Below are 56606 nucleotides of genomic sequence, written 5' to 3'. Positions count from 1 at the left end.
TCGGAACGCCGCTCATAGCCGGCGGACCAGCCATGAGCGGCGTCGCGATCGGCGACCTACGAGCCGCCCTCACGCCCGGGCTGGACCGGCCGCCAGGACGCGTCGTCCCCCGCCAGACCGACGGTTTCGAACCGCTCGCTGAGCGCCTTCAGTTGGTCACTCGTCGCGGTGTGGCCGAGTTCGCCCATCTCGAGGAACATCTCCTCGTTGCCGGAGGGTGAGCGCACGAACAGCAGTTTGCCGCCCGTCGCGGTGGTGAAGGGCACACCGCCGAAGTCGGCTACCCAGGCCGCGACCGAGAATGTCGCCTCGGCAACCGAACTTTCGGGCCACGACTGCAGTCCTGAGGGTATGCAAACGAACGTGATCCACGACCTGCAGCCGCAACTGACCGCCAACCGGCGGTACTGGAGCGGCTGGGCCAGCAGCTCGCCCGACACCGACCTGCCCATCTATCGGACCGGAATCCAGCAGGGCCTCCTCAACGGGGTGCTGCGGATCCGCAACAGGGGGCTGGACGAGGCGATCGAGGAGGCCAGGCAGCAGTTGGCCGGCACGCGATGGAGCTGGTGGGTCGGCGCGGACAGCGACGAGGGCACCGCCGAGGGCCTGCTCGCACGCGGGGCGGAGCTGACCGGCGACATGCCGGTCATGGCGGTTGACGTGGCCACCGTCGCCGGCCCGGTGCCGCCGCCGACCGACCTGAAGATCCGCCTGGTCACCGACCGGGCCGAGATGTACGACTACGTGCGGGCATACGCCGAGCCGCTTGGATTCCCCGCCGACGACCTGGACACGGTTGTGGACCGCGAGATGCGCCACGCCGACTCCAGCGTGGTCCGGCTCGCCGGCATCGTCGACGGCAAGACCGTCGGCACCTGCACGCTTGCGCTCGCCACGGACGAGGGCGCTCTGTACTGCATCGCGACCGACCGGAACTACCGGCGACGGGGCATCGCGACCGCACTCACCATGGAGGCCCTGCGAATCACCCGGGAGTCGGGCCGGCGCATCGCCACACTCCAGGCGAGCAGCGAGGGCGAGCCGGTGTACCGGCGCATCGGCTTCGAGACCGTGGGCCGTTACCGGCTCTTCCGCCTGCCCGAATGAACGGCGGCAAAGGCGGCCGGACTGGCCGCTGTCGTGCCGCGGTACGGCCGGACCGTGTTTGAGAAGTTTCCGGGTTCCGATGGGTGGGCCTGGAACGCATGAACCCGGGCGGTCGGCCGACGCCGACCGCCCGGCCAGTCCTGTCGACACGAACCATCCCGCTGGATGACGCGTACAGCCATCGCCATGGGTACCGAGCTGTTCATCGAGTCGCCCGAGACCGAGGACGAGATGCGGCGCATCTGTGCAGCGTTCCGTGGCGTCGTCCGCCAAGGGCGACACCCGTGCGGCCCTCCACGGCTTGGTGCTCTTCGACGATTTCAACAAGCTGATCGGTCTGGACGAACACGGCGAGCTCGAGAAGCGCTACCAAGGCGTGGACTGACGGCCGGCCGTCCCTATCCCAATCGCGCGGCACCGGAACAACCCACCCTTGGTAGGCAAGAGGCCCGGATCGAGTAGGTGAGGTCGGCCGGAGCCGGAGCGAGCTAGCGTCTGAGCTGCTTGCGTTTGAAGGGATTTCGCCATGTCATCGACTGAAGCCCTGCTCGCCATCGTCCTGCTACTGCTGATCCTCGCCGGTGTCGCGGCTGCGGCATTCGGCCGATTCCGCCGTTCGTCGCGGCGGCGTGGATGGCGGCCCCGCGGCGCCAGCAGGACCGGCGGAATCGCGATGCATGACGGCAGCTCGATCGATCCGGCGGCGGCCGGCACGGCACCACCGCCCTCCCAAGAGCCGCCGTCGCCACCCACGGATGTCGATGCCGCAGGCGGCCCGGTCTATGCGACACCGGCCGGCGGCGACGTCTACGGGACGGATAACACGGACGCGCAACAGCCGGCCCACCAGCCGCGGGCGGCCTCTGACCCGCAGTCGCAGTACCCCGCCGCGAAGCAGCCGGGGATCTGGGACACCACGCAGACCGAGGACTTCCGGCGGCGCTGGCACAAGGTGGAGAGCCGGTTCGTCCAGGACCCGCCGGGCAGCGTCACCGAGGCTCGGCAGCTGGTGGACGAGGCGGTGAAGGCGCTCGCCGAAAGCGTACACAGCCGCGAAGAGCAGCTCCAGCGCGGCAGCGCGCCGGCGTCCGACAGCATCGCGGACATGCGCAACTCCGTGCTGCAGTACCACCGCCTGCTCGATCGGTTGTTGTCCGTCTGAGCTGTCAGGCCTTATGCGGATCACTCATCGGCGTGCGTCCTCCACACGATCACCGCGACGGAGCTGGCGGCCATGGTCTTGCCATCGGGGCTGAACGCCACTGCGAAGACCGCGCCCGTGTGGTCAGTAAGGGTGGCCAGGCGGTGGGGTGTGGCCGGGGCGCTTGCATCCCACACAATCACCGTCTTGTCCGCACCGCCAGCCGCCATGGTTTTGCCGTCCGGGCTGAACGCCACCGCGTACACCGAGCCCGTGGGGTCGGTAAGGGTGGCCAGGCGGCGGGGTGTGGCCGGGGCGCTCACGTCCCACACGATCACCGTTTTGTCCTCACTACCAGTGACCATGGTTTTGCCGTCCGGGCTGAACGCCACCCCGTCCACCGAGCCCGTGTGGTCAGTAAGGGTGGCCAGGCGGCGAGGTGCGGCCGGGGCGCTCACGTCCCACACGATCACCGTCTTGTCGGAGCTGCCAGTGGCAATGGTCTTGCCGTCCGGGCTGAACGCCACCGCCTCCAACGAGCCCGTGTGGTCAGTAAGGGTGGCCAGGCGGCGAGGTGCGGCCGCGACGCTCACGTCCCACACAATCACCGTCTTGTCGGAGCTGCCGGCGGCAATGGTCTTACCATCCGGGCTAAGCGCCATCACGTTCAGCCCGCCCAGGCTGCCGGCGATGGTGGCCAGGCTGCGGGGCGCGGCCGGGACGCTCACATCCCACACGATCACCGTGTCGTAGCTGCCGGTGGCCATGGTCTTGCCGTCCTCACTGAACGCCACCGCTTTCACTGTGCTCGTGTGGTCCCTGAGGGTGGTCAAACGGCGGGGTGTGGCCGGGGTGGTCACGTCCCACATGATCGCCGTATTGTCACGGCTGCCGGTGGCCATGGTTTTGCCGTCCGGACTGAACGCCACCGCATTCACCGTGCTCGTGTGGTCAGTGAGGGTGGCCACCCGGACAGGCGCGACAATCGATGTCACGGATCGGGTAGGGCTGAGCTTCACCGACTGGGTAGGACCGGGTACTGGTCCTGAGCCCGTGCCAAATGGATCACCCTGTAAGGCCATCACTGCGACCACGGCAACAATGGCCACACCAACCGCGCCGGCGAGCCAGCCCCGGTAGCGGCGCACCCGCCGCCCGAACATACCGACGGTCGGAGTCACGGCCTCGGCCGTCGTGTCCGGCAGGCCGTTGCCCGCGTGTGGGGGCTCGATCGATTCGGCCGGAGACTCAGGCAGCTCCGAAGCCTCGAGTATCTGGGCCTGCACAGCGGCCTGGACCGGCCGGCCAGCACCTAGCTCAGCCTCACCACCCTGCCCATGCTCGTCATGCCCAGTCAGGTCACGAAGCTGGGAAACCTGCGAAACGGGGTCCGGCAGACCGGGCGCCGGTGTGTGCGGCGCCGGCTGTTGTGCCTCCGTACGTGGCGAAGCAGCCAGCGGTACCGGCGCCGGCACTTCGTCCTTCGACGATGGTTCCGCGGTGAGCGTCTCGGCGCGGTCGATGCGCAAGGTGCCGCTGGCCACGATGAGCTCGGGTTGTTCGATCACCGTGGGTGCGACACCCAGCGATTGGTGGAGCAACGTGGCGGCCAGTGACATGCGGCTGGAGCCGCCGACGAGGAACACCGCGGCGATGTCCTCGACGCGGATCCCGGCGCTGCGAATGGCGAGCCGGGTCGCCGCGACCGTGCGATCCAGCAGCGGCCGGGCGAGGTGATCCAGCTGTTCCCGCCCGAGGACCGCCTCCAGTTCGAGGATCGGCACGAAGATCGTCGTCATCGAGGTGCGGGAGAGTTCCTCCTTGCCGGTTCGCACATCGTCCCAGAAGGCGCGCGACATCCGCTGGTCGACCGGCGCAGCCGGTGCGGTGAGCCGGCGCCAGCCCTCGGGGTTGTCGGCGCCGTGGATGGCGCCGAGGTACGCGACGATCGCCGCGTCGAGGTCCAGGCCGCCGGCGTCGAGGATGCCCTCCTCGGACAGCACCTCGAACCCGTCGGCGGTGCGCCGTACCACGGACGCGTCGAACGTCCCCGCGCCGAAGTCGTACACCATCAGGCAACGACCCGGCGATACCGCGTGACCGAGAAAGTTTACGTAGTAGGCCGCGGCGGCGACGGGCTCGGCGACGAGCCCTACCTGCGGCAGGCCTGCGATGGCGGCTGCCTCCAGCAGCGTTTGGCGGCGGCGGGCGCCCCAGCCCGCCGGGTGGGTCAGCACCAGCCGGTCGACCGCAACGCCCGCCACCCGGACCGCCTCGTCGTGCACCCGCCGCAGCACCGCGCCGATGAGCTCGGCGACCGGCACCGCCCGGTCACCGAGCAGCACCTCGCCATCGTCGATGCGGGACTTCGGGTACTGCTCGAACGCCTCCGGGCGGCTCCGGGACGCCCGCACCGCGTCGCGACCGACGAGCAGCTCACCACCCTGCGTGACGCAGACCGCCGAGGGCAGCAGCGGTGTCTCACCGAACAGCAGCGGCACCGCCCGCCCGTCGTCCAGCCCGACGACCGCGACGGTGTTCGAGGTCCCGAAGTCGATGCCGAGCGTCACCATGGCCAGATCAATACCACAGCCGGACCGCCAAGATCGATACGTTGCACCGCCTGACATCAACACCGCATCCATTCGGCCGAGGCGGCCTCCGCCGAGCGGGGGGCACATTCCATGTCCATGCCGAGGCTTCGCCCGAGCAGCCGCCCGGTGCCGCGCTGCCGGGTTCGCCCGGCAAGGACACCATCAACAAGATCGTTGTTGGGGGCGGGTTGGCGGCGGAGCAGGACGTGGTCAGCGTCTGCGTCGCGCCGGCCCGCGCGGCCGACCGACCTGACCTTGCGTCCGTCGTTGATCGTGTTCGGCAGCGGCGGACAGCGGCGTGGACGGCGCCATCGCCGCCGGAGCCTGCCCGGCTGGGCCGGCCGATCGGTGAGTGGCGCCCGATCGACCTGGAGGTGCACCGGGCCATCACTGAGCCCGGCTAGGGGCGCCCCGTCCGGATCATCTACAAACACTAATGGCTTGAGCCTGTTTTCCCAGCTCAAGCCATTTCCGTCGGGACAGCGGGATTCGAACCCACGACCCCTTGTTATGGGTCACCTCCCTTTCAGTCCTTTCATCGTTTGTTGCATCTTGGCGTTGAGCTGGTCAAACGCTGATGGCAAGGGCTGCTTCGTTGTCACCGGTTGGCGTCCGTTCGCAGGGTTTTCGGGGGGTAAACGAGGGGTGCGATCTTGCCGCGAACAGCGACGAACGTCGCTGTCTTCGCGAGCCGCAGCAGTGGTCGAAGGCCATTGCGCCCATCTGCCAGCTATGCCCGTCGTCGCCGACGTACTGAGTAAAGGCTTCAATGTTGCATCAGATGCAACAGGTAAACGCTAATCGTCAGTCTTTTGACCTGGCCTAACCGTAAGTCCGCCCACGGCGGACATGCACTCCCACCTGCGGATGCATCAGACGCAACAATGCCCAGCCGGCGATGCCAGATCAGGTGCAGCGCGTGCGCGCGGGCCACCATCGGCAGCCGTGTCGCCGCGACCAGCCCACCGAACGGCAGCGGACCGCCCGACGCCGCGGCGAGCAGTTGCGGCTCGAGGCCAGTCGGGTCCTGCAGCGGGCGCCGCGCGGACGACAGCGTGTCCAAGGTCGCGGTCACGTGCGCCCGCCAGCCCGTGACGACCAGGTAGCGCCAGCCGGCCACCAGCGCCGCCTCCGCCGCCTCCGCCGTCGCCGCGAACGCCACCCGGTCCTCGCCACCGATCCGCCCGGCCGGGCGCACGTCAACAAGCAGCGGCCCGGTTGTGGTGGCCGCGAGGAAGTCGGGGATGTGCTCCCGCCATCCCGCTTGGGTCGTGGTGTACCGCAGCCGGAACGGCTGCGAGAACAGCTCCACCACCGCGGCGGCGAAGTCCAGCGCGAGGAGCAGCCGCTGCTCCGCGATCCTCTCGAACCCGTGGTGCCGACCGGTGCTCACCAGGTACTGCAGCCCCGGCCGGTGCCGCTGCCCGGCCCGCCACGCAAACCGGCGCACCGGCTCCCACCCCTGCAAAGGCACCGACCCGAGGTCCCGCACCGGCGACACCACATCCACCCCGGCCCGCCGCCACGTCGCGGTCCACCGCGCCGACCAGCTCGCGCCGAACGCGACGTCGTCGCGGGCCGCGGCCAGATCCGGGCCGGTCGTGCACAGATCCCACAGGTCGGCCGAGCCGGAGGGCAGCTGCGCAACCGGCGGCCCAGCAATCCGCATCCGTCAATCAGACACGCTGCGACGCCCAAGTGCGGCCGCGTGCGGTCCTCCCGCAGCACAACCGGCGTGTCGAGCCCGACGGCTACCGCGGCACCGCCGCGCCGCGGTGGGTCGGGCCGTGCGCGTCCTCGCAAGGCGTGCTGCCGGGCGCCGGTGCAGCATGGTTGGCCGTGACGGACCAACACTGGCCCAACGGGACGGGGCGTATTTGGCCCCAAGCATGATCGAACCCACCCGTGCCGCAGTCACGCTGCGTAGAGGGCGCTCGGCCACCTGGCCGGCGCGCACTCATGCCGAGAAGAGCGCGTCACTGCGAGACGCAGCTGTTGGAGCTTCCGGCCATGCGGGCGTCGTGACGGCCAGGGCGCCGGATGACGGCGGGTCTGCCGGTCAGCGCAGTGCGTCGATGATCGCCTCGGCGGGGGTTGTGGTCGGCCGTCCGATCAGACGCCGCAGGTCGCCGGAGTCGGTGAACATCTCGTCACGGCTCATGGCCAGGTCGGCGCTGACGAGAACGTTCGCCAGTTCCGGGGGTACGCCCGCGTCGAGCAGCGCCCGGGTGAACGTGTCGGCCGGGAGGTCGGTGTACTGGATGCGCCGGCCGGTGACGACCGAGATGGCCGTGGCCAGCTCGGCCAGTGTGAAGGCGTGGTCCCCGCCCAGTTCGTAAACCTCGCCGGTGTGGCCGTCGGTGGACAGCACGACCGCGGCGGCGGCGGCGTAGTCGGCGCGCGTCGCGGCGCTGATCCTTCCCCGGCCGGCGGCCCCGATCAGGGCTCCGCCCTGCATCACCCGGGGCAGCTGGGAAGTGTAGTTCTCCAGGTACCAGCCGTTGCGCAGCAATACGCTGGGCAGGCGCTCGCGTAGGTACTTCTCTGTGGCACTGTGGGTCGGGGCGAGGCTTGCCGTGGACGTGTCCGCGTGAAGCATGCTCGTGTACGCGACCAGGGAGATGCTCGCCGCGACGGCCGCGTCGATGGCGCGTCGGTGGTTGGCGACACGCTCGCTCGGAGTCGTGGTGGAGATCAGCAGAAGTTTCTCCGCGCCCTCGAAGGCCGCCGCAAGGCTGGCAGGCTCGGCGAAGTCGGCCCGGCGGACCGTGACACCGCGGTCAACAAGGTCCTTGATCTTCGTGACGTCACGGCTGGTCGCGACGATCCGGGAAGCTGGGACACCGCGGTTCAGAAGCGCTTCAATGGTGTGCCGGCCCAGCTGTCCAGAGGCGGCGGTAACAACGATCGACATGGTGATGGCCCCTTCCGCCGCGGAACATCCGCAGCGCTGCCCCCACGATGACCTGCTCGCTCTCTTTTGGTAAGGACGCACTTGCGGGTAAGGTGACCACCTCGACGTAAGGATCGGGGTGGGGTTGGTGACGACATACCGGGATGTGAACGAGCACACATCCTCGTGGGACCCCTACGTCCGTGGCTGTCCGTCGCGTGACGTGCTCGACCAGATCGGCAGCAAGTGGGCGGTTCTCGTGCTGGGGGAGCTCGGCCGGCATGGGGCGTGCCGTTTTACGCAGCTGCGGCAGCGGCTTTCAGGGATCAGCGAGAAGATGCTCGCCCAGACGCTGCGTACGCTAGAACGCGACGGCCTGCTGCTCCGGACGGTGTACCCGGAGACGCCGATCCGCGTGGAGTACGAGCTGACACCGCTCGGCGAGACCCTGCGAGGCCCCCTGAAGGCGCTCACGGACTGGTCGGTGCAGCACATCAGGGAAGTTCTTGAAGCTCGTGAGGAGTATGACGAGCGCGCCGGGAAGCGATAGAGGGTGCGCTTCTGTCTGAGTGACTTTTCTCGGGATCTGCAACGACAGGGGCGAAGACGCCGAGATCGGTCGGTGCTGGAAAGGGGCGCGGAGCCCTCTGTAGGTAAAGCTCCCCCGATCGGCGCCGCGGGCAGGGGACCGGAGGATTTGCCAATCAGGAGCCGCGGTCTGTTCAGCAGCGCCCCGGTGCCGTTCGTCGGCGCCGCGCGATGCGTTGCCCTTCAGCGCCGCCGGCCATGGCGACCCAGCCCTGCCAGAGCCCGTCGAACCACTGCGGCCCAAGCCCGAAAGCCAATGCGTAGTGGCATACAAGCAGACGAGCGAGACGCTCGCTGCCAACCCGCCCCAGGCGAACGGCGCCCAGCCCGACTTGGTGGAAGGCCAGTCCGGGTAAGTCGTCGGCACGGCAAGATCTTGTCAGAGCCACGCGGTTGCCGCCATCGGCCGCAGGGACACGGCCGGTATCCGGATTTGCCGCACCCGGTGCGGTCGCCGGGTCGCCGTGTCCGTTACGCAGGGTCGCACGCCAGGCGGTGCGGCGTCGGCGTTTCGCTGCCTTCCCGAGGGCGGGCTTCGACCGCAGCGGCTTCATTGTCGACTGGCCGTGGCACCCGCGGTAGCCGCTAGTCCTTTGTGGATGGCAGATCGGCGACCTCGATCTCGTACGCGGCCCAGAGCTCACGGCTGACCTCCTCTGGATAGGCGCGCACGCCACCGTCCGGGTCGCGGTCGAAGACGCGGGTCAACCGTTGCCGCTCGTCGTAGGTTGGCCAGCCGGGGTCCCCGTCGCGGGCGAACGCGACCCAGGCCCCGCGCATCTGGGCCGAGATCTCGATCGCGCCGGGGTCGGGCGGGCTGCCGACGAGGAACTCGGCCAGGCCATCGGTGAGCGCGCCGAAGACGAGCGGTACGTCGAGTCCGTGGCAGGCGCGCAGGACGCCACCGGCGGCCGGGCTCGGCCAGGTCAGCTCGTAGAGGTAGGCCCGCCCGCCACCGGCGGTCTGCGCGGCGGCGAGGCGCTGGCTCGGCACACGGAACAGGCGGTCGGACAGCACGATGACGGACAGTTCCTCCGGGCTCGCCCCTGCATAGGCGGCGCGGAGGCGCGCCGGGGCGTCGGGGCCGGGGCCGAATGCCTCCATCGTCGCCGTCGCCATCTCGTCGGTGACCTTGCCCAGCTGGCCGTCCATGACGTGGAAGAGCTGCCACTCGTCTCGGTTATGCCCGACCATCAGGGGCACGTCGCGTCCGGCGCCGGACGCGAGACCCCGCCACGGATCGACGGGCAGGACCGTACCGTCGATGAGCGGGGAGAACGGCGTGGACGAGTGCGCGATCCTTCCCCAGCGCCCGATCGTGGGCATCCGGGCGTCGAGCTGCCTCAGCGCGGCCAGCAGGCGGTCTGGCTCGACGTCGGCGAGCGCGGCCGCCGACGGTTCGAGCCCCAGCGGCGCGACCAGTTCGGCGCTGATATCACGGGCGAGTGCCGTGGTGAAGAAGGTGCCGGGAACGCTCTGCGCGACGGCGCCGGCGAAGAGTCCAACAGCGGAGGGCATCACCGACAGCGCCGCGACCGCGCCGGCCCCGGACGACTCGCCGAAGATGGTGACTTGCGACGGGTCCCCACCGAAGGCCGCGATCTCGGCCTGGACCCAGCGCAGGATCGCCATTTGGTCGAGCAGGCCACGGTTCGCGGGCGCGCCGTCGAGTTGGGCATAACCTTCGACGCCGACGCGGTGGTTGCCGGTCACGATCACCACGCCAGAGCCCGCGAGCGGGCGGCCGTTGTAGTCACCACCTGACCCGAACCGGTAGGCGCCGCCGTAGATCCAGACCAGGACGGGGAGGTTCGTGGCGCCCAGATCGGGCGTCCAGACGTTGAGGGTCAGCCAGTCGGTCGGGTCGTGCCGGATAGGCCCCGCCGGCACGGCGTTGGGCGGCAGACCCATCCGCGACTGGGGCGGCGGCGGTCCGAAGACGTCGGCCTCGCGTACCCCGTCCCAGGGCTGCGCCGACTCGGGCGCCTGAAATCGGCGCGGTCCCACCGGTGGGGCGGCGAACGGGATGCCGCGGAAGACCGAGATCCCGTCCTCCGTCACGCCTCGTACCCCACCCGCTCGGGTCTGCACTATCACGGACATGGCTCTCCTTAGCCGTACGGATCGATCAGACGGTAAGGTCGCCGGCTCTCACCGACGCCTTCCAACCGGCTAAACGGTGTCTGGCCGGGCTCGGGAAAACGCCGAGATTGCCGATGCCGCCGGCGTACCGGTGAAGATGAGGCCGCCAGCCAGGAGCGGGCCACACCCTCGGACAGGCGAGATAAGAATTCGTCGATGGCGAAAATCATATCTAGCCTAAGAACCGCATGAACGACCTCGGAATCGTCGTGGTCCGAGGTCACCAGAGCCCTGGATCCCCAAGGTCCGGCAGACCGACATCCTGCCGATGAACGGGGACGACGCCCCGTATCTGTGCCCGTGGATGCCACAGTCCGGGCTGACCGACCTCCTGCCGTCACTGCACGACACGGTCTGGGTCGGGTTCAGCGCCGACAGCATGGTGATGACCCCTGTCGTAGCGCAGCCTGTCGGCGTAGTTCGCTGGCAGGCGCACCGAACCCCGCCCGTCGGACGTCCCGCCTGGGCGAATCTGGCGCCGGTTCGCTGCTGTCTCGGCGCGCCCGACCGACGACGTCGCGGAGTTGGATTGCGGTCGCCGATTGACGGCGTCATCGGGTCCACGCCACCATGATCACGTTTACGGATTTGCCGCCGACAACGCGCGGCCAGCACCAACTGCGACGCTTCTGGCGACGCGGAGACTACGTTCGGTCACGGGTGGCGATGGCAGGCCGGTCAGAAACGCCGCCGAACCGGCCAGTTTGGCCAACTAACTGCGGCATCCGTGGCCAACTAAGCCTTTCAAGGCCGTATCGCCCTGCAGGTTCCAGCCGTCAGCGTGTGGGGAGCCATAATTCCAGCACGGTCGTTAAGCAGGGAGAAACGGTGACCTTCACTGCCCTCCTGGAGCGTGATCGACGGTGTCGGCGCGGCTGGCATACCTTGTGTTCTGCCGGATCGTGGCCTGCCTGGCCCTCCTCGCTCGCAGCCGCGCGAGCCTGCACGCGGAACTGCTCGTACTGCGCCACGAGAACCAGGTGCTACGCCGGGCTAACCCGAAACCGAGGCTGGACTGGACCGATCGGTTCCTGCTCGCCGGCATGATCCGCCGGCTTCCCGCCCTGCTGCGCCGACACCGGCTGGTCACCCCGGCGACCGTGCTGGCCTGGCACCGCCGCCTACTCGCCAAACACTGGACCTACCCGAACCGGCCCGGCCGTCCGCCGATCGACCCTGACGTCGTGAGGTTGATCGAACGGATGGCCCGGGACAACCCCGGCTGGGGCTGCGTGCGCATCCGCGGCGAGCTGCTGCAACTCGGGCACCGGGTCGGCGTCTCGACGATCCGCCGGGTCCTCCGACGCGCGGGGATCCCGCCAGCGCCGACCCGACGCGACCACACCACCTGGCGGCGATTCCTGCACACCCAGGCGTCGACCCTGCTGGCCTGCGACTTCTTCCACGTCGACGCCGCAGTCACACTGCGACGCTACTACGTGTTCTTCGTCATGGAGGTCGCCACCCGCACCGTACACATCCTCGGCGTCACCACCAACCCCGACGGACCGTGGACCACGCAGCAGATCCGCAACCTGCTCATGGACCTCGGCGAGCGCGCCGATCAGTTCAAGGTGCTCATCCGCGATCGGGCCGGACAGTTCACCGACACGTTCGACGCCGTGCTCGCCGACGCCGGGATCATGGTCGCGAAGATCCCGCCGCGCAGTCCCCGGGCGAACGCCTACGCGGAGCGGTTCGTGCTCACCGCCAGGTCCGAACTCACCGACCGGATGCTCATCGCCGGCGAACGCCACCTTCGCCACGTGCTGGACGTGTACGCCCGCCACTACAACGGCTGGCGACCGCATCGTTCCCTCGAACTGGCCCCGCCCCGCACCAACGTCCTGCCGTCGATCTCAACCAGGAGCGGATCACCCGTCGGCCGATTCTCGGAGGCCTGCTCAGCGAGTATGAGCGCGCCGCATAAAGCCGCAGCTCAGCGACCTTAGCGGTGTTTCGGACTCCCACAGGGCCGGCCGAGGCGGCTAGTACGGCGGCCAGCATCTGGTACTGGTCGTCGACGCGGTCGCCACCGGCACCGGCGAGAAGGCGCTCGGCGGTGATGCGGCGGGTTCGGCGGTTGCTCATGTCATCTGTTCCGGCGCCGGGGCCGGGCCGGGTGTTACACCCCGCCGGCCAGAGTGATCGGGACGTTGGTCGAGGAGTGCGGCGAGGCGGCGCAGGCCCCGGTGGGCCGCAACCCGGACCGCGCCGGCGCGTTTGCCCAACACCCGGGCCGCGCTTTCGACGTCGAGGCCCACCACGGCCCGAAGCAGGACCGCCTCGGCCTGGTCGCGGGGCAGACTGGCGATCAACGCCACCGCCTGGTCGGTGGAGATGGCCTCGACGGCCTGGTCGGCGGGGTCGGGCTGGCCGCCGGGCAGCTCGGCCAGCTCCTCGATCGGGGTGGCCACGGCCGGTCGGCGGCGGTGATGGCGCAGATGGTCAAGGGCACGATGCCGGGCGATCGCCGCCGCCCAGCCGCGAAACCCGGCGGCGTCGCGCAGGCCGGGCAGGTCGCGGGCGATGTGCAGCCACGCCTCCGAGGCGACGTCTTCGGCATCGTCACCGACCAACGCCCGCAGATAGCGCAACAGACCTGGCTGTACCGCCACGTACAGCGTCGCAAACGCCGCGTCGTCGCCATGCTGCGCCGCGATCACCGATGCGGCCAGCTCGTCCGGTGCGCCCGATGGCGGTCGCGGTCGTGTCACCGGCGCTCCCGACGCCCGGGCCTCGGAGCCGGATCCGCCTGCGGTGTCAGCGCGCGCATGCGCCCGGACGGATACCCCAGATGACAGCAATGACACATCCACCCCATCCGCACGCAAACGGTTCCAGGCTCCGGTGGTTACGGCGTCGCCGCCGCTGCGCGCGTTACACGTCCCTGCCGGCAAGGCGGCCCAGGTGGTGGCGACCGATGGAGGATGGCAGATCGCTGTCACGATCTATTCGGAGAGTGAGCGGTGAGTAGGCAGGCGGCACCTGGCGAAGGCGGCGCCGGTGCCGGCACGCCGACAGGGCCGAACGGCCGCAAGCCAAGCGCCAGGGTGCAATGGTGCCGCTCCTGCCGGGCACCGTCGAGTCGCAGCTACGGTCCCCGGGCAGGAGCGGCACGTTGGTCGTTCGCTCAAGTCGAAATTGAAATCACGATGCGTTGCCGCCCGTGATGGGGGTCAGCCGGTGAAGCCGGCCGTGATCTGGGTGAAGGCCCAGTCGGACTGGGAGATGCCGGAGCAGGACTCTTGCACGCCGCCGCCGGCGCACCCGCGGTCGCGGTTGATCGACCAGAACGCGAGCCGGGCGATGTGGTTCGTGTTCGCCCAGTTGCGGATGCTGGTCCAGATCGCCGTGGTGGTGACTTCGGACTGGTCGGAGTAGCCGTTCATGCCGGAGATGCCGACGTGGGCGTACGCCTGGGCGTCGCTCCAGCCGAACGCCGTCTTCAGCTGGTTCTTCAGGCCGTTGGCGGCGTTGACGGTGTTGCCGTACATGTCGGCACCGCCGCCGAAGTCGAACGGCATGATGGTGAAGACGTCGACGTTCGCGCCGAGCGCGGCGGCCTGGTTGATGAGCCGGGTGCCCCAGTAGGTCGGGCCGGTCGTGGATGTGCCGAACGTGAGGATCGTCTTGATGCCGGGGTTGTTCTGCTTGACGATCTTCAGCGCGCCGAGGATCCGGTCCTGCACGGTCGCATTCTCGAACTCGTCGGTGTTCTCCACGTCGATGTCGATGTACTTCAGCCCGTACGCGTTGATCACCTGCTGGTAGGCGCCGGCCAGCGCGCTCGCCGACGAGCAGTTCGGGCCGAGCTTGTTGCCGCTGTACCCGCCGAAGGAGATCTCGACGTCACCACCGTTGGACCGCACCGTGTTGATGGTGGCCTGGTCCGCGCCGCCGGTCAGCGGACGGGAGCCGTCCCACATCGGCACGCAGCCACCGCCGGAGAGCATGAACGCCATCGTGACCTGCTTGATTCCGGTCGCGCTCATCACCGTGCCGATGCTGGGCGGGTTGCCCCAGCCGGTGTAGTAGTACGGCGCGGCCATCACGCCCGAACCGCCACCGCCGCTGGTGCCGCCGGGGACGTTCCACTTCTGGTTGGCGCCGCCGCTGCAGGTCCAGATCTGCAGCGGCGTGCCGTCGGCAGAGCTCACGCCGGTAGCGTCGAGGCATTTGTTGGCCTGCGGGTTGACGATGTCGTGGGCCGCGGTGGCGACCCACTGCTGGGCGCCGGTGCCGTTGCAGTCCCAGATCTGCACCTTGGCGCCGTCGGACGTCGAGCCGCCGGAGACGTCGAGACACTTGCCGAGGGCGCGGATGGTGCCGTCGGTGCCCACGGTCCAGTTCTGGGCGTTGGTGCCGTTGCAGGTCCACAACTGGACCTTGGTGCCGTTGGCGGTGTTGGCGCCGGACACGTCGACGCACTTGCCGCCGTAGCCGGTGATCGCGCCCGTGCCCGCGGCGGCCGCGGTACCCGGGACGAGGAGGACGATGCCGAGCACCGCGGTGGCGGCCGCGGCCAGCATCCGGCGCAGATACGCCGATGGTCGACTGTCCATGATCGTGCTCCTGAGGGGTGAACGAGCAGAGGGCAAACATGGATATAGACGAACTGCGACTTATTTGATATCGCGAATTTTCGAAACTGTAAAGACTCCTACCATTAAGGTGCGTGCAACCCGTCCGGCCGGCGGCGCCAAGCGCCGCCGGCCGGTTTCGGTGCGGCCCGATCAGTACGGCGTCAGCCCGTACCCGAGGGGGAACAGCGGCGTCTTGCCGTCACCGCTGTTGATCGGCTCGTCGGTGACGGCGTTGGGCCAGCTGACCGGCAGCTTGCCGGTGAACCCGGCGCCGAAGAGCACGTCGGTGATGCCCTGTGCCTCGGTACCGGGCAGCCAGCCGGCCACGAACGCGCCGACCTTCGGCAGTTGGTCCTTGATGACCAGCGGTCGGCCCGAGTACAGGATCGCGATGCAGACCGTGACCCGAGAGCAGATATCGCTCAACTGGCTGCTGTTGTCGTTGCCGAACGCGAGCGTCGACGAGTCGCCCTGGCCCTCCGCGTACGGCGTCTCACCGCCGACCCAGATGCCGACGTCCGCGGTGTAGCGACCCTTGGTGCGCGTACCGACGTTCTGCACCGTGATACCGGTGCCCGCGGTCGCCTGCTGCAGTGCCTGCCAGAACGTGGTCCCGGTCGTCGTGGCACCGCTGCCGCCCTGCCAGCTGATCGACCACCCGCCGAGCTGGTAGCCCAGGTTGTCGACCGACTTGCCGCCCACCACGATCTTGTACGCGCCGGTCTTCGACAGCGGCAGCACGCCGTTGTTCTTGAGCAGCACCAATGACTCGCGCACGGCCTGGCGGGCCACCGTCCGGTGCGCGGCCGACCCGACCTGCGCCGTGTACGTGCGGTCGGTGTACGGGTGGTTGAACAGGTCGAGCGCGAACTTGGCGTTGAGGATCCGGGTGACGGCGTCGTCGACCCGAGCCAGCGGGATCTTGCCGCTGTTCACGCCGTTGACAATCGCGTTGATCGTGCCGACGTAGTCGTCCGGCACCATGATCATGTCGATGCCGGCGTTGACCGCGTGAGCGACCTGGTCGGCGTACGTGGCGTCCGGCAACTGCTTGACGCCGGCCCAGTCGCTGACCACGAAGCCCTTGAAGCCCAGCTCGCCCTTGAGGATGTCGGTGATGAGGTGGGCGTTGCCGTGGTCCTTCACGCCGTTCCAGCTGCTGTACGAGATCATCACGGAGCCGACGCCGCCGTTGACCGCGGTGGTGTACGGCGGCAGGTGCACCGTGCGCAGTTCGCTCTCGCTGATGCGAGCGTCGCCCTGGTCGATGAGGTAGCCGCTGTCGCCGGTGCCGTACGTTGTGCCGCCGTCGGCGATGAAGTGCTTGGCGGTAGCCAGCACCGAGTTCGTACCGAGCACCGGGCCCTGGAAGCCGGCCACCGCGGCCTGTGCCAGTGGGCCGACGACCGACGGATCCTCGCCGTACCCCTCGTAGGTGCGGCCCCAACGGTCGTCGCGCGCCACGCAGACGCACGGCGCGAACGTCCAGTGGATCCCCGTGCCGAGAACCTCCTGGCGGGTGACGTCCTCGACCTGCTGCACCAGCGCGGCGTCACGCGTGGCGCCCATGCCGATATGATGCGGCAACAGCACCGCACCCTGCACGTTGTTGTGCCCGTGCACGGCGTCGACGCCGTAGATCAGTGGGATGCCGAGCCGACTCTTGAGCGCGTAGCTCTGGTAGTCGTCGACCATGTCGGCCCACTGCGCCGCGGTCCCGCCCGCGCCGTTGGGACCGCCGCCACCACCGCTGAGCACCGAGCCCAGGCCATAGGTGGCGATGTCATTCTTGTTGCTGACATTGGAGTTGGCGACCTGGGTCATCTGGCCGGCCTTCTCGGCGAGCGTCATCCTCGCCAGGCAGTCGGCGGTGGAGATGCACCCGGCCGCGGCCGCCGCCTGCGGTGTCGGCGGCAGCAGCGACGCGGTGAGCACGCTCGCCGCGGTCACGGCGAGGGTGAGCAGGCTGCGGCGCACCCGGCCCAAGGCGGGCGACGCGGCGGAAGTTGGGAGATCGACGGGGGTGAAGGGGACGTGGCGCATGGCTGCCTCCCGGGCCATCGAACCTGCCGTGCTGGTGGCGGCGTCACGGCGGCGAGCCCAGATCGATTATTCGACCGCCTTTGATGCCCGGTCAAGCGCTTGGGCGAGGGGTGCCGCGGCGTGGCGCGTGGTCGGCCCGAAACCGCAACAGTGCGTGCACGTCCTTGGTCCGCTCTTGGGCACCGTCGCGTACCCCTGCGCGCGTGTGAGTGGAAGGTGCCCCTGTCGCTGGCACTGGAGCGCCGCACCTTCCAGCCGTCAGCGCTTCGGCGAGTCCGGCGCCCAGATCAAACGGCATTCTCCTACACCACAAGCCACCCGGCGGTGTGGTTATGGTGCACGCCGCCCCGGTCGACCGGCGTGGCGCGAGGCGCGACCGGCCTGCCAGAGTCTCGCCGGGCGGCCGCCACCCGGCGCTGCCGGCGCTCTGCTGGCCGCCGATGACGCCCAGGACATCCCCGCGTTCGTCCGGCATGGCACTCTGGGCCGTTGCGGTGGGTCCAGCGGTTCACGCCGCTGATGGCCGACGCCGCCCGGTCCTGCCGGCTTCTTTCGGCGAGCTGCGTGGCGGTCGCACCCCCGGCGGCCTGCTGCGCGTCGATCAGGCCGCGATCGCCCGCGAGACCAATCTCGACGGCAAGTACCTGCTGCGCACGTCCGACCTCACACTGTCCACTGAGGACATCGCGCTGGGCTACAAGCAGTTGCTGGAGGTCGTACGCGGCTGGCGGACCATGAACCAGGTCATCGACATGCGCCCGGTCTACCACCGCAAGGAAGACCGCATCCGCGCCCCTACCTGAATAGCCACCCTCGCGTTTGCCAGATCATCGGTTGGCTGGTACTCCTGACTCGTAGCCGGGACGCCTTGAGGTGGAGATCTCATCCTCCGGCACGAGAACCAGGTCCTGCGTCGGGGTAACCCGCGGCCACATCTGCAGTGGGCCGATCGTGCGGTGCTTGCCGCGTTCATCCGACGCCTGCCGCGGGCATTGCGGTCGCACCGCCTGGTCGCACCGACCACCGTCCTGGCGTGACATCGTCAACTGGTCGCCAGACACTGGACCTACCCGCCACCGGCGGGCGGGCACCGCAGCGGTGGGCCTGCCTGGCTAGCGTGTGGCGGCGGCCTGCGGTGGAACGATGCGGATGGTGGGGCCGGCCGGGTCGAGGTAGTCCACGACGAGGTCCGGCCGGCGTTCGTCTAGCTGGCCGCCGTCGCGGCGGCCCGGGCCGGTCATGCCGGTGGTGAGCTGAGAGCCGGATTGCTCGGCGGGGCCGAGCACCCGGATGTGGATACGCAACGGGTCGCTGTCGTCCAGGCCCGATCGTCCCTCGATGATCACCGCCGGTGCTGAGCCGGCGCCGCGCGGGCGGGCCGTGGGGTCACCGGTCGGGTTCGTGTCCGGACGGGGCAGCAGGCAGCGGCGGCAGCGCCCGCGAGCGTGCAGTGCCTGGGTCAGCTGGTCGGCGAAGGTGGCGTCATCGGGGTGCCCGCCGTCGACCACGACCCGGAGACTGCCGCCCGCAGCGGCTGTCACGGTCATGTCGGCGACGGTCACGATGACCCGCCGGTGCCGGGCGATGGTCGCGAGTGGGTCCATGGTGAGCGATTCACCTGCCTTATGTGTTGCCTGACCCATCGCGGGGCGACGCGCGCCTCGCATCGGGAAGGAGCGACCAATCGCCGCTCGGACGGTGACAACATCGGGCACGCGCAACATCGCCGCTGGCGGCGCACTATGCAAACTCCGCCCGCCGCCGCCGATACCTGCGCCGTGGCCGGGACTTCCACTGGTCAAGGGCTTGATCGTGCTGCGCGCTCGAAGGGATCGAACCGCGACCTTCTGGCCGGCAGTCAGCGATCGCGCCGCAGCAGGTCAGCGGGGGTGTCGTGCGCCTGTGCGAGTGGGGGCGGGCCTGGGCCGGCCCGCCCCGGGCGGAGTGTGCGTCAGTGGCTCGGCTGCGGGCTGGGTCGGCCGGTGGAGTGGTTGGTCGGCGCGCTGGTGGGAGCGCCGGTCGGGTGGTTCGTGGGGGCACCGGTCGGGTGCTCACTGGGCTGGCCGCCGGGACGGGCGGATTCGCTCGCGGAGGTGGCGAGGAGCTTGGCGCAGTACGCGTCGACCTTGTCCTTGCCGCCGGCGGCGGTGATCAGGGCGCCGAAGGCCGGGTTCTCGAGGGCCTTGCCGTGCTCGGCGCCGGCACCGGCCGTGTAGGCGTGGCAGAGCCCGACCAGCGAGGGTGACGGGTTGGCGTTGCCGGGGCCGTGCTCCGACGCCGATGGGCGGGCCGACAGGTGGGAGTCACCGGCCGATGCGGCGGGGTTGGCGTGGCTGTTCAGCGGGTTGGGCAGGGCGCCGGTGGTGGCGGCCAGGGCCACCCCGCCGGCGCCGACCGCGAGCACGGCGACGGTGGCGGCCTTGACGGTGAGGAGCTTGACGAGTGCAGTCTTGATCACTGATTGTCTCCGTTGAGGTGGGGCGGGATGTAGCTGAGCCGTCCGGAACCCGGCCACGGCCTGTCGGCGACCGATGAGCTCGGCCGGCTGGGCTGGGCCGGCCGAGGCGGCGAGTACGGCGGCCAGTAGGTGGTGCTGGTCGTCGATGCGGTCGCTACCGGCATCGGCGAGAAGGCGCTCGGCGGTGGCGGCGGTGATGCGGCGGGTTCGGCGGATGCTCATGTCACCTGCTTCGGCGCCGGGGCCAGTCCGGGTGTTACACCCGGCCGGCGAGCGTGATCGGCATGTTGGTCGAGCAGCGCGGCGAGCCGGCGCAGGCCCCGGTGGGCCGCGACCCGGACCGCGCCGGCGCGTTTGCCCAACACCCGGCCCGCGCCCTCGGCGTCGAGGCCCACGACGACCCGGAGCAGGACCGCCTCGGCCTGCTCACGGGGCAACGTGGCGATCAACGCCACCGCCCGATCGGTGGAGATCGCCTCGACGGCCTGCTCGCCGGCGTCGGGCTGGCCGGCGGGCAGCTCCGCCAGTTCCTCGATCGGGGTGGCCACGGCCGGCCGGCGGCGGTGATGGCGCAGATGGTCAAGGGCACGATGCCGCGCGATCGCCGCCGCCCACCCGCGAAACCCGGCAATGGGGCGCCGCGGCCGCCGCACGCGTTACACATCCCCGGCGGCAAGGCGTTCCAGCTGACCAACCATCGCCGCCGCCGCTGGTGACGCGCTGTCGCAGCGCGGCCCCAGGATCGACCACCGACCTGTACGCGAAGGCGTCCGACGCTCGGACAATTCGACGTCAGTAGGTCGAACCCGCCGCCCACCCCTTTCCGCGGCACCACCTCGGGTCGATCAGGCCCGCTGGTTGGTGGGGCTTGCGCCGGCCGCCGCCGAGCCACCAGCCGTACCGGTGCGTCCGGTCGAGAAGCACTGTGCGGCGGACACTGACGCATGGTGCGCCGTGGACCTCGGTGCGGGGCCGCTGTGGATGTCGCCGACCTGGCGCCGGGTGGTGGTCGGCCGACGGCCCGGTACCGCGAGATGTTCGATATCGGTCTGGTGCTTGCCGCGCTGGCGGCACGCACCACCGGGTCGACGCGCGTGCCTCGCGAACCGGTCGCGGCCACGCGGCACTGCGAGACCCGACAGTGACACGTGTCATTTCGTGCCAGACATCGACGAACGTGTAACGCCTCTGGGGAGGGCGGCGCCTATTCAGGCATCCGTACCCTCTTGGAGGTTTCATGCGCACCACCTCCCGTCTGACCGTCCTCGCGGCGGCGTTGCTGACCGCAACGCTCGCCGCCCCGGTCAGCATGGCCGCCGCGGCGGCCCCCGCGCCCACCGGCACCGCCAATCACGCGGTCCGCGTGTGCGCCCTGCCCGTCCCCGGCACCGCCGCGTGTCACGCGCTGCTGCGCACCGACGTCACGGCCCTGGCCGCACCGGCCGGCTACGGCCCGGCAGACCTGCGCTCGGCGTACAACCTGACGTCCACCGGCTCGGCCACCCAGACCATCGCCATCGTCGACGCCTACGACGACCCGACCGCCGAGGCCGACCTCGGCGTGTACCGCTCGCAGTTCGGACTGCCAGCGTGCACAACGGCCAACGGCTGCTTCCGCAAGGTCGACCAGAACGGCGGCACAGCGTACCCGCGCAAGAACGGCGGCTGGGCCCAGGAGATCTCCCTGGACCTCGACATGGCCTCGGCCATCTGCCCCGCCTGCCACATCCTGCTGGTCGAGGCGGACAGCAATTCGTTCGCCAACCTCGGCGCGGCGGAGAACCGCGCCGCGGCGATGGGCGCGACCGTCATCAGCAACAGCTGGGGCGGCTCGGACGTCTCCGACGCCACCTACGGCTCCTACTTCAACCACCCAAACATCGCCATCACCGTCAGCTCCGGCGACAACGGCTACGGTGCGGAGTACCCCGCGTCGTCGCACTACGTCACCGCGGTCGGCGGCACCACCCTCAGGTCCGGCGGCGGCAGCCGCGGCTGGACCGAGACGGTGTGGAGCGGCGCCGGCAGCGGCTGCAGCGCCTACAACACCGCGCTCAGCGGCCAGGCCAGCGTGGGCACGGGCTGCAGCCGGCGCGCGGTCGCCGACGTGTCCGCGGTGGCCGACCCAAACACCGGCGTCGCGGTCTACGACAGCACCGCGTACCAGGGCCGTTCCGGCTGGCTGGTGTTCGGCGGCACCAGCGTCTCCGCGCCGATCATCGCCGGTGTGTACGCGCTGGCGGGCAACGCCGCCTCGGTCGACAACAACTACCCGTACGCCCACGCCGGCTCGTTCTACGACGTGACGTCCGGCAGCAACGGCAGCTGCCCCACCAGCCAGTGGTGCACCGCCCACGCCGGGTGGGACGGACCGACCGGCCTGGGCACCCCGAACGGCACGAGCGGCTTCTGACCTCCTCTGTAACGGACATCAGCAGCCGGCACCCGGCAGGCGCTCACCCAGCGCCTGCCGGGTGCGGAACGGATGCGTCAACTTCCGATCCAGTCTCATGCGCCGCGAACATCGGCGAGGCCCGACCGCAGTCGTCCGAGGTCCTGCAGTACCACCGCAAACCTCGATGTCGTCGATGGCGCACAGTCGTGCGGGCAGCGCGGGCCCGCCAGCCTGGCGCCGTCGCCGCAGCAGCGTGTCCGTGAACGCGGTGCCGGCTCGCTCCACGATGCTGCCCACGCCGCGGCTCCTCGAGGGAGGCTGGCTGATCCCGGGCGAGACCGGCAGCGTGGTACTCGACCAGGTCACCCGGGGAGAACACCGTGCCGGGCGTGCACGTCGGCGACGTTGTCCAGTGGTTCATTGACGGCCGGCCGACGTCGTGGAAGGTTGTCGGCCTCGCCGAGGAACGCGGGGTCGGCAGCGGCGGCGCCTACGTCACGGCGGAGGGGCTCGCCGCCGTCCTCGGCCGGCCGATCCAGGTACGGCAGCTGCGCATCGCCACCGACCGGCACGACGAGCAGACCCGTACCCGCGTCGTGACGCGGTGCACCCAGGCGCTGGATGGCGCCGGCGTGAGTGTCGCGACCGCCGCGTCGGTCAGCCGCAGCGACGCGGTCTCCGCCGGGCACCTCGGCCCGGTCCTGTTGATTCTGCTCGGCGTCGCCGTCCCGCTCGGCGTCATCGGCCTGGCATCGATGGAGGTTGCGGTCAAGGTCACCGCCGGCCGGTGGGACCGGGCCGTGCCGGCGACCGTCATGACCACGCCCCGTGCCGCCGTTGCTGCCCAATACCGGCGAGAACGGTCACGCGTTGTTTCGCCAGGCCGAGATCCGCCGCAGGCATTGGCCGGCTTGGCCACCACCTGACTGGGCTTCGTGGCTAACCCTGGCCAACTATCGTCAAACCTTTCCGCGCGCGAAGCTGAGTCGGTGATTGCGCAGTGGTTGGTGGTCGGTCGAAACGCCCGGACCGGCGCACGATGACGGTCGCCGACATCCGCCAACTGGCGGCCGGGTTACCCGACGCTTGGGCGGGGCTGCTTCGGGACTGGGATCGCTCGCTGCGTGCGGGCAACTACCCGGCGACGACGAGGTACAACTACCTGCTGGCGGCGGCACAGCTGGGCCGGTATCTGAACGATCCGCAGAGCGCGACCAACGACGGCAGCTGCGCCGACGTGTCGGCGGTAACGAAGCTGCAGGTCGAGGACTTCCAGGCCTGGATGATTGTGACCCGGTCGGCGTCAACGGCGCTGAACAAGCACAAAGCCCTGCAGCAGTTCTTCCGGTGGTTGCTCGACGAGGAGGAAATCGCCCAGGACCCGATGGCTCGCGTGCGCCAGCCCAAGACGGCCAAGAAGCTTGTCCCCGTTATCGGCGATGGGGAGACGAAGCTGGTCCTGCAGACGTGCGAGGGCAAGCACTTCATCGACCTGCGCGACGAGGCGATCATCCGGATGCTGTCCAACACCGGTGCGCGGCTGTCGGAGATCGCGGACCTCGGGGTCGACGACGTTGATCTCGACACCGATGTTGTGCACATCCACGGAAAGGGCGCCAAGGATCGGCGGGTGCGACTCGGCCCGAAGACGGCCCGGGCGGTGAGTCGGTACGTGCGCGCTCGGTCTCGTCGCAAAGGCGCGGACCTGCCGGAGCTGTGGCTGGCCGAACGCGGCGGCGTCCCGCTCGCCGCGAACGGTGTGAAGATCATGCTGGCGCCGTCGCGGTCACAGGGCCGGCGTGGCGAACGTGCACGCGCACCGGTGGCGGCATACGTACGCCCACGAGTGGAAGCTCGCCGGCGGTGACACCGGCGACCTGATGCTGCTGCTCGGCTGGGCGTCGGATGACATGCCGCGCCACTACGGCGCCAGCGCCGCCGCTGAGCGTGCTCAGGTTGTCCAAGCGCGAATGAGGATCGGTGAGCGTGTCTGAACGATTGACCGCCGAGCAGCGAACGCGCCGCGCTCGCATCGCCGCGCACGCGTCATGGGCCAACACGACCGACCCTGCGGCGCGTACGGCCCCGGCGACCTCCGCATTTCTGGCCCGCTTCGAATGCCAGGTCGATCCGTACGGCGTACTGTCCGACGACGTGCGTCTCGTCATGGCGGTCCATGCCAGGAAGGCCTACATGCTGCAGCTTGCTGAGCGGTCCGCAGCTGCTCGCCGCCGGAAGAGCAAAGGCGGGGGAGGGGAGCGGCGTTCCGGATGAGGAACGGTTGATCATCCAACTTGTAATCGGAAGGTTGCGGTTCGGATCCCCTGAACTTCTGTCTACGGATCAGAAGATTTGGGGTTCCGAGCGACTGGCCTCAAAGCAGGCGATCATGATCCGCAGCGGCCTGGTCCCGCACTGCCAGGTCGAAGGACGTATCGGCGTCGTCATCCTCCGTGGCTTCTGCTTCGTAGAGCAGCCAGCAGCCGCGAATGCCGGCGAGGAGATCTTCGAGGAGGTCGCGAGCCGGTCGTTTCGGGTCGATGGTGGTGAGCCGGATCGGCGCGAATGGTTCGCCGGTGGCGTCGATGATGTCGTCGACAGCGGCGCTTTGCGGGGAGAGTTCGCCGTCTGCGACGAGCATGGCCTCTTGGATGAGGGTCATGACAGCGTCGGCTGGCGTGCGACCGTCGGTGGTCATCTCGAGGACGAGAGTGGGCGTGGTGTGGGGGAGCGCCTCGATGTCGTCGGCCCGTTCGACCACCTTGGCGGCCGGGATGCCGCTGAGGTCTTCGACGACCTGGGCTGCGGCGGTGAGCCAGTGTGCAGCGGCGACGGCGGCCGCGGTCGGGTCGTAGTGCAGGAAGAGGTCGTCGGTGCCAAGGGTGTGGTTGGCGAACAGTTGATCGGCGGCGGCGACCTGGACCGGCGAGACGTCCTCGCGGGTCAGCGTGACAGCCTGCTGGGCACGGCCGGTGAGGTCGCCAAGTTCGGCCTGTTCGACTGCAGCGAGTTCAGCCTCGACATCGGCGAGGACCGACGCGGTGACGTCGGGCGCAGCCAGTGTGTGGAGTGAGCGACCGATGCGATGCGCGGCCTCCTCGACCGAATCGTAGGAGACGATGAGCGTGCCGTTCTCGTACGGCAGGTTCGGCTTGCGGATCGCGTCGAGGACGAGGCCAAACGATGCTCGGGTCTGTTCGCGCTGCCAGCCCTCACTGTTCGGGGAGGTGTCGGCCATCGCGGATGCCGGGTGCGTGTAGCAGCGCCAGAGGGCCGACGACAGCCGGGTCATGCTTTCGGCCAACACGAGGCGGTCGAATGGGCTCATGGTCGTCGGCAGTGCCGTGACCGTTACGGCTTTCTCGCCGTAGCCGGCCGACCAGCAGGCGATGAGTTCGTTGCGGTCGTCGTGGATGGCGTAGCGGGTCACTGTCATCGACTCCTTCGGATGCGACGCTACCGGGCCGCAGGTTCGCATGCCGCCCGCCGTGCTGTGTAGTTGGCCAGGGTTAGCCACCGTTCAGACCCGCTCGCCGATGCCCAGGCGGACCTGGACCTCCTGGGCGCGTTCGGCGGCGGCGCTGGCACCGTAGTGGCGGGGCATGTCGTCAGACGCCCAGCCGAGTAGCAGCATGAGGTCGCCTGTGTCGCCGCCGGCGAGTTTCCACTCATGGGCGTAGTTGTGCCGCCACCGGTGCGCGTGCAGGCCGTCGATCCCGGCCGCCGTGCCGAGCCGCTTCAGCGGGATCTTGATGCCGTTCGGGCGGAGCGGGTTCAGGCCGCGCTCGGCGAGCCACAGCTCGGGCACCTCGTCGGCGCCCTGCCGCTTGGCGCGGGCGCGGAGGTACTTGGACACGGCCCGGGAGGTCTTCGGGCCGATCCGGACGCGGCGGTCCTTCGCGCCTTTGCCGTGGATGTGGACCGACTCGGTGTTGAGATCGACGTCGGCGACGAGGAGGTTGCCGATCTCGGACAGCCGCGCGCCGGTGTTGCAGTACAGCCGGACGATCGCCTCGTTGCGGAGGCTGGCGAAGCCCTTGCCGCGGCAGGCGTCCAGGACGCGGCGGGTGTCGTCGTCGCGGATGACCGGGATGAGCTTCTGCGGCGTCTTGGGCTGGCGGATGCGGTCCATGGGGGAGCGGGTGATCTCGTCCTCGTCGAGCAGCCACCGGAAGAACTGCTGCAGCCCCTTGTGCTTGTTCAACGCGGTCGACGCGGACCGAGTGTCGATCATCCAGGCCTGGAACGCCTCGATGTGCTTCTTGGTGACGGCGGTCGGGTCTTCGGCGGCGTCGTCGGCGTCCGGGTCGGGGAGTACTCGGCGAGGTACCGGGCGAGCTGCGCCGCGGCGAGGAGGTAGTTGTACCGGGTGGTCTCCGGGTAGTTCCCCGCCCGGAGGGAGCGGTCCCAGTCGCGGAGGAACCCGGACCAGTCCGGGGCGAGGCCTTCGGTGATCTTGTTGATCTTCAGGAGCGGCATCGGCAACCTGCCTAGTCAAGGGGTCCAATAGCGGCGTGCTAGACCTGGCAGTGATGCCGAGCAATGAATAAGGGGCTTCCGCAAGTCGCTGACCTGCGGAAACCCCTAGCTGGTCGGGACAGCGGGATGCGAACCCACGACCCCTTGACCCCCAGCATGGTCAGAGGTGCTTCCAAGCCTGCGCTTGGAGAATTAACTCCTGCTCAGGGCGTTGGTCTCTGTTGGTTTACGAGAGTGAAGAACAGCTCCGCAAGCAAGATCGTCTCCCAGTATTCTCCCGGCAAAGCGAGGTGGGGCGATGCTCGTCAACGCGAAGGCCGGTACCGGCCATTGCGCTTCGACTGGTAGCTGTCGGCGAGGTTGCTGCGGGATTCGAGGGTGCGGGGGTGGTCGGGGCCGAGGACCCGCTCCCGGTCGGCGAGGGTCCGTTCGTGCAGGGCGATCGCCTCGTTCAGCCGCCCCGCTTCCTGGTAGGCGATGGCGAGGTTGTTGCGGGAGTGGAGGGTGTCGGGGTGGTCGGGGCCGAGGACCCGCTCCCGGTCGGCGATGGTCCGTTCGTGCAGGGCGATCGCCTCGTTCAGCCGCCCCGCTTCCTGGTAGGCGACGGCGAGGTTGCTGCGGGATTCGAGGGTGCGGGGGTGGTCGGGGCCGAGGACCCGCTCCCGGTCGGCGAGGGTCCGTTCGTGCAGGGCGATCGCCTCGTTCAGCCGCCCCGCTTTCTCGTAGGCGATGGCGAGGTTGCTGCGGCAGATGAGGGTGTCGGGGTGGTCGGGGCCGAGGACCCGCTCCCGGTCGGCGATGGTCCGTTCGTACAGGGCGATCGCCTCGTTCAGCCGCCCCGCTTCCTGGTAGGCGGCGGCGAGGTTGTTGCGGGAGTCGAGGGTGTCGGGGTGGTCGGGGCCGAGGACCCGCTCCCGGTCGGCGAGGGTCCGTTCGTGCAGGGCGATCGCCTCGTCCGGCCGCCCCACTCGCCGGTAGACGGTGGCGAGGTTGTAGCGCCAGTTGAGGGTGTGGGGGTGGTCGGGACCGAGGACCCGTCCCGACTCGGCGACGAGTTGGGTACCGACGGCTATGGCGGTGCTGTAGTTGTGCACTTCGGACAGCCAATGCTGCAAGGCGCCGTGCAGCGTAAGCAGAGTTCGTTGGGTGGCGGTACCGGCCGGGAGCGCGGCGAGCGCGCGGGCGTGTTCGGTGTAGTCAGCGATCAGATCGCGGGTATCCCACCGGCCGCCTTGCTCGTTTGCAGCGGCGCCGATCGCGTCGGCTGCGTCGGTAATGGTTCGGTCGAGGGTTTGACGATGTTGGAGTCGTTCCCGCACTACCCGCTGGACGAGGCGGTGCACGACGACACGGTCGGCATCGAGCGCGGGCAGAATCAGGGAGCGTTGCGCGAGTACGGCGACGAGTGCGTTAAGGTCCGGCGCTGCGCCACGGCGCCAACGGGGCAGGAAACAACGGCGGTGATGGGTAGCGGCGAGGTGGCGCAGCAGTGTTTGATCGGCGCCTGTCGGGGCCAGCACGGCGAGGCGGTCGAGCAGGTGGCGGGCAGACCGCGCGTGCTCAACGGCGCGCAGGTCCTCCACGGCGAGCAGGATGGCCTCAGCGGCGCCATGCGGGTACGGGTCACCGCACGCCGGCGGCAGCAGGTCATCGAGGGTAAGCCGGTCCAGTGCGTTGAGGTATGCGTGGTGGGTGGGGTAGCGGCGGTGCGGGCCGATGATTGCACCTGCCTGGGCAAGCGCGAGCGGCAACCGGCCCAACTGCTCGGCCACGTGAGCTGCGCCGGTCGGATCGCGCAGGCCGGTGCGGGTCTGCAGATAGGTGCTCGCCTCGTCTGCTGTGAACGGCCGCACCATCAGTTGCACGCCAAGCGCGTCGAAGTCACCCCGTGTGGTCGTTACGAGCGTGTGCACCGCGCCGACGCTCGGGGTGTACCGACGGATCAGTCCTGGGTCGACTGCGTTGTCGTACACGAGCAGGCACGGGCCGCGATGCGCTCGGAGCCAGCCCAGCGCTGCCCGCGCGGCGTCAGCCGGATCCGTATCGGCCTGCCGCAGCCCTGCCACGCCGGCCAGAGCGTCGAGCCCAGCGATAATTCCGGCTTCGGTCTCGGCGACCGCCCATACGATCACCGGCCACAGTCTCGCCTTGCAAGCCCGGGCGTACGCCGCCGCAAGCTGCGTCTTACCGATCCCGCGTTGACCGGTCAAGGCACAGACCACCGTGGTCTGCCCAGGCCCGCTCATTGTCGTCAACCGGTCCAGCAGATCAACCCGATCCTGCCAGCCGACAGCCTGTCCTGGCACATCACCAACAACCAACTGCTCCCCGCCGTCGGCCCAACCAAGCGGCTGCGCTGGAACCAGACTCATCGCAGCGGTCGGTCCACCGCGAGCGCCCGTGCGTTGCGCCCAGACACCCATGACCGCGAAAATCACCGGGGCGACCACACCGACGACACTTGCTGCGGATTGGGTATCGAGATGCCCAGGCCACGCGGCTACAGCCGTCCAGGTTGCGGCCGATCCGAGAACGGTCACGAGCACTCCGAACGTCCACCGCTGCGCCAAACTCACCAGCTGCCCGCCATCCTCTCGGCTACCGACCGTCAAAACCCCATCACACACAACTGCGAATGGCCCATCCTTAAATCGGCCACCGTCCGCCGATGCGCGGCGGATGAAGTACATCCAACAGCGGTCAGACCTGGATCGACGGACTCTTCGTCCCGAATTAAGTCCAAGGTCGCCGCGGACCTGCGGACTCGTCTATACGCCCTGGTCGTAGCGGGGGTTGCCGTTGGTCTGAAGTGGTGCACGGCGGTCGGTGGTCGAGCGTTTGCCCCCGACCTGCCCCCACGCGAGCTCCGGGTCCAGGGCCGGAGGTCCTGGCCGCCGAAGGCGGAACCCTGGCCTCATATACAGCTGCTACTGCAAGGTCGTTCTTCCCGTCGCGCGGGCTTTGCCCTGCCGTGCCGCGCCTGCCCGGTCACGGTGGAGCGCCCCGCTGGACGAACGACCGTGACCGGGCAGGCGCGGTGTGGTTGCCTTCGGCGCGTGACGGGAAGGGCGGCCGTACGCCGGGTCGACCTCTTCCCAGAGCGTCGGGTCCAGGTGCCGGAGGCCCTGGCCGCCGGAGGCCGGATCCGGGTCGTAGGGCCGGAGGCCCTACCCGCCGGAGGCGTTCAGGCCACGCAGCCACTGAGCGCAAGCCAGGCCGAGCCTTGTGAGATGGTCGAATTCTTTGTTGCCGTCGGCGGCCTTGATGAACTTCCACGCCTGCAACTCTTCGCGAAGGATGGGCGTGGCCAAACCCAGGCCGGGGTCTTGTTCTCGCAGCTGCTCCGGGCCGACTGCAACCGTTGGCTCCTCCCCGGGTACTGCCTGGGCTACCGAGCTTGCGTGCAGACAGAGGGCCGCAAGGTAGCGTGCATGCCCGGCCTCCATGTCGCGTACGAGCTTGATAAACATGAGAGTCTCGTCGATGCGGTCCCCATCACGAGCGCCTTGAACGAACGCCCGCGCCAGCATCTTGATCTTCCACGCCGTTCTGGCCGTAGTGGCCGCGTCCACCACGTGTCCGAAGAGTTCCCGCTCGCCGCCGAGGCCTGTACCGCCGTCGAGAAGGTCGTCGATCGGTGCACCAGTCTCGTCTTCGACGGTCCTGATGAGCAGCCCTACGCGTTGGGTCCGATCGCGCAGGATCGCTGCAACCGCTTTGAATCCTTGTTCGACGACTGCACCGCCTGCGGCACCGAGTGGGACAGAAAGCATCGCCAACTCAGGGTTTTTGGTTACGAGGGCCGCAGTGGTAAGCGCAGCAGTCACCGCGGGGGCCACCGTTCCACCAGCGGTATTGGCCACGATTTCCGTGGTGTGTGTGATCAGGTCGTCGGCCACCCGCTCATGATGGCCGATGGTGGCAAGCCGGTCTCATCGCCACGACGGCGACGTAGCTCGGTTCATCCCGAGCATCCATGAGTGTCTAGTTCGCAAGAGCGATGCCCAGTGTCCGGCCGGCCGCCGAACGCTGGGCATCGTCGTGTGCGGCCGTGGGCGCGCGTCCGCCGGGGGCCGCCGCGCCGGGAGCGAAGCGGCAAGGCGCGGCGAGTTCCCGAGCGGGCGCGGAGCGGCCGAAGGCCGCCTTGAAGACGTATGGAAAGTTTGCGCCCGATCCGGGTGGAACGGCCGGTACAGGCGGCTGGCGCGCCGCGACCTGTGGCTGACAGAGGTGGTTGGCTGCTGGACGGGGTCGAGGTCGCCGAGGGCGGGGTAGAGGCCGGATAGCGTCGTGGGACTCGATGCCGAGGCGGAGGCGCGGGAGCAGGTCAGGCGGTGTCTGGAGACCGGCGGCGACGGCTGGCGACGACTGCGTGTGTGAGGTCGGGCGGGAAGCTCGGCCTGCTTGTGACGTGCTCGGGCTGCTGTTGTGGGTCCGATTCTCCGCCGAGGAGGGTCTGGTGTTGCCGACCAATCGGGGGAAGCGGCGCTTGCGGGGCATCGATGCAATGGACTCCATGGAGACAAGGCGTCGACCAGATGTGCGCGTGCGTGCGATGAACGCGATTAGCAAGTTGTTGCCGTTACTGCGGTGGTTCCTGTCGCGAGAGTGGCATGCCGTGCTGCTGCCGTGGGGCGTCTTCATACTGGTTTACGCGGTGTACTCCGTCGATCCGGGTTGGTGGGATCGCCAGGTGTCGACGGCCGTCGCCGGGGCAGGGCGGCACTCGTCGCCAGTTGTGCTGTTCGTCCTAGGCGGCGCTGCTGTGGCGGCGTGGGTCGTGCGGCGGCGTCGGCTGCGGCGGGGTCGGCGGAAGCCGGTCGCGGTGTGGCTGCCATTGTCGGCACACGTCGGTGGGCTGCTGGTCTTGGCGGTCGGGGTCGCGTCCGGCATGGGCTCGCTGTTGTGGTGGGCACTGGGGAGGCCGGCGATTGGTCTGGTGCCGTCCACGCCAACGCCCGGGCAGGCTGCGCCGTCGTGGACGGTGTCCAACACATTCGACGCGATGAAAATCGTGTTGTCAGTGGTGGCAGGGATCGGCGCGGTGGTGGCCTTGACGGTCGCATATCGAAAGCAGGACCAGGGCGAGGCGGCCGAGCACCGGGAAGAGAGCAAGCTGTTCAACGACCGCTTCGGTAAGGCCGCCGACCAGCTGGGCTCGGACAAGGCCGCGGTCCGGCTGGCCGGGGTGTACGCGATGGCGGGGCTGGCCGACGATTGGCGGGAGGGCCGTCAGACCTGCATTGACGTGCTGTGCGCCTATGTCCGGATGCCCTGGCCTGATCAGGAGCCTACGCCGCGGGCTGTGGGTGACGCCGTTCCGGCTGAGGGTGAAAAGCCGGGCGAGGTGCAGGTGGTGACGCCACGAGAGCTCGCGGAAGAACGTCAGGTTCGCCACGCCGTCATCCGGGTCATCCGTGAGCATCTACGCCCGGCCTGGCGGGGCGGCGACGTTGACCGGTGGCAGGGATGCCACTTCGACTTCTCCGATGCCGAGTTCCACGGCGGCAACCTCGGCCAAATCGAGGTCGGCCAGGCTACAACGTTCGACTTCAGCGGCGCGACGTTCTCACACGACATGCTCTACTTCGCCGACGCGACGTTCTCTGGCGGCATGGTCCACTTTGGCCACGCGAAGTTCTCCGGCGGCATGGTCCACTTTGGCCACGCGAAGTTCTCCGGCAGCAGGGTCTACTTTGGCGGCGCGGTATTCTCCAGCGGCCTGGTCATCTTCGGCGGCGCGACGTTCTCCGACGCCCTTGTCGAGTTCGCTGACGCGAAGTTCTCCGGCGGCAGGGTCGATTTTTCCGGCGCGACGTTCTCCGGCGGGACGGTCAACCTCGTCGGCGCAACGTTCTCCGGAGGCTCGGTCCAGTTCACCGGCGTGGAGATCCCCGGCGGCAGGGTCGACTTGAACGGCGCGACGTTCTCCGGCGGCAGGGTCGCCTTGAACCGCGCGACGTTCTCCGGCGGCACGGTCAACCTCGGCGACGCGACGTTCTCCGGAGGCTCGGTCGACTTCGGCAGCTCAACGTTCTCCGGAGGCGCGGTCGACTTCGGCAGCTCAACGTTCTCCGGCGGCAAGGTCGACTTTTCCGGCGCGACGTTCTCCGGCAGCAGCGTCTACCTCGGCGGCGCGACGTTTTCCGGCAGCGCACTCAATTTCAGCGACGCGAAGTTCTCCAGCGGTACGGTCAACTTCAGCGGCGCGACGTTCTCCGGCGGCACGGTCGACTTCCACCAAGTATCAATTTGGTCTGCTCCGCCGCTCGGACTTCCTGCTGAAAGCGCTGTTGTGGTCCTTCCTCCCGGTGCTGCCCGTGGTGCGAGCGCGTCAGCACTTGAGGTAGCCGGTGGTGGTGCCGTCGCCGTTGAGGGTGCCGCACCAGGGCGGCATGGTGAGTGAGGCGAGGCGCCATCCGTCGCGTTCGTGGTCGGCTGTGGCGGTCCAAGGCTTGCCGTCGGTTTGGTAGCCGATGGCCCCGCCGATCTTCGGATTGGCGAAGTCGACTTGGGCTTGCCAGTACATGCTGACGTTGGCGTGGTCACCGTGGATATCGATCGTGGCTGGGTAAGTCGCGCCGGATGCCTCGGCGAGGCGTGCGGCCTGGCCCTGGGCCTGAATCTTGGCGTTGGTGGCCTCGATCGCGGCGATATAGTCGGCGCGCTGCCTCAGCATGGTCTTGCGGTGGGAGCGGACGATGTATCGCTCCGCGGTCAGCGTGTCGTTCGCAGGCGAGTCGAAAGTGAAGGTGAAGCTCAGTAGGGCTTCCTGCGGTGAGTTGCTGCCTCGGCTGGCCGCAAGGGTGTCACGGATGACCGGCACAGCAACGAAGCCGAGCGGTACGCCGAGGCAGAGCGCCACTACGCCGCGAGGGTATCGAGGACCCACGGCCGTCGTTGGCGCCGGCGACCAGGCCGACGCCCGGCGGCTGGCGCGGATCGCGGTTCATCGGGCCGCTCCTCCGAGGTCAAGGGCGCTCCGCGTCGCTAGCGACGGCCCTACGGGCCGCCCTTGACCTCAGAGCCTCTGCCACCCTTCAGGCAGGTGGTCGCGGGCAGGCCGGTGGCCTGCCCGCACAAGGCAGCGCGCCGCCCCGCCCGCCGCCGCAGCGTTACCGGGTGCCAACAGACGTTTCACCAACTGAGCGTCAAGGCCGCCTTGACAGTGTGCCGACCTTCGCTGTGGCACGCGTATGACACCCTGTCTATGTGGCAGCGTTCTGGGCTGGAGTTGTCAGTGCTCTCATTGGCGCCGTAGTTGGTGGAATCTTCACGGCAATAGGGGTTCGAACGCAAGTCAAGGCAGCTTTGCAAGCAGCCGAAATACAGGTTTCCGCCATGGCAGATCAGCAGGTGGAAAAGGTCCGTATAGAAGCTGAGAGGCGCGCCGTTGCAGAGGTAACAAGAACACTTGGGGACGTACTTCTTGAGGCTTTCAAAATCGAGGACAGCCACTTTTTTACACATCACGACAAAGAGCCTGACAGCAAATGCCCCGAACCCGACGCTGCAATCATTCGGCAGGCGAATCAATGGCGTCAGAAATTTGACCATACCCAGATAGTCTATGGCCCATACTTGTCTCCAGGCGCAAACGAGCGCCTAGATAGCATTTTTGAACTCGTCCCTTTCGGCAACAATTGGTACAGGCTCCTCAAGAAGCATTCAGGGAAGACGTGTCCCGTTGGGGCTTGGCTCGAAGAACTTTCGTCAGCCCTGATGCATGTAATCAAGGACATTCCTCTTGAAATGGGAATTCAAAGAGGTGGCCGTGGCACATGAAGGCCGGCATCCGCTGACGCGACGGACGACGCTACTGGCTCACTCGCGATCCGGTCGCTGCGACGCAGCCCATCTGGCAAGCGCGAAGGTCGCCTGGATCCGAAGGTCCATCGCCGGAGCGAATGCTGCGTACGCCGTCTCCAAATCCAGAACGATTTCTGTCGGCACATCGGTGATGCCGTCACGGCGCGCGTTCTCGATCGTGAGCAAGAGTCCAACGGCCGACCGCCCGAAGTTGTCAATACATGCTTGCAGGTTCTTGGAATTCCAATAGAACCGCTGCTGGTCCTTGGCTCCCGGCGGCTCGTTCGTTACCCACGCCGCTGGGCCTTGGATCCAGTGCATGCCAGCATGGTTGTTCACAATGTTCTGGCGGTCCAGCTCGATCCAGTGCCGCATGACGGCGCCGACACGACCCGCAGCGTCGCCCACTGACTCCTGTGCGGTCAAGCTAACAACTGGTGGTCCGAGCGGAACGCGTAGAACCTGGTCATCGCCCAACATGGGCTGCGCAAGCGGCTCGTCCGGAAGTAACTCGGTTGCGAGGCGACCATGTTGAGTAAAGGCGTTTAGCCGGTTCCACGTCGAGTACACGTCGCACCGTAGGTTCTTCCTGTCGGCTACGCACAGGAAGAACGGATTTTCCTGGTCGACAATCCAATCAATTTCGTAGCTTTTGGAATACCGCACCGGCTCCGGGGTGGACTTGACCTGCACGCTGAAGGATGGGCCCGCTCGCAGCATGCGGGCCTCCGAGTCCCGTACCGTCAGTACGCAATGGAAGTCGTGCCCGACATCCTCCTGACGAAGCACAGCCGTGGTGAACGCGAAGCTTCCAAGGATGAACTCCGCCAACCGCTCGGCGCTGTCACCGTGACGGAAGCTTTCGAGACGAGCTCCGGTCAACGCATCGTCCTCTCTCGGGCGGAAGTGCAAGGCGAGCGATGTCTATCCTGTCTTATGCCCGCCATGGCTCAGACCGATGCTCGCGCCAGCGGCTGTCGCGTGGCCTGGTGAGTTGGGGGTACGGCCCGGACGTCGCGGCGAGGTCCCCGGCAAATCGGCGGCAACGGACCCCGACGGAGAGGTGTTGCCGCTGCTAGCGTTGCGTGCGACGTCCGGTCTTCAACACCGGGAAGTACCGGGTTCGCCGAATAGGTGCCGAAGTTCTCATCCAGGAGGATCGAGGGTTCAGGTACGCGCAGGTCACCGGGCTCGGGTCACGCGGTCGGTGGGCTCCCTCTGGAGGTGGGAAAGCCTGCATCGTCGGCTCCCGTTTCGCCTGATCGGTGGTGGAGACGTCACGCAAGCAAGATCAAGGCTGCAAGGCTTCCGGCGTGGGCGGCGGCGTAAGGTGCGATCGTGGAATCTCTCGTTGAGCGCGCGCGCGGGATCGCTGCGGTGTGCCTGGCTGAAGCGTTGCCGCGTCGCTGGACCCACGTGCAGGCCGTCGGTGCGAAAGCCGAACGGGTAGCGGCGTCGTTCAGCGAACCGGACGGAGCTGTACTCGCGGCGGCGGCGTGGCTGCATGATGTCGGCTATGCGCCTGCGCTGGCGGCGACGGGATTTCACCCACTCGACGGTGCGCGCTGGCTGCGCTCCGAGGGCTTCGATGACCGGGTCGCCGCATTGGTCGCTCATCACTCCTGCGCCCTTGTTGAGGCGGACGAGCGGGGCTTGGGAGACGTTCTTGGAGCGGAGTTCGCTCGCGAGCAGTCTCCGGTTGCGGACGCGCTGTGGTACTGCGACATGACGACCGGGCCGGATGGCCAGGACCTCGACGTGGTCGAGCGGCTGGCTGAGATCACGTCGAGGTACGGTCCCGATCACATCGTCACACGCTTCATCGAGCGAGCCGGCGGCGAGATCACGGCTGCGGTACGACGGGCCGAAGCGCATTTGACGGCCGCTGGTCGTCAGCCGATGTACGGTGCCGACCGGCCCTCGTAGCCGTGATCGATCCGGAGGCGCATGGATGGGTGGATCGTTAACCCGTCTAGGTCGGCGCGGCTGATCCAGCAGACTTCGCTGCTCTCGTCGCTGAGGGTCTCCGTGCCGCCGACCGGCCTGGCCCGGAAGCAGATGGAGAACTGCTGCCGCACTTCGCCGTCGGTGTACTCCACGACGTGGTTCGGGTTCGTGTAGATGCCGACAACCGCGTCGACCTCGACGTCGATCCCGGTCTCCTCCTTGGTCTCCCGGACAACCGTTTCCGCGATGTACTCCCCGAACTCCTGAGCACCACCCGGCAGCGCCCACAGGTCGTTATCGGTGCGGTGGATGAGCAGGACGCGGTCCTGGTCATCGAGGACGAAGGCGGTCACCGCGACCACGATGCTGTTGGGCTCGGGCGCCTGCGGGTCGTTGAAGTGCTCTATGCGGGCCATGCATCGAGCATGCCATCAGTCCTCGGGCCAAACCGCCTGGGCGTGTGACAGGACCCTGTTGAAGCTGGCGACGTAGTTGTCGAAGATCTCGCCGCCGGGGAGCCGCCGAAGGTGCAGCACGGGCGCGTAGGCGGCCGGCGTCCCGTAGAGGTGCGTGTTGACGAGCATCTCGTCATCGAAGCGGTAGATCGAGTTGTACAGCGTCGTGTCGTGGAAGTAGATGGCGGCGTTGTCCTCGCCGCGCAGCTCCTTGTAGAACGCCAGGACGTTGTGCACCTTGCTCGCCATCGCGCCCCCGATGCCTTCGTCCGCGCCTCGCTGCGCGACGTGCGAGCTGGCGGGGTCGCCGAGCAGAATTTCGACCTTCGCCCCGCCCGCCGCTTTCAGTCTGAGCGTCTCGACCCACCTGGGGTTTTGCTCCGGTAGGAATAGGCCGGCGTACGCCAGCAGGCCGATCTGCCCGGTCGCCTGGTCCAGCAGTCGTTGCCAGAGATCGGCCGGTACCGCGCCGCGGCGCGGATAGATCTGCACCACCTCGGACTTGGAGACCTCAGCGGCACGCTCGCCAGACACGGCATTCGGCCAGAGGTACGTTGCGCTCTCCTTCACCAGGGCGGCGATGGCGTGGCGGTGTTTCGGGTACGGAATCCGGTCCTGCGTGATCCACCGCTCGACCGTCTTTGGGTCAACGCCGAGCGACTCAGCGATCGTGGCTGGGACCAGACCGTTGCGCAGCATCGCGTCTCGTAGCCGCTCGTTCGCCATCGAAACCCCTCGGGACGTCTACAGGGACGTCTAACCATACCAAGGACGTCCCTAGAAGTCCACCTAGGTGGTGATCTCGTCACCGGCCGTCATCGCAACCTCTGTCTATGAATCTTTTTGGGAAGCGGCCAGCGACCGCGATCGCACTGGTGGAGCCGCAGGTGTCGGCGTCGTTTGCGCAGCGTGCGCGGACGACGGTGCTGGTGGCGACGCCGCTGGCAATCCTGTTGACGTGTGCGGCGATGTACGCGGCGCACGCGGGTCTGTTGTGGCGGTTCCTGTGTGTGCCGATCGGTGTGGTGGTCGGGTTCGCGGCCGGCGCGCTGGTGTTGGTGTGGCCGGTGCTGCGGGCGCTGTGGTGGTGGACGCCCGAGGTGCTCGGGCTGAGCGCGGTCGTGGCGGCGTGGCTGTGGCTGTCGCAATGGCTGGCCTGGTGGGGCGGACTCGCGGTGCTGGCCTTCGGGGTCGGCGGTCTGGGCCTGGTCGGGCCGGTGCGTCGCCGGGCGGCGGCGGTGTTCTGGTGTCTGTCGGACCGGCATCGGCTGCGGTTGTCGTTCACGCGAATCGTGCGGGCGACGGGCCGGGGTGGGGTGCCGATGTATCCGCTGATGTTGTGGGCGCGTCCGACGTTGGCGGGTGAGCGGGTGTGGGTGTTGCTGCGTCCGGGTCTGGATCTGGCGGACTTGGAGGGCAAGACCGGGAAGCTCGCGGTGGCGTGCTGGGCGTCGGAGGTGCGGGTGGCGCGGGCGTCGAAGCGGTCGGCGGCGCTGCTGCAGATCGACGTGAACCGTCGCGACCCGCTGACCGAGAAGGTGCCGTCGCCGCTGGCGGAGGTGTTCGGGCGGCTACGGAAGCCGAAGGCCGCGCCGGACGGCGATTTGGATCTCGCGCTGGATTTCGAGCAGGTGGCGGCCCCCGCGCCTGCGGCTCCCGGGCGTACGCGCCGCTGACCGCTTCCGTGATGCCCGGCTCGTCGGTCCGGGTGTGGCGGTGGCCGCCAGCAGGGCGACCAGCAGGTTCGTTCGGAACCAAACGATCGAGGAGTGTGTGATGTCGGGAGAGACGACGGTGACGGTGGTCGGGAACCTGACCGCCGATCCGGAGCTGCGGTTCACGGGTTCGGGTGTGGGGCTGTGCAAGTTCACCGTGGCCTCGACGCCGCGGATGTTCGACAAGAACCGGGATGAGTACCGCGATGGGGAGCCGCTGTTCATGCCGTGTACGGCGTGGCGGGACCTGGCCGAGCACGTGGCGGAGTCGTTGACCCGCGGCGCGCGGGTGGTCGTGACGGGCCGTTTGCGGCTGTCGCGGTGGGAGACCGAGGCGGGCGAGAAGCGTTCGATGATGCAGCTGGAGGTGGACGAGATCGGCCCCTCGTTGCGGTTCGCGACGGCGAAGGTGCAGAAGCTGACCCGCTCGGGCGGGGATGGGTTCCTGCCCAACGACGTGCCGGACGAGGCGTGGAACGCGGCGGCGCCGGCCGGGTCCGGTTCGCCGCTGCGGGCGGCGTGAGGGTCGGGTAGCGGGCCGTGAACCTCCGCACGATCGGACGTCGCCGTGGGCCTGCTGTGCTGCCGGAGCGTGACCTGTCGATTTTCGACCCGATCGATTTGGGCATCAACGAGTTCGGCGCCCGGAAGCGGGTGTTGTTCATCTACCGCAACATGCTCATCGGTGGTGAGCCGGGCGGCGGGAAGTCGTCGCTGCTGAACCTGGTCGTGGCGTACGCCGCGCTGTGTCTGGACTGCACGCTGGTGCTGTTGGACGGCAAGCAGGTGGAGCTGGGGCAGTGGTCGGACTGTGCGGCGGCGTTCGTCGGCCCGGACATCGACGGGGCGTTGGCGGCGTTGCAGCGGCTGCAGATCGCGATGGACAACCGGTACCGGTTCCTGCGGTGGCGGCTGCGGCGGAAGGTCAAGCAGGGGGACTCGTTCAAGCCGATCCTCCTCGGCATCGATGAGATCGCCTACTACTCGGCGACGGTGCTGGACAAGACGAAGCGGGAGATGTTCTCCGCGTTGCTGCGTGACCTGGTCGCGCGGGGCCGGGCGGTCGGGATCATCGTCGTCGCGGCGACGCAGCGGCCCAGCTCGGACATCATCCCCACGTCGCTGCGGGACCTGTTCGCGTGGCGGGCGTGTTTCCGCACCACCAACGACAGTTCTTCGGACATCGTGCTCGGGCACGGCTGGACGAGCCGGGGCTGGACCGCGAACTCGATCAGCCCTGAGAACCAGGGCTGCTGCCTGCTGATCGCTGAGGGCGGCGCCCCGGAGCTGGTGAAAGTCGCGTGGCTCGATGACGGCGCATGCGCGGCGATCGCCGCGTACGCCGCGGAGCTGCGCGGCCTGCTCGACGAAACGACCCCGCGGCCGAAGCTGACGGTCGTGGCGGCATGACCCCCAACATCTGGAACGGAGCACGCACGATGAGCAAGCATCTTCCGGCGCAGCGCCCGGCCACGGTCCGCTACGTGCCGTACCTGGACGTGGCCCCGGCCCAGCCGGACACGGAGCTGTGGACGACCCTCGCCGCGGCGCAGGCCGCGGGCCGGGCGCTGGATGTCGAGACGGCCGCGCTGGTACAGCGGCGGGTCCGGCAGATCGAACAGCGCGAGGAGCAGCAGCGGCAGGACTACCGCCGCTGGCTGGAGCGGCGGGCGGAGCTGGACCGGCAGGACCGCCGGTTCCGCAGTGTGCTGCTCGGCGCCGGGGCCGTGGTCGGCCTGGGCGTGCTCGGCGCGGTCGGGTACGTCGCCTGGGCGATCTGGAGTTCGGCGGCGCTGGCGGTGGCCCCGGTCCTCGGCATCGCGGCCGTGGTGCTCCTCGCCGTGGCCGGGGCCGGCGTCGGCGTCGGCCGCCGCTGCGTCACCGTGATCTCGCACTGGCACGAGTGACCTGGGCCGCTTCCGTGCGGGCCGTGCCGTAGTCGTACGGCCCGGGCGGTGGCCGCCAACAGGCCAAGCCGACGACACCAGGACCACGCCCTGAGAAAGCGCCTGGTGCCGCCGGTCCCAACAACCACACAGCCCTCCAAGCTGAAAGGAGGTGGCTGCGATGCAGCCTACCCACAACACGCCCGCGAACCGGGCAGACCAGTCGATCCGTCCCGCGGACGACCTGGCGCAGGTGGAACTGGCCGAGCCCAATGCCGACTTCGCCGACCTGTTCAAGACCGAGGAGTCGATGAAGGCTGCGGCCGAGCAGCGCCACCGCGGGAACGCGGCGGCCGAGGTGAGGCAGACGCTGCGTGACACGCGGCTGTACCTGGAGCGGCACGGCTGGAACCAGGGCGAGTACTACGACGCCACGTCGGGGCGGTTCACGCCTCCGGCGTGCCTGGTCGGCGCGGTCGGCATCGTCTGCTACGGCGGACCGGTCGACGCTCCGGCGCAGATGTTCGACGACCCGGGTTTCGGCTCGTTCGAGCAGGCGGTCGGGTTCCTCGACCTGTACCTGTCGCACCGGTTCGGCCTGAACGTCTACGACTACAACGACGCGAAGGGCCGCATCTTCGCTGAGGTCTCCGCGATGCTGGAGCAGGCGGCGAAGGCCGTGCACGGCGGGATGTTCCCGATGTGCTGCGACCGGTTCATGTCCGTCGGCGAGGACTCGATCGAGGTCGGGTGTCTCGCGGAGTGTGAGCCGTCCGTGCTCATGTGCCACGAATGCTGCCTCTGCGAGCGGAAGCTTCTGGTCGAGATCGAGGACCCGGACATCCGGGAGCGGCTGGTGGCGCAGTACCGCCGTCAGGCCGCCGCGGCGAGCCACGAAGGTGTGGCGCACGAGCCCGGCCGGTCAGACGACTGCGCTACCTGCGACCGGTACTGCTTCTGCACGCCGGAGTCCAACTGCGTCAACCACGGCGGCACGGTCCCGGATCGGGGCTGCTACCACTTTGCGGCTGATGCCGACGGCCAGATGGTCGCGATCAACGGCATCGTCACCGAGGTTGACGTGAAGACGACGCACCAGCGGCGGACCTGGGCCACGGCGGTCCTGCAGACCGATACCGGTCGGGTGCCGCTTGAGGTGTTCCCGGTGTACTTCGACAGCGCCAGGCAGGCGCTGACGCACAAGGCACGCGTGTGTGTGGTCGGTCGGGTCGACCTGCGCAGTGAGCCCGGCGTCTTGCGGGTGTTCAGCGTCGCACCGGTCCAGGAGGCCGCGCGATGAGCAAGAGCACCGTCAAGCCCGGCATGACACCGCGTCGTGCGAAGCGTGCCAAGCGGGCCGTGGAGAACGACCAGTTCGACGCGTTCGTGCGGCGCATCCTGCGCGCGTACGCCCGTCGGGTCGCCGCTGGCGACATCGAGGCCTTGGCCATGCTCACCATGCTGTCGTCCGAAGTGGACAGTGTGCTGCGTGATGCCGTGCGTGGGCTGCGCAAGACCCCGTATTCCTACTCCTGGGACGAGATCGGGCAGCGGCTCGGCACTAGCCGTCAAGCCGCACAGATGCGTTTCGGCGTCAAGTCCGACCGTCCGACGCTAGACCGGCGCATCACTGAGGCCGGCATGGGCGTCACGGTGACGACCCTCGTCGAGGTCTTTGCCGATCACTTTCCTGGCAGTCCGGTCCCGACGATGTGCCCGGCCTGCGGCTACCGCTACCCGCTGAACGCGGTCGACTGCCCGACCAACGCCACGGTTCGCCCGCTGCTGTTCAAGCGGCGCGCCGAAGACGAGGTGGCGGTCGCGCGGCTCACCGGCGCGCAGCTCGCCTTCCTGCGCGACCCGAAATCGATCCTCACGGATCGGCGTCCGGTCAGGCAGAAGGCCCCCACGGCGTCCTGTCCTGACCGAACAGTCCCGAACCTGTTCGACCTGATCGGAAAGGACCCGACGTCATGACCAACTCCGACATCGTCCAGCAGCTTGCCCGGGATCTGGCGCAGGTGTACACCGACGCTGCCCGTGCTGGCTCCGTGGACCCGTCCACCGTCATCACCACTGCCTTGCCGCAGCTGCACAGTGCAGCGACGCAGGCGGAGGTGGCGATGCAGCACCGGCTGATCGTCATCGGCAACGAGCCTGAGAACTTCCGGCACGCCGCCGATGAGGCCGAGGCGTTGCAGCTTGTGGCGCAGGTGTCCGGCAAGGTCGGTGACCTCGTCGAGTTCGCCACGTTCCACCGGCAGTTCCGCGACGTCGTGTCGCCGGAGGTGCTGCGCAAGTTCCTGGCGGACCTGCTGGCGCTGACCGCTACCGCCCTGCGCTGGGTCGGTGACCGATGAGCACGCAACGGATCTCCGTGTACGGCGCCCTCACCGCGCCGGCCGATCGGCTCGCGATGGCGTACCGCCGTACTCCGGCTGACGCCCGCGTGCTGGTGGCGCTGTTGCTGGACCTGCTGTGCGAGACCCGCAACCGTTGCGACGGTGGTGAGGCCTTGCTGGTCCTCGACGCGCTGCGCCGGTTCGCCGGTCCCGAGGTGGCTGACGCCGCACGGGACTACACGATGGCGACCGGCATGTTCCGGCTGTTCGGAGGCGATTGCCGATGACCGGTCAGAGCTGTTCCGGTGTGGTGTACCTGCTGCACTTCGATCGTCCGTTCGGTCACGCCCGGCATTACACGGGCTGGACTGCGGACCTGGTAGCCCGGCTCGCCGAGCACGCCAGCGGTCGTGGTGCCCGTCTCCTTGCGGTCGTTCGCGCCGCTGGGATCGGCTGGCAGCTCGCCCGGACCTGGGAAGGTACCCGCAGTGACGAGCGGTCGCTGAAGCGCCAAGGTGGCGCCTCTCGCCGTTGCCCGTTGTGCGGCGTCCGTCCCCGTGTTCCGGCGGGGGGTGGCCGCTGATGGCCCGGACGAACCCCACGGGTGAGCCTCGCCTTGGCGCGTTCGCGTCCTGGGCGGTGCTGACCGCGTCGTTCATCTTGTCCGCGTCGACCTGGATCGCGTTCGCGACCCTGGCCGGCTTCACCGACACGTTGACCGTGCACGGTGTGACGCTGCGCCTGGCGTGGCTGATGCCGATCGTGGTCGACGGCTATGTCGTCGTGGCACTGGTGCTGTGGACCGCGCCCGTCCCGGCGAAGGTGGCCGCGTTCGCGCGGAAGAACACCTACTTCGCGGTGGCCGTCGGTGTCACTGTCCAATCCGCATACCACCTGCTGACCGTCTGGTCGCTGACCCATGTGGTCTGGCAGACGGTCCTTGCGGCGATCGGGGGCATGTTCCCGCCCGCCGTGTCGGGTCTGGCCGTGCACATGCGCGCCCTGCTCCGCCGGGAAAGCAGCATCGACGCCGCTGTCCGGCAGCCCAGTGACACGCACACCAGTCCTGTTCAGGTCCCGCCTGGACCGGCGCTGGAACCCGTGCGCGTTCCCGCCCCGAAGCCGATACCTGTTCCTGTCCCTGCGATTCCCGCCGCTGTGGAGGCATGGCAACCCGCCGCCGCTCCGGCTCCTTCCTTCCGACTGTCCACGTTGGACGACGTGCCCGCCGAACCGGCTCCCGTTGCGGGCCCGGCTCCGGCTGCTGCGGTACCGCCGACCCCGGCGGACCTGAAGGCCCGGATCGTCTCCAAGCCCGCCCCGGCTCCGACGGCCTCGGCCGCCGCGCCCGTCCGGCCTGCCCGCCCCTCCCGTCCCGTACCCGCTGGCCCGGCCATGACGGCTGCGCCGCTGGCACCGCCCGCCACAGACTCTGTCGCCCGGCCTGGCGCTGCACAGCTGGCACTGCCGATCGTGTCCCCGGATCTGCTGGAACGGGCACGTGAGATCGCCGAGCAGTACCGCACGGAGCACGGCACGCCGATCACCGCCGGTCAGCTCGCGGTCCAGCTGCGCAAGTCGACCCAGCTCGCCGCTCAGGCCCTCGCCGCGCTCGGCGAGACCGCCGCCGCCCCGGCCCGGCCGATCAACGGCCGCCGCGTCCCGGCTTCCCGGTAACGACGTCCCGACTCTGACGCGTCGTGCCCGAAGCTTCCCGCTTCGGGCACGGCCCAGCCCTGCCCTTTTCGCCGATTTTCGCTGCCTACGGAGGCACCTTTCCATGTCACAGATCACCATCACCCTGTCCGACGGCACACCGAGCGTGACCGTGTTCGGTGAGCCGTTCGGGTCGCATCTCGCGGTCACGCCGGGGATGCACACGGACCGCACCACCGCTACGCCGATGTGCTACGACGGCGGCTACTGGGCGGTCACGCATGTGCCGACCGGTCGTGCCGTCGTCTTCGCCACCTCGATCCACCTGGCCCGCGATGCAGCCGAGCGGCTGGCCGCATCGGGCATCGACTGGGACCGCCCGCTGGCGGACCTGCAAACCGATCAGGCCGCCCGCGACGTCGTTGATGCGGTCCGCGCATCGGTCCTCGGCGCCCCGGCGGTGCCGCGATGCTGACCGTCGCCGACTACTTCTGCGGGGCCGGCGGCTCCTCCACCGGGATGGAACAGGTCCCGGGCGTCCGGATCGTCATGGCCGCCAACCACTGGCAGCTGGCCGTGGACACCCACAACGCCAACTTCCCGCACGCTGACCACGACCGGGAGGACATCACCCGGATCGACCCGCACCGCCACCCCCGTACCGACATCGGCTGGTTCTCCCCGGAGTGCACGAACTGGTCGGTGGCCAAGGGCAAGCGCTGCGACTACGACGGCCGCCCGGTCCAGCTGGACCTGTTCGGCGAAGACCCGGAACCGCTGCCGGACGAGGCCGCGCAACGCTCCCGGATGCTCATGCAGGACGTGCCCCGCTTCACCGACGTCCACCGCTACCGGGCGGTGATCGTCGAGAACGTCACCGACGTGCTCAAGTGGGAGCACCTCGACACCTGGCTGCGCCGGATGGCCAACCTCGGCTACCGGCACCGCATCGTGGTCCTCAACAGCGCCTTCGCGACCGTCCTCGGCCCGGGTGCGCCGCAGCTGCGCGACCGGGTCTACTTCGTGTTCTGGCGGCAGCAGTACCGAGACCCGGACTTCGCCAAGTGGACCCGGCCCCGGGCCTGGTGCCCGCGCTGCGGCGACGTGGCCGGCGTCTACACCGCCAAACCCGGCGGGCGGCGCCTCATGCGCTACGGCGCCCAGTACCTCTACCGGTGCCCGCAGGTCTCCTGCCGGGGCCGGGCGGTCCAGCCCTACGCGCTGCCCGCCGCCGCCGCCATCGACTGGACCATCCCGGGCCAGCGCATCGGCGACCGGACGGTGCCGCTACGGCCCAAGACCATGGCCCGCATCGCTGCGGGCCTGGCCCGCTTCGCCCGGCCCATCACCGTCGAGGCGGCCGGGAACACCTTCGAACGACGGCCCGGCGTGCGGACCTGGCCGGTGGACGCACCGCTGACCGTCCAGACCACCACGGCGACCAAAGCCGTGGCCTGCCCGCCGCTGCTCGTGCCCTGCGGCGGCGGCCGCAATGAGACCGCCAGCACCACCGCCACACCGATGCGAGCACGGACCACCCGCGAGATCGAGGGCCTGACCGTGCCGCCACTGCTGGTGCCGGTGGAGGGCCGGGACGGCAAGCAGGCCCGCCCGGCCGGCGTGCCGCTGCGGGCGCAGACCGCCCGCGCTCAGGACGCGCTGATCGTCCCGCTGCGCGGGCAGAACGCCAGCAAGCCCGTCACCGCCGAACCCCTGGATGCGGTCACGGCCAGCGGCAACCATCACGCGCTGGTCATGCGCAACATGACCGCACGCGGCGACCAGGGCCAGATGTCCACCCCGGTCAGCGAGCCGCTCCGGGCGATCCTCGCCCAGCAACGCCAGTCCCTCATCCGCTGGGACCAGCTGCTGTACCGCTACGACACCGGCGACCTGCGCGAGCTCGACATGCCGCTGCCGGTGCAGACCGCCGTGCAGGGCGACGCCGTCCTCGGCGACGCGATCGCCGTGGAGGACTGCACATTCCGGATGCTCGGCGTCGACGAGATCCGCGCCGGGATGGCCTTCACCCCCGGCTACATCCTGCTCGGCTCCTCCAAGCGGTCCAAGGTCCGCATGCTCGGCAACGCTGTCACCCCGCCCGCCGCCCGCGACCTCGTCGCCGCGGTCGTCGAAGCCATCACCGGCGACCCGATCGACCTCCCGGCCTGACCCGGTCCGATGACAGCCAACCCGATCACCGGCCAGCAACCCCAGGAAACCATCCTGGGGCTGCTGGCCCGGTCGCGTGACGTCCGGCTGCAGGCCATCGGCCGCGCCGCCCGCCCCGACTTCGAAGACTGGCTGTCCCACGTCCGCCCCGCCGCCGCCTGCACCCGCCCGATCCGCCTCGCCGGGACCATGGACCGCATCGAGGCCGAAACCGGCCGCCTCCTCGCCCGCACGAACACCCGCGACCTGCCCGACGGCGTCATCTACAAGGCCTGCGGCAACCGCCGCGCCACCGTCTGCCCCGCCTGCTCCGAACGGTACAAGCGCGACGCCTACCAGCTCGTACGGACCGGGCTCGTCGGCGGCAAAGGCGTCCCCGAGGACGTGGCCCGGCATCCGGCCGTGTTCCCCACGCTGACCGCCCCGAGCTTCGGCGAGGTCCACACCCGCCACGTCAAGCGGCACACCTGCGGCAACCGCCGCCGCTGCGACTGCCGCCCGGAACCGTGCCACGCCCGCCGCGAGCTCGCGTTTTGCCCGCACGCCCGCCGCCTGGTCTGCTTCGCCCGCCACGAAGAGACCGACCGCGTCCTCGGGACGCCGCTGTGCCTGGACTGCTACGACCACGACGCCCAAGCCGTGTGGAACGCCTTCGCCGGCGTGCTGTGGTCCCGGACCACCAACACGGTCCGCAAGTTCCTGCGCCGCCGAGCGGCGGAGCGTGGCATCCCGTTCCCGATCGCCGTCACCCGCACCGGCAACTTCCGGGAGGTCGACCCGTTCCGGCTGTCGTTCGGCAAGGTCGCCGAGATGCAACGCCGCGGCGTCGTGCACTTCCACGCCATCGTGCGCCTGGACGGCGTCGACCCCGACGACCCAGCCGCGATCGTCCCACCCCCGCCCGGCCTGTCCGCCGCCGACCTGGTCGACGCGGTCACCCACGCCGCCGCCGTCACCGGCGTCCGCACCCCGCCGCACCCCGACCGGCCCGAGGGCTGGCCGGTCCGCTGGGGTGAGCAGCTGCTCGTCAAAGTCATCACGGCCGCCGCGGACGGCGAGGTCACCGACGCCATGGTCGCCGCGTACCTCGCCAAGTACGCCACCAAGGCGACCGAGGTCACCGGCCACACCTCCGGACGGCTCAACACCGCCACCATCGACCTGTACGCCGACCCGGAGGGCGACCACACCGCCCGGCTGCTGGACGCCTGCTGGCGCCTCGGCCGCCCCGCCGCGGGCACCCGGCAGCCCTGGACGTGCCCCGGCTGCGACCGGCCCACCCTGCTGCTCGCCTGCCCGACGTGCCACCTCGAGCGCCCCGGCGGGGCCGAGGATGAAGCCGATGAGGGCGAGGCTCCGAACCCGTACACGAGGCTGCGCCGCTGGGCACACATGCTCGGCTTCGGCGGCCACTTCCTCACCAAGTCCCGCCGCTACTCGGTCACCTTCAGCATGCTGCGGCAACAACGCGTCGTCTTCCGCCGCACCGAGACCAGCGGCCCGCCCACCGAAGGCCCGGACGAGACACCGACCGTCCTGGTCGTCAACTTCCTCGCCTTCGTCGGCGCCGGATGGCACACCACCGCCGACGCGATGCTCGCCAACACCTCCGCCGCACTCGCCCGCGAGCACCACGAAGCAGCCCTACAAGACCTGGCGGCACTGGCCGCATGAACGTCGATTCCTCGTCAAGCCCGGCTTGACACCCAATGGCGGAAAGGACAGCAGGACATGCGAGACCTGGCGGGGGCTCCCGGACGCGACATAGGCGCGCCGGTCCCCGTGCTCTACACCGCCGCGGAAGCGGCGGAGATGCTGCGCTGCTCGGCGTGGTGGCTCAAGAAGGAGGCCCGCGACGGCCGTGCGCCGCACACCCGCACCGGGGGCGCCTACAAGTTCACCGTTGAGCACATCGCGGCCATCATCCGGCTGCGGGAGGTGTCGGCCAGCGTCACCGGCCCGGCCGTCCCGCCGGTGGCTCCTGTGCGCCGGGCCGCCCCCGGCGTGCCGGACACGGTACCGCTGCTGCGCGCCCGTCGGCCGCGGCGTGCTCGCCGCGACATGCCGGGCTCGGTGGCGGCGTGACCGGGCCGGGGGAGGGAGGTCGCTGTGGGGTTCGGTGAGAAGCGCGACGGGTACTGGCGTGCCCGGTACAAGCTCGCGCCGGGCAAGTACGGCACGGTCAAGGACGAGGCCGGCGCAACGGTGCGGTTCCGGACCAAGCGGGAGGCGAAGCAGGCGGCCGACGCTGCGGAGGCTCAGGTCCGGGCAGGCGCTCACCGGCCGGTCACGGCTGGCCGGATGACGTTCGGCGCTTACGTCAATCGGTGGTTCGCGCAGCAGGATCTGGCGTCGTCCACGATGCAGACGTACCGCTCGCACATCGAGGCGCATCTCCTACCGGCGTTCGAGCTCGCGACGCTGCCGACGGAGACGGACGACGGTTCGGCGCTGAGCAAGGCGGGCATCACGGCGTGGGAGCGGGCGGAGCGGGCGGCGGGCTACCCGGACGGCACGGTCAAGGCGTGGCGGAAGCTGCTGCACCTGATCCTCTCCGATGCCGTGGACGAGGGGTGCGCGACGGTCAACCCGGCGGCCCGGCGGCGGGGCCGGGGGCGGGTCGCGGGCCGTGCCCGGCACCGGGCGCCGGAGAAGGCGGTGACGACCGCGCTCGGGGTGCTGCTGATCGCCGAGCGGGCCGCGCTGCTGTCCGGCCGTGACGACGAGTTCGTGGGCGTGACGGCGATGGGGTTCTCGGGGCTGCGCTGGGGTGAGACGGTGGGCCTGGAGCCGGAGTACGTCCGCGGTGAGGCCGTCCGGGTCGAGTGGCAGCTGTACGAACTGGACAACGGGACGTTCGAGCGCTGCCCGCCCAAGGACGACTCGTACCGGACGGTTGCCGCGCCGGACTTCCTGACGACGCTGCTGACCGGACAGGTCACGCGCAACGAGCCGGCGGCGTGTGCCTGTCACGGCCGACGGTACGTGTTCAGCGGGCATCGTCCGCCCCGGGCGGCGATCCGGCAGCAGGGTCCCCGGGTGGTTGACGTGGCGCGCCGGGCGGGCGTGTCGACGGGCACCGTGTCGGCGGTGCTCAACGGCCGGGACACGGCTGCGGCGGCGACCCGACTGCGGGTGGAGCAGGCAATTGCGGACCTGGGCTACGTCCGCGGCGCTGTGGACGGGCCTACGGCGCCGCACTGGCGGCGCGGCGGGTTCGCGACCTGGCTGTTCCAACCGGCGGCGACGGGCAGGTTCCCGGCGAAGGCGCCACAGCCGGAGCGTCCGGTGCCGCTGCTGGCCGAGCCGTGGCCGGGCGTGCCGCTCCGGGGCCGCAACGCGGCGGGCCGCGCGGAATGCTGCTGGGCGCCGATCGCGCCGGGGCTCACGCCGCACGGACTGCGGCACACGTACAAGACGATGATGATGGAGCTGGGCACGTCACCGAAGCTGATGGACGCGCAGATGGGGCACGCGGACGGCTCCGTGTCGGCGCTGTACGAGCACGTGACGAAGGCGATGGTCCGGCGGCTGCTCGACGGCCTGACCGAGATCTGGCGCGATGCGCTGGCCGAGCGGCGCCGGTTGTACCCGGGTTCGCCGGTCCGGGTGCTCGACGGGCTACTACGGGAGGAGTCGTGATGACCGGCTCGATCGCAAGATCTTCTCCCGGATTTCTCCCGGGCGGTCCCCAAGGACGAGTCAAGCCGGTTCCTCGTGATGAGAAAACCGGCCCTGACCTGCTGTTTTACTTGTCGGGACAGCGGGATTCGAACCCACGACCCCTTGACCCCCAGTCAAGTGCGCTACCAAGCTGCGCTATGTCCCGGTGCCGCCCCACGCGAGCAGCCGGTACAGCGTAGCGCACACCCCCCGCCCCCGCCCACGCAGTATCCCCCTCGCGCCGGGTGAACGCCGTTACGCTCGGCCGATGCGGCTTGAGCTGGTCACGATCGTGGTGGACGCGTACGACCCGGCCATCGAGTTCTTCGTCGGGGTGCTCGGGTTCGAGCTCGTCGAGGACTCGCCCTCGCTCACCAGTGTCGGGCAGCGGGCGAAGCGGTGGGTTGTCGTGCGGCCGCCGGGGGCGCAGACCGGGATTCTCCTCGCGCGGGCCGATGGGGAGCGTCAAGAGGCGGGGGTGGGGGAGCAGGCGGCCGGGCGGGTCGGGTTCTTTCTGCGGGTCGAGGACTTTGATGTGGCCTTCGCTCGGCTCGTTGAGCACGGAGTGGTGATCGAAGGGTCACCGCGTGTCGAGGAGTACGGGCGGATCGTGGTGTTCCGGGATATTGCCGGGAACCGGTGGGACCTGCTCGGACCCGCCTGAGAGGCCCACAAAAGCGGACAAAAGGCCGTCGAGAAACGGGGCGTGAAGGCTTAGCCTCCGACGCCGTGCTGGGTGTTGAGCTGTTTGAGTTGTGGCGGGTCGGGCGGCTTCGGCTGCCCGCGCTCGCCGGGGTGTACGCGCGGGCCGCCGATGAGTTGAGTGTTGTCCGTCATGACGATGCCGACTGGGCGTTGCTGCGGCGGCAGCTCGTCGGGGTGCTCGCCGGCGCGGCCGGGCAGGTGAATGAGGCCGGCGTTGCCGTCTGTGTGGCCGTTGAGGAGTACGCGCGCGCCGATGACGGGGCTGCGGGCGAGTTTCGGCGGCTGCGGGGCGGCAGCGGGGTGCTTCCGGGGTGACGTACGAGCTGATTATGCGGCACGCCGAGGATATGCGTGATCTCGCTGTCGCTGTTGCCGTCGGGGGGACCGGGAGCGATCCGTTCAAGCGTCGGGCGATTCAGAGGGAGTTTGCCGATCTTCCCGACGCGTTTCGGCCCATCGCCGGCTTTCCCGAGGTGCCCCAGGCGAAGATCGATCAGGTCCAGAGTGTCCTTCGTGGACTGTCCACCGGGGATCGCGGCGAGCTTGCCGAGCCCAGGCTGGGTGAGCTCCAGTATGCGTTGCGGAACTGGACCGGGGACGCGGCCGAGCGGTTCCGGCACGGGTTCGTCGAGCCTTGGCCGGCGTTCGTGCGCAATCAGTACACCGTCGGGGTGGTGCTGCGGGCCGCGCTCGAGGCCGAGCAGGAGATCTGGGTCCGGGCGCGGCAGGACGCGGATCAGATTGCCGAGCAGGGGCTGGCGGCGGTCGGGGCGTGCGGGGACTGTACGCGTACCGAATGGACGGTCACCTTCACCGTTGTCGCGTCCGTGGCGGCGATCGCGGCGGTGCCCGTGGCCGGTGGGCTCGCGCTCGCCGCCGGGGGGATCGCCGGTCTGGCGCAGGTGGTTGCCGCTACCGGGCCGGCCGAGGCGCCGCAGACCACGTTCAGTGCCGATGACCCCGTGGAGGTCGCCGACCGGGTGCGGGAGGCGATCACGCAGCTGCGGGGACACATCCACGACAAGCGGGACGAGGTGCGGCGGGCGCTGCGGGCGACCGGGCGGGTGCTGGCGGATCGGCCGGAGTTGTTCGGGTGGTGATCACCGTGCAGGTGCGAGGGGTCAGAGCCACGCTCCGGCAAGGAGCGATAGAGGTCGATGGAGTCGGTGACGCCGGGGATCTCGAGGCGCTCGCCCGGGCGCTCTGGGCGGCGCGCACCCGCGAAGTGTTGCGCCGCGCGGGGCTCACCAGGGAGCCGGCCCCGATCGGGCGACGGGCCGGGGAGTACGTGCGGCAGCGGGCCCGGATCGTCGCATGTGGACGGTCGCGGGACGGGAAGGTGTGCGTCCGGGCGACCGGGATGCGCGGGTGGAGCGTCACCGGCGACCTCACCACGGCGCGGGTGCAGGAGGCCGCCGAGGCGCTCATCGCGGACCAGCAAGGGAAGGTGCGGGCGCTGAAACGAGCGATCTGGCATCCAGTACCTTCGCCGCGCCCTCGGTGAAGACGGCGATCCGGCCCGGGCCGGCGTGCTTCGCGGCGTGCACGGCGGCGTCCGCGTCGTGTAGCAGCTGGTCGATCTTGGCGTAGTTGCGCCAGCACGCGATGCCCACGCCCGCGGTCGGGGTCAGCCCGACGCCGGCCACCCGCGCCGGGCGGTGGATCGCGGCCAGGAGGCGGCCCGCCACGTACGCCGCGTCGCCGGGGGAGCCCATGCCGTCGAGGATCACCGCGAACTCGTCGCGGCCCAGCTGGGCCGCGGTATCGGCCGACACGGCGCCAAACTGAGTAATGATCCACTTTTCCGGCGTACTGGATCGCGCCTTGCACTGGGCGCTACCCTGTGCGCACCGCCCGCGATGGGTGGGCGATACCGCTCATCTCGGCACTCGGTCGGCCGAAGGTATGACGGCCGGAAGTCCGCCGGCCGGGGGCGAAGGCGGTGATGACAGGCGGTGAAGACCAGCCGGCTGCTCGCCGTGTACGCGCCGCTGTTCGCCGTCGCCGTGGGCTGGGGCCTGTTCCGGCTCGCCGGCTTCGAGGGCGGCCTCGTGCTGGGCTGGCTGCCGGGCGCGATCGGGCTCGCGATCGGGGGCATGTACCTGCTGGCCGCCGCCCGCACCCCCGGGCTCGAGCCGGCCGGGCGCCGGTTCTGGCGCCACCTCGCCGTCGCGGCGCTGCTCATCGCCCCGTCGACCGGCCCGTTCACCGAGGCCAGCCTGGGCGGGCGCAAGACCGGCCCGCTGCTCTTCGCCGCCGTCGGGCTGCTCGGCGTCGCGCTGCTGCTCGTGCTCTGGGCCCTGCTGCGCCTGCCGACCCGGGTCCGCGGCCGCGGCGACTGGCTGCGGCTGGGGCTCGACGCCGCCACCGTGCTGGTGTGCTCGGCGACGTTCCTGTGGCAGTTCGTGCTGCGCCCCATCGCCGGCGCGCCGCTGCCGCGGGTGCTCGCCCTGCTCGTGCTGAGCGTGCTGTGCCTGCTCGCGGTGCTGGCCGTCGTCAAGCTCATCCTGGCCGGGGTGGCGGCCGTCGACAGGCGGGCGCTGCGGGCGCTCGCGCTCGTCGTGCTGATCGGTTCGGTGGGCTCCGCACTGGTACCGCTGCTGGACGGCCCCCGTCTCGCCGGCGTGTCCGACCTCGTCACCATGTGCGAGGCCCTGATGGTCGCGGTCGCCGGCGTGCTGCAGGCGCGCCGGGCGGGGGCGGCCCCGGCGACCCCGTTGCGGCGGAGGCGGCCCTACTCCGTCCTGCCGTACCTCGCCGTCGCCGCCGTCAACCTCCTCCTCGTCGCCGTCACGGTCGCGGGCGGCGGCACCCTGCCGGTGCTCTTCGGCGCCGTCGTGGCCACCGCCGCCGTGGTCGCCCGGCAGCTGCTCGCCTTCGCCGACAACGACGGGCTGCTGCGGTCGCTGCGCGAGCACCAGTGGCTCCTGCGCGAGCAGGCGACGCACGACGCGCTCACCGGGCTGCCGAACCGGGCGCTGTTCAACGAGCACCTGGAGCACGCGGGCGCGGCCGTCCTGGTCGACCTCGACGACTTCAAGGCGGTGAACGACACGCTCGGCCACCCGGTCGGCGACGGGCTGCTCGTGGAGGTCGGCCGCCGCCTGCGCGCCGCGGTACGCCCGACCGATCTCGTGGCCCGCCTCGGCGGCGACGAGTTCGCGGTGCTGGTGCCCGACGGCCCCGCGGACGGCCTGGAGGGCATCCCGGCGCGCATCCTCGCCGAGCTCGAGCGGCCCGTGCACACCCACGGGCACGTGCTCACGGTGACGGCCAGCGTCGGGGTCGCGGTCCGGGCCGAGGGCGAGGGCGCCCAGGACCTGCTCCGCCACGCCGACATCGCCATGTACGCGGCGAAGCGGCGGGGGAAGGGCACGCACGCGCGGTACACCCCGGATCTGAGCGGGCTGCTGATGACGCCCGAATCGCGCCTGGCCGATCTGCGGCGGGCGATCGCCGAGGCGCGCCCGCCGTTCACGCTCGAGGTGGGCCGGGCCGCGCTCGTCTCGCCCGGGTTCGCGGCCGAGCTGACCGGTCTGCTGGCCGAGGCCGGGCTGACGCCGGACGGGCTGACCCTCGCGCTGCCGGCGGCGCAGCTGGCCGACGACGGCGTGCTGCCGCGGGTCATGCGCGAGCTGCGGGCGGCCGGGGTCGGGCTCGCCCTGGACAACACCGGCACCGGAACGGTACGGCTCGATCTGCTGAGCGCGCTGCCGTTCAGCGCCGTGATCGTCGACCCGCCGACCGGAGTCGACGACCACCGATCCCGGGCGTTCGCCGAGGCCGTGGCCCGGTTCGCGCGGGACGCCGGGGTCGAGTACAGGGTTCGATCCGAGGGCTCGCTCCTAGAGAGCGCTCTCTAGATTTTCAGTTCCGGAACCGTGGGCCTCTTGACACCGGGGCTGCTACGGATGACTCTCGTCTTGGAGAGCGCTCTCCGAACCTCACCCCGGTTCCCGGGCCGCCCGTTCCCGGTCCGGTGAGCCTGACACCCCGACGGCCGGAGCACAAGTGCGACCACCGCACCCCCGCGGTGGACCGTCCGGCTGCCGCCATGCCCTGAAACAGGAGCAGCTATGCACACCGCCGCACCGCCAACGGCGAACCGCCGCCGAAATCTGATCATCGCCGCCATCGCCGCGCTCGTGGTGCTGGTGACGTACGCGATCACGACGACCCTGACGGCCTCGGCCGCCGACACCCTGATCTCGCAGGGCAAGCCGGCGCTGTCGTCCTCCGACGAGAACGCCGGCACCCCCGCGTCCGCCGCGTTCGACGGCAACACCACCGGCACCCGCTGGTCCAGCGCGTTCAGCGACCCGCAGTGGATTCGCGTCGACCTCGGCCAGACGGCCACGATCTCGCAGGTCAAGCTGTTCTGGGAGGCCGCCTACGCGACGGCGTACCAGATCCAGACGTCCGACGACGGCAACACGTGGACGAACGTCTACTCGACCACCACGAGCACCGGCGGCTCGCAGACCCTGAGCGTCACCGGTAGCGGCCGCTACGTGCGGATGAACGGCACGGCCCGCGCCACCGGCTACGGCTACTCGCTGTACGAGTTCCAGGTGTTCGGCTCCTACCCCGGCACCAACCCGTCCTCGGGTCCGTGCAACACCGCCACCAACGCGGCCCAGGGCAAGACGGCCACCGCCTCCAGCACCGAGAACGCCGGCACCCCGGCCTCCGCGGCCGTCGACGGCAACGGCGGCACCCGCTGGTCGAGCGCGGCGAGCGACCCGCAGTGGCTGAGCGTCGACCTCGGCTCCACCCAGTCGATCTGTCAGGTGACGATCAACTGGGAGGCCGCCTACGGCAAGGACTTCCAGATCCAGACGTCCGCCGACGGCAACACGTGGGCGACCATCAAGACGGTCACCGGCGGCACGGGCGGCAACCAGGTCCTCAGCGGCCTGAGCGGCTCCGGGCGCTACATCCGCCTGTACGGCACCGCGCGCGGCACCGGCTACGGCTACTCGGCGTGGGAGTTCATCGTGAACACCGGCGGCACCGGACCGACGACCTCGTCGCCCTCGCCGACCACCAGCCCGACGCCGACCCCGACCCCGACCGGCCCGCAGCTGCCCGGCGGCGGCGACCTGGGTTCGAACGTCATCGTGTTCGACCCGAGCCAGTCCTCCGCCACCATCCAGGCGAAGCTGGACCAGGTCTTCACCCAGCAGGAGCAGAACCAGTTCGGCAACGAGCGCTACCAGTTCCTGTTCAAGCCGGGCTCCTACAGCGGCCTGAACGCCCAGATCGGCTTCTACACGTCGATCAACGGCCTCGGCCAGAACCCGCAGGACGTGCAGATCCACGGCGACATCACCGTCGACGCGGGCTGGATGCAGGGCAACGCGACCCAGAACTTCTGGCGCTCGGCCGAGAACCTGTCGATCTACCCGGTCTCCGGGGTCGACCGCTGGGCCGTCGCGCAGGCCGCGCCGTTCCGCCGCATCGACGTGCACGGCGGCATGACCCTCGCGTCGCCGAACTGCGGCTGGGCGTCCGGCGGGTACATCGCCGACTCGCGCATCAGCGGCAACATCAACCCCTGCTCGCAGCAGCAGTGGTTCACCCGCGACTCCACCATCGGCAGCTGGAACGGCTCCGTGTGGAACATGGTGTTCTCGGGCGTCCAGGGTGCTCCGGCGAACAGCTTCCCGAACCCGCCGTACACCACCCTGCCCACCTCGCCGGTGACGCAGGAGAAGCCGTACCTGTACGCCGACGCGTCGGGCTACAAGGTGTTCGTGCCGTCGCAGCGCACCAACAGCAGCGGCGCGACCTGGATCAACGGGCAGACCCCGGGCACGTCGCTGCC

54 protein-coding genes and 1 tRNA gene are annotated in these 56606 nt (G+C 69.6%); 33 read left to right on the top strand and 22 right to left on the bottom strand.

What is annotated here, in order from left to right; genetic code table 11:
• Positions 1-56: 56 nt before the first annotated feature.
• Positions 57-266 (bottom strand): hypothetical protein, encoded by a 210-nt coding sequence (locus AB0B76_RS51660; RefSeq protein WP_360391423.1) that lies wholly within the window; start codon positions 264-266, stop codon positions 57-59.
• Positions 267-363: 97 nt separating this feature from the next.
• Between AB0B76_RS51660 and AB0B76_RS51655 the strand changes: the two genes are divergently transcribed.
• The 3 genes from AB0B76_RS51655 to AB0B76_RS51645 all read left to right on the top strand — a co-directional run bounded on the left by AB0B76_RS51655 (position 364) and on the right by AB0B76_RS51645 (position 2272).
• Positions 364-1110 carry a GNAT family N-acetyltransferase gene (locus AB0B76_RS51655; protein ID WP_360391421.1) on the top strand — a complete coding sequence of 249 codons (747 nt, stop codon included), beginning with the start codon at positions 364-366 and terminating at the stop codon, positions 1108-1110.
• A 244-nt stretch (positions 1111-1354) separates the two neighbouring features.
• Complete coding sequence (locus AB0B76_RS51650) at positions 1355-1495, top strand: hypothetical protein (protein ID WP_360391418.1); 141 nt, start codon at positions 1355-1357, stop codon at positions 1493-1495.
• Between the two features lie 141 nt (positions 1496-1636).
• Positions 1637-2272, top strand: a complete 636-nt coding sequence (locus AB0B76_RS51645) for a hypothetical protein (RefSeq protein WP_360391415.1) — start codon at positions 1637-1639, stop codon at positions 2270-2272.
• Positions 2273-2292: 20 nt separating this feature from the next.
• Here the strand turns inward: AB0B76_RS51645 and AB0B76_RS51640 are convergent, their stop codons facing one another.
• The 3 genes from AB0B76_RS51640 to AB0B76_RS51630 form a co-directional block, all read right to left on the bottom strand.
• The gene (locus AB0B76_RS51640; RefSeq protein WP_360391412.1) at positions 2293-4824 is read right to left on the bottom strand and encodes an Hsp70 family protein; all 2532 of its coding nucleotides are present in this window, start codon (positions 4822-4824) and stop codon (positions 2293-2295) included.
• 787 nt (positions 4825-5611) lie between these two features.
• Positions 5612-6514, bottom strand: a complete 903-nt coding sequence (locus tag AB0B76_RS51635; RefSeq protein WP_360391409.1) for a TnsA-like heteromeric transposase endonuclease subunit — start codon at positions 6512-6514, stop codon at positions 5612-5614.
• Between the two features lie 390 nt (positions 6515-6904).
• Complete coding sequence (locus AB0B76_RS51630; protein WP_360391406.1) at positions 6905-7759, bottom strand: SDR family oxidoreductase; 855 nt, start codon at positions 7757-7759, stop codon at positions 6905-6907.
• Positions 7760-7877: 118 nt separating this feature from the next.
• Here AB0B76_RS51630 and AB0B76_RS51625 point away from each other — a divergent pair, with 118 nt between their 5' ends.
• The gene (locus AB0B76_RS51625; protein WP_360391403.1) at positions 7878-8288 is read left to right on the top strand and encodes a helix-turn-helix domain-containing protein; all 411 of its coding nucleotides are present in this window, start codon (positions 7878-7880) and stop codon (positions 8286-8288) included.
• Positions 8289-8911: 623 nt separating this feature from the next.
• On the opposite strand, the gene AB0B76_RS51620 is transcribed toward AB0B76_RS51625, so the two are convergent.
• Positions 8912-10429 (bottom strand): carboxylesterase family protein, encoded by a 1518-nt coding sequence (locus AB0B76_RS51620; RefSeq protein ID WP_360391400.1) that lies wholly within the window; start codon positions 10427-10429, stop codon positions 8912-8914.
• Between the two features lie 902 nt (positions 10430-11331).
• Here AB0B76_RS51620 and AB0B76_RS51615 point away from each other — a divergent pair.
• The gene (locus AB0B76_RS51615) at positions 11332-12420 is read left to right on the top strand and encodes an integrase core domain-containing protein (protein WP_360391398.1); all 1089 of its coding nucleotides are present in this window, start codon (positions 11332-11334) and stop codon (positions 12418-12420) included.
• Between the two features lie 135 nt (positions 12421-12555).
• Here the strand turns inward: AB0B76_RS51615 and AB0B76_RS51610 are convergent, their stop codons facing one another.
• From AB0B76_RS51610 to AB0B76_RS51600, 3 genes are all read right to left on the bottom strand, one after another.
• Positions 12556-13134, bottom strand: coding sequence for an RNA polymerase sigma factor (locus AB0B76_RS51610; protein ID WP_360391395.1), 579 nt, complete (start codon positions 13132-13134; stop codon positions 12556-12558).
• A gap of 513 nt (positions 13135-13647) precedes the next feature.
• A complete protein-coding gene (locus tag AB0B76_RS51605; protein WP_360391392.1) occupies positions 13648-15033 on the bottom strand; it encodes a ricin-type beta-trefoil lectin domain protein in 1386 nt (461 codons plus the stop codon).
• Positions 15034-15204: 171 nt separating this feature from the next.
• Positions 15205-17097: a glycoside hydrolase family 3 protein gene (locus tag AB0B76_RS51600; protein WP_360391389.1), complete on the bottom strand. Its 1893-nt coding sequence runs from the start codon at positions 17095-17097 to the stop codon at positions 15205-15207.
• 473 nt (positions 17098-17570) lie between these two features.
• Here AB0B76_RS51600 and AB0B76_RS51595 point away from each other — a divergent pair, with 473 nt between their 5' ends.
• The gene (locus AB0B76_RS51595; protein WP_360391386.1) at positions 17571-17900 is read left to right on the top strand and encodes a hypothetical protein; all 330 of its coding nucleotides are present in this window, start codon (positions 17571-17573) and stop codon (positions 17898-17900) included.
• Positions 17901-18209: 309 nt separating this feature from the next.
• Here the strand turns inward: AB0B76_RS51595 and AB0B76_RS51590 are convergent, their stop codons facing one another.
• The 3 genes from AB0B76_RS51590 to AB0B76_RS51580 form a co-directional block, all read right to left on the bottom strand.
• Entirely contained in the window at positions 18210-18701 is a 492-nt protein-coding gene (locus tag AB0B76_RS51590; protein WP_360391383.1) for a hypothetical protein, read from the bottom strand.
• A gap of 347 nt (positions 18702-19048) precedes the next feature.
• Positions 19049-19777, bottom strand: coding sequence for a PT domain-containing protein (locus tag AB0B76_RS51585; RefSeq protein ID WP_360391380.1), 729 nt, complete (start codon positions 19775-19777; stop codon positions 19049-19051).
• Positions 19774-19950, bottom strand: coding sequence for a hypothetical protein (locus tag AB0B76_RS51580; protein ID WP_360391439.1), 177 nt, complete (start codon positions 19948-19950; stop codon positions 19774-19776). The genes AB0B76_RS51585 and AB0B76_RS51580 overlap by 4 nt, the downstream gene beginning before the upstream one ends.
• A gap of 582 nt (positions 19951-20532) precedes the next feature.
• Here AB0B76_RS51580 and AB0B76_RS51575 point away from each other — a divergent pair.
• The 5 genes from AB0B76_RS51575 (at position 20533) to AB0B76_RS51555 (ending at position 24224) form a co-directional block, all read left to right on the top strand.
• On the top strand, positions 20533-20700 hold the full coding sequence (locus AB0B76_RS51575; RefSeq protein WP_360391378.1) for a hypothetical protein: 168 nt from the start codon (positions 20533-20535) through the stop codon (positions 20698-20700).
• A 92-nt stretch (positions 20701-20792) separates the two neighbouring features.
• The gene (locus AB0B76_RS51570; protein WP_360391376.1) at positions 20793-21968 is read left to right on the top strand and encodes a S53 family peptidase; all 1176 of its coding nucleotides are present in this window, start codon (positions 20793-20795) and stop codon (positions 21966-21968) included.
• A 371-nt stretch (positions 21969-22339) separates the two neighbouring features.
• Positions 22340-22876: a hypothetical protein gene (locus AB0B76_RS51565; RefSeq protein ID WP_360391374.1), complete on the top strand. Its 537-nt coding sequence runs from the start codon at positions 22340-22342 to the stop codon at positions 22874-22876.
• Between the two features lie 113 nt (positions 22877-22989).
• Entirely contained in the window at positions 22990-23817 is an 828-nt protein-coding gene (locus AB0B76_RS51560) for a tyrosine-type recombinase/integrase (protein WP_360391371.1), read from the top strand.
• A gap of 113 nt (positions 23818-23930) precedes the next feature.
• Positions 23931-24224, top strand: a complete 294-nt coding sequence (locus AB0B76_RS51555; protein WP_360391369.1) for a hypothetical protein — start codon at positions 23931-23933, stop codon at positions 24222-24224.
• Positions 24225-24324: 100 nt separating this feature from the next.
• Here AB0B76_RS51555 and AB0B76_RS51550 read toward each other — a convergent pair whose 3' ends face one another.
• The 5 genes from AB0B76_RS51550 to AB0B76_RS51530 form a co-directional block, all read right to left on the bottom strand.
• On the bottom strand, positions 24325-25380 hold the full coding sequence (locus AB0B76_RS51550; protein WP_360391366.1) for a hypothetical protein: 1056 nt from the start codon (positions 25378-25380) through the stop codon (positions 24325-24327).
• A 90-nt stretch (positions 25381-25470) separates the two neighbouring features.
• Positions 25471-26184 (bottom strand): tyrosine-type recombinase/integrase, encoded by a 714-nt coding sequence (locus AB0B76_RS51545; protein WP_360391363.1) that lies wholly within the window; start codon positions 26182-26184, stop codon positions 25471-25473.
• Positions 26181-26429: a hypothetical protein gene (locus AB0B76_RS51540; RefSeq protein ID WP_360391360.1), complete on the bottom strand. Its 249-nt coding sequence runs from the start codon at positions 26427-26429 to the stop codon at positions 26181-26183. Before AB0B76_RS51540 ends, AB0B76_RS51545 begins: the two co-directional genes overlap by 4 nt.
• Positions 26430-26734: 305 nt before the next feature.
• Positions 26735-28969 (bottom strand): FxSxx-COOH system tetratricopeptide repeat protein, encoded by a 2235-nt coding sequence (gene fxsT, locus AB0B76_RS51535; RefSeq protein ID WP_360391358.1) that lies wholly within the window; start codon positions 28967-28969, stop codon positions 26735-26737.
• Between the two features lie 627 nt (positions 28970-29596).
• Positions 29597-30328 carry a hypothetical protein gene (locus AB0B76_RS51530; protein WP_360391355.1) on the bottom strand — a complete coding sequence of 244 codons (732 nt, stop codon included), beginning with the start codon at positions 30326-30328 and terminating at the stop codon, positions 29597-29599.
• Between the two features lie 512 nt (positions 30329-30840).
• On the opposite strand from AB0B76_RS51530, the gene AB0B76_RS51525 reads away from it, so the two are divergent.
• Entirely contained in the window at positions 30841-32835 is a 1995-nt protein-coding gene (locus AB0B76_RS51525) for a pentapeptide repeat-containing protein (protein WP_360391352.1), read from the top strand.
• On the opposite strand, the gene AB0B76_RS51520 is transcribed toward AB0B76_RS51525, so the two are convergent.
• Positions 32764-33294 (bottom strand): hypothetical protein, encoded by a 531-nt coding sequence (locus AB0B76_RS51520; protein WP_360391350.1) that lies wholly within the window; start codon positions 33292-33294, stop codon positions 32764-32766. The two genes, AB0B76_RS51525 and AB0B76_RS51520, sit on opposite strands and share 72 nt — an antisense overlap.
• A gap of 347 nt (positions 33295-33641) precedes the next feature.
• Here AB0B76_RS51520 and AB0B76_RS51515 point away from each other — a divergent pair, with 347 nt between their 5' ends.
• Positions 33642-34214, top strand: coding sequence for a hypothetical protein (locus AB0B76_RS51515; protein ID WP_360391347.1), 573 nt, complete (start codon positions 33642-33644; stop codon positions 34212-34214).
• Between the two features lie 39 nt (positions 34215-34253).
• Here AB0B76_RS51515 and AB0B76_RS51510 read toward each other — a convergent pair whose 3' ends face one another.
• Positions 34254-35069, bottom strand: a complete 816-nt coding sequence (locus AB0B76_RS51510) for a hypothetical protein (RefSeq protein ID WP_360391345.1) — start codon at positions 35067-35069, stop codon at positions 34254-34256.
• A gap of 507 nt (positions 35070-35576) precedes the next feature.
• Here AB0B76_RS51510 and AB0B76_RS51505 point away from each other — a divergent pair.
• Positions 35577-36164, top strand: coding sequence for an HD domain-containing protein (locus AB0B76_RS51505; RefSeq protein ID WP_360391342.1), 588 nt, complete (start codon positions 35577-35579; stop codon positions 36162-36164).
• Here AB0B76_RS51505 and AB0B76_RS51500 read toward each other — a convergent pair.
• Together AB0B76_RS51500 and AB0B76_RS51495 are read right to left on the bottom strand one after the other, a co-directional pair.
• Complete coding sequence (locus tag AB0B76_RS51500) at positions 36131-36601, bottom strand: NUDIX domain-containing protein (protein WP_360391340.1); 471 nt, start codon at positions 36599-36601, stop codon at positions 36131-36133. The genes AB0B76_RS51505 and AB0B76_RS51500 overlap by 34 nt on opposite strands.
• 15 nt (positions 36602-36616) lie before the next feature.
• The gene (locus tag AB0B76_RS51495) at positions 36617-37366 is read right to left on the bottom strand and encodes an XRE family transcriptional regulator (RefSeq protein WP_360391337.1); all 750 of its coding nucleotides are present in this window, start codon (positions 37364-37366) and stop codon (positions 36617-36619) included.
• A gap of 149 nt (positions 37367-37515) precedes the next feature.
• On the opposite strand from AB0B76_RS51495, the gene AB0B76_RS51490 reads away from it, so the two are divergent.
• The 14 genes from AB0B76_RS51490 to AB0B76_RS51425 all read left to right on the top strand — a co-directional run bounded on the left by AB0B76_RS51490 (position 37516) and on the right by AB0B76_RS51425 (position 50053).
• A complete protein-coding gene (locus tag AB0B76_RS51490) occupies positions 37516-38316 on the top strand; it encodes a hypothetical protein (protein ID WP_360391334.1) in 801 nt (266 codons plus the stop codon).
• Between the two features lie 100 nt (positions 38317-38416).
• Positions 38417-38878, top strand: a complete 462-nt coding sequence (locus AB0B76_RS51485; protein ID WP_360391331.1) for a single-stranded DNA-binding protein — start codon at positions 38417-38419, stop codon at positions 38876-38878.
• A 56-nt stretch (positions 38879-38934) separates the two neighbouring features.
• Positions 38935-39765: an FtsK/SpoIIIE domain-containing protein gene (locus AB0B76_RS51480; RefSeq protein WP_360391328.1), complete on the top strand. Its 831-nt coding sequence runs from the start codon at positions 38935-38937 to the stop codon at positions 39763-39765.
• Between the two features lie 29 nt (positions 39766-39794).
• Positions 39795-40262 (top strand): hypothetical protein, encoded by a 468-nt coding sequence (locus AB0B76_RS51475; RefSeq protein ID WP_360391325.1) that lies wholly within the window; start codon positions 39795-39797, stop codon positions 40260-40262.
• Between the two features lie 160 nt (positions 40263-40422).
• Positions 40423-41541, top strand: coding sequence for a hypothetical protein (locus tag AB0B76_RS51470; protein ID WP_360391322.1), 1119 nt, complete (start codon positions 40423-40425; stop codon positions 41539-41541).
• Positions 41538-42218 carry a hypothetical protein gene (locus AB0B76_RS51465; protein WP_360391319.1) on the top strand — a complete coding sequence of 227 codons (681 nt, stop codon included), beginning with the start codon at positions 41538-41540 and terminating at the stop codon, positions 42216-42218. Before AB0B76_RS51470 ends, AB0B76_RS51465 begins: the two co-directional genes overlap by 4 nt.
• Positions 42215-42601: a hypothetical protein gene (locus AB0B76_RS51460; protein WP_360391316.1), complete on the top strand. Its 387-nt coding sequence runs from the start codon at positions 42215-42217 to the stop codon at positions 42599-42601. Before AB0B76_RS51465 ends, AB0B76_RS51460 begins: the two co-directional genes overlap by 4 nt.
• Entirely contained in the window at positions 42598-42870 is a 273-nt protein-coding gene (locus tag AB0B76_RS51455) for a hypothetical protein (RefSeq protein WP_360391313.1), read from the top strand. The genes AB0B76_RS51460 and AB0B76_RS51455 overlap by 4 nt, the downstream gene beginning before the upstream one ends.
• A 295-nt stretch (positions 42871-43165) precedes the next feature.
• Positions 43166-44260, top strand: a complete 1095-nt coding sequence (locus AB0B76_RS51450; protein ID WP_360391310.1) for a hypothetical protein — start codon at positions 43166-43168, stop codon at positions 44258-44260.
• A gap of 145 nt (positions 44261-44405) precedes the next feature.
• On the top strand, positions 44406-44714 hold the full coding sequence (locus AB0B76_RS51445; protein WP_360391307.1) for a hypothetical protein: 309 nt from the start codon (positions 44406-44408) through the stop codon (positions 44712-44714).
• Complete coding sequence (locus tag AB0B76_RS51440; protein WP_360391304.1) at positions 44708-46411, top strand: DNA cytosine methyltransferase; 1704 nt, start codon at positions 44708-44710, stop codon at positions 46409-46411. Before AB0B76_RS51445 ends, AB0B76_RS51440 begins: the two co-directional genes overlap by 7 nt.
• Before the next feature lie 9 nt (positions 46412-46420).
• Entirely contained in the window at positions 46421-48085 is a 1665-nt protein-coding gene (locus tag AB0B76_RS51435) for a replication initiator (RefSeq protein ID WP_360391301.1), read from the top strand.
• A 57-nt stretch (positions 48086-48142) separates the two neighbouring features.
• Positions 48143-48496, top strand: a complete 354-nt coding sequence (locus AB0B76_RS51430; protein WP_360391298.1) for a helix-turn-helix domain-containing protein — start codon at positions 48143-48145, stop codon at positions 48494-48496.
• Between the two features lie 24 nt (positions 48497-48520).
• Entirely contained in the window at positions 48521-50053 is a 1533-nt protein-coding gene (locus AB0B76_RS51425) for a LacI family DNA-binding transcriptional regulator (protein WP_360391295.1), read from the top strand.
• Positions 50054-50166: 113 nt separating this feature from the next.
• On the opposite strand, the gene AB0B76_RS51420 is transcribed toward AB0B76_RS51425, so the two are convergent.
• Positions 50167-50240: transfer RNA gene (locus AB0B76_RS51420), tRNA-Pro, on the bottom strand.
• A 102-nt stretch (positions 50241-50342) separates the two neighbouring features.
• On the opposite strand from AB0B76_RS51420, the gene AB0B76_RS51415 reads away from it, so the two are divergent.
• From AB0B76_RS51415 to AB0B76_RS51405, 3 genes are all read left to right on the top strand, one after another.
• Entirely contained in the window at positions 50343-50738 is a 396-nt protein-coding gene (locus AB0B76_RS51415; RefSeq protein WP_360391292.1) for a VOC family protein, read from the top strand.
• Between the two features lie 65 nt (positions 50739-50803).
• Entirely contained in the window at positions 50804-51094 is a 291-nt protein-coding gene (locus AB0B76_RS51410; protein WP_360391289.1) for a hypothetical protein, read from the top strand.
• Positions 51091-51879, top strand: coding sequence for a hypothetical protein (locus tag AB0B76_RS51405; protein ID WP_360391286.1), 789 nt, complete (start codon positions 51091-51093; stop codon positions 51877-51879). The genes AB0B76_RS51410 and AB0B76_RS51405 overlap by 4 nt, the downstream gene beginning before the upstream one ends.
• Before the next feature lie 324 nt (positions 51880-52203).
• Here the strand turns inward: AB0B76_RS51405 and AB0B76_RS51400 are convergent, their stop codons facing one another.
• On the bottom strand, positions 52204-52554 hold the full coding sequence (locus AB0B76_RS51400; protein WP_360391283.1) for a diguanylate cyclase: 351 nt from the start codon (positions 52552-52554) through the stop codon (positions 52204-52206).
• A gap of 180 nt (positions 52555-52734) precedes the next feature.
• Here AB0B76_RS51400 and AB0B76_RS51395 point away from each other — a divergent pair, with 180 nt between their 5' ends.
• Positions 52735-54642 (top strand): diguanylate cyclase, encoded by a 1908-nt coding sequence (locus tag AB0B76_RS51395; RefSeq protein WP_360391280.1) that lies wholly within the window; start codon positions 52735-52737, stop codon positions 54640-54642.
• Positions 54643-54855: 213 nt separating this feature from the next.
• Positions 54856-56606 (top strand): discoidin domain-containing protein (locus AB0B76_RS51390; protein WP_360391277.1); only part of this gene is annotated, 1751 nt, incomplete at its 3' end.

The organism is Dactylosporangium sp. NPDC049140 (assembly GCF_040648435.1).
The sequence above is the reverse complement of the archived record's forward strand: the minus strand, read 5'-3'. Positions and strand labels throughout refer to the sequence as shown.

Bases quoted from the DNA above. Each gene is read 5' to 3' on its own strand.
- AB0B76_RS51645 (WP_360391415.1), top strand. From the start codon at position 1,637: ATGTCATCGACTGAAGCCCTGCTCGCCATCGTCCTGCTACTGCTGATC.
- AB0B76_RS51640 (WP_360391412.1), bottom strand. From the start codon at position 4,824: ATGGTGACGCTCGGCATCGACTTCGGGACCTCGAACACCGTCGCGGTC.
- AB0B76_RS51635 (WP_360391409.1), bottom strand. From the start codon at position 6,514: ATGCGGATTGCTGGGCCGCCGGTTGCGCAGCTGCCCTCCGGCTCGGCC.
- AB0B76_RS51630 (WP_360391406.1), bottom strand. From the start codon at position 7,759: ATGTCGATCGTTGTTACCGCCGCCTCTGGACAGCTGGGCCGGCACACC.
- AB0B76_RS51620 (WP_360391400.1), bottom strand. From the start codon at position 10,429: ATGTCCGTGATAGTGCAGACCCGAGCGGGTGGGGTACGAGGCGTGACG.
- AB0B76_RS51605 (WP_360391392.1), bottom strand. From the start codon at position 15,033: ATGGACAGTCGACCATCGGCGTATCTGCGCCGGATGCTGGCCGCGGCC.
- AB0B76_RS51600 (WP_360391389.1), bottom strand. From the start codon at position 17,097: ATGCGCCACGTCCCCTTCACCCCCGTCGATCTCCCAACTTCCGCCGCG.
- AB0B76_RS51595 (WP_360391386.1), top strand. From the start codon at position 17,571: ATGGCACTCTGGGCCGTTGCGGTGGGTCCAGCGGTTCACGCCGCTGAT.
- AB0B76_RS51590 (WP_360391383.1), bottom strand. From the start codon at position 18,701: ATGGACCCACTCGCGACCATCGCCCGGCACCGGCGGGTCATCGTGACC.
- AB0B76_RS51585 (WP_360391380.1), bottom strand. From the start codon at position 19,777: ATGAGCATCCGCCGAACCCGCCGCATCACCGCCGCCACCGCCGAGCGC.
- AB0B76_RS51570 (WP_360391376.1), top strand. From the start codon at position 20,793: ATGCGCACCACCTCCCGTCTGACCGTCCTCGCGGCGGCGTTGCTGACC.
- AB0B76_RS51560 (WP_360391371.1), top strand. From the start codon at position 22,990: ATGACGGTCGCCGACATCCGCCAACTGGCGGCCGGGTTACCCGACGCT.
- AB0B76_RS51545 (WP_360391363.1), bottom strand. From the start codon at position 26,184: ATGATCGACACTCGGTCCGCGTCGACCGCGTTGAACAAGCACAAGGGG.
- AB0B76_RS51540 (WP_360391360.1), bottom strand. From the start codon at position 26,429: ATGCCGCTCCTGAAGATCAACAAGATCACCGAAGGCCTCGCCCCGGAC.
- AB0B76_RS51500 (WP_360391340.1), bottom strand. From the start codon at position 36,601: ATGGCCCGCATAGAGCACTTCAACGACCCGCAGGCGCCCGAGCCCAAC.
- AB0B76_RS51495 (WP_360391337.1), bottom strand. From the start codon at position 37,366: ATGGCGAACGAGCGGCTACGAGACGCGATGCTGCGCAACGGTCTGGTC.
- AB0B76_RS51485 (WP_360391331.1), top strand. From the start codon at position 38,417: ATGTCGGGAGAGACGACGGTGACGGTGGTCGGGAACCTGACCGCCGAT.
- AB0B76_RS51475 (WP_360391325.1), top strand. From the start codon at position 39,795: ATGAGCAAGCATCTTCCGGCGCAGCGCCCGGCCACGGTCCGCTACGTG.
- AB0B76_RS51470 (WP_360391322.1), top strand. From the start codon at position 40,423: ATGCAGCCTACCCACAACACGCCCGCGAACCGGGCAGACCAGTCGATC.
- AB0B76_RS51465 (WP_360391319.1), top strand. From the start codon at position 41,538: ATGAGCAAGAGCACCGTCAAGCCCGGCATGACACCGCGTCGTGCGAAG.
- AB0B76_RS51460 (WP_360391316.1), top strand. From the start codon at position 42,215: ATGACCAACTCCGACATCGTCCAGCAGCTTGCCCGGGATCTGGCGCAG.
- AB0B76_RS51455 (WP_360391313.1), top strand. From the start codon at position 42,598: ATGAGCACGCAACGGATCTCCGTGTACGGCGCCCTCACCGCGCCGGCC.
- AB0B76_RS51450 (WP_360391310.1), top strand. From the start codon at position 43,166: ATGGCCCGGACGAACCCCACGGGTGAGCCTCGCCTTGGCGCGTTCGCG.
- AB0B76_RS51440 (WP_360391304.1), top strand. From the start codon at position 44,708: ATGCTGACCGTCGCCGACTACTTCTGCGGGGCCGGCGGCTCCTCCACC.
- AB0B76_RS51435 (WP_360391301.1), top strand. From the start codon at position 46,421: ATGACAGCCAACCCGATCACCGGCCAGCAACCCCAGGAAACCATCCTG.
- AB0B76_RS51430 (WP_360391298.1), top strand. From the start codon at position 48,143: ATGCGAGACCTGGCGGGGGCTCCCGGACGCGACATAGGCGCGCCGGTC.
- AB0B76_RS51415 (WP_360391292.1), top strand. From the start codon at position 50,343: ATGCGGCTTGAGCTGGTCACGATCGTGGTGGACGCGTACGACCCGGCC.